Source organism: Microcoleus sp. N9_A2 (assembly GCF_036701775.1).
Lineage (GTDB): Bacteria > Cyanobacteriota > Cyanobacteriia > Cyanobacteriales > Microcoleaceae > Microcoleus.
In genome coordinates, this window is the sequence record NZ_JAUBRH010000045.1 from 1 (window position 1) to 56,330 (window position 56,330).

Consider the following 56,330-nt stretch of genomic DNA (forward strand, 5'->3'; position numbering starts at 1 on the left):
AGCTGAAGTTGGTCAGATTGAAGATTACAAAAATGCTCGTCAACTGGCAGAGAGATGCAGGTTTGACTCCCTGGGAGCGTAGTTCAGGAACTTCTGTGCGTGGCAAAACTCGGAGAGTCTTGTACAGGAAATGTCCGACTGCGAAAGGCATTGTATATGCCTGCCGTGGTGGCGATGCGTTGTAATCCTTTGCTCACAGCCGTGAGTGAGCGATTATTGGGTCGTGGCTGGCGTCAAAATGCAGGTGATTGGTGCTCTGATGAGGAAGTTGGTGCATTTGGCTTTTGGGATTTTAAAGTCCCAAAAGCCTTTCGATCCAACTTATTTGCTCGCTACCCCTTGACAGATCAAGACAGTATCTACAAGTCTTCGGGTTGATTTACCTAACAATATCTAACACAAACAAACAACCTAGCCCCGATCATGCTTGGCAATTACCCAAATGGCGTGGATCATACCCGGAAACCAGAAAAAACAGGTTAGAACCAGGTTGATCCAAAAATCAGTGCCAATCCCGACAGTCAAAAATACGCCCAGAGGGGGAATAAAAATGGCGGCGAGTATGCGAATTAAATTGTTCATCTCAGTTACTCCAAACGACTTTTCTCTTTCAATTTAACTTCACTGACTGACAGAACCTTTCCCGAAAAACTTAGGCGGTGCTGCCATAGTGTAAACTTCGGTTTCCTCGGCGATTACCCGCCGCAAGTGACCGGGAACTTGCATCAACCCCAACAGCGTAATCCCGTCTAACATCCGCAACCCGCCAGTTGTTTTCTCGGCGAGTATTTTGTCGGTAACTTCGGGTTCTGGCCGCGTGTTTATTTCCTGGGTTGAAGCTATGGCAAAACCCCAAGGAGCTCCGTAGGTAGAAATAAAGCTGGTGCAGGATTGAACGTTGGGGAATACCGATTTCAGGGTGTTGACAATGCGGGCGTGCATTTTCATTTCTGCCGGAGAAACGGGGCCTGCTTGTACTACAAAATATCCGTCAGGTGACAGTATCTTGCGGACTTTCTCAAAATACTCCTTGGTAAACAACTGGAAAGATGGGCCTTCTTCAATGGGGTCGGACAAGTCAGAAATGACAATATCCCAATCGCTGTCGGTATTGTCTAAATAGTCCAAAGCATCGCCGATTACTACTTCGCAGCGGGGGTCGTCAAAGGCATTTTGGTGCATTTCTGGCAGGTGTTCGCGGCAAGCTTCTACTACTTCGCCGTCAATGTCGATCATCACGACTTTTTCAACTGTTTTCCATCGCAGCACTTCTCTAATTGTAGCTCCTTCTCCGCCGCCGAGAACGAGGACTTTTTTGGGTGAACCGTGACAAATCATGGCTGGGTGTACCAGCGGTTCGTGGTACAGAAACTCGTCGCCGGTACAAGATTGCCATTTGCCGTCGAGAACTAAGCCTTTGCCGTAGGTACCGGTCTGAACTACGTACATTTCTTGATAGGCCGTTTTCTTGTAAGCGAGGACGCTGATGATGCCGTGAACGTAAATATCCCAGGGGGTAATGTACTCGCTCATCCAAAAATCTGCACGAACTTCGCTACCTGACATCAATTACTCTCCAAATATAGAATGCTGTCTCGATGTTGTCACAAATAGTATTTCTTAGCACAAAATGGTGCGGGTGCGTAAGTACGATCGACACATTAAAGTGAGATTTCTCAGCAATGCTATAGTGTGATTGCGTTCTGGGAGAGAGCAATTAGCTTGTTACTTGAGATTGCTTGTGGGCGCTCGCGCAGTCGATCGCACTTTTCCCGTCGCCCCCGGTCGATCGCACTCACATTTAATATTTTCGCTTTGCCTTGCCGACGGCTTTTGTACAAAGGTTGTCTGAATCGGGCAATTTTTCGCGCTGGGCCCGCCTTTATAAGTTTGCGATCGCCCTGCTTATTTATCAATAATCGGAGGAAAACGCCGCAAATGCGAGTGGGGGAAATAAAAGTTGCGATCGGTTTTAACCAGACTTGTTATTAATAACTTGACATTTTGAATGTATATTAGATAAGATTTTTAGACCGACCAAAATAAAGGAAGTGTTTAATTTTTCGGACACAATTGGCTAGGCGATGTGCGCCGAGATTCTAACTAGGTAAAGGGTGCAAGTAAATTTCTTCATAAAACTGTTCTGACACTATTTTTAGGTTCAAAATAATAGCCGATGGAACCAACCGACTGGGAAAACAGAATCAAAAAGCTGGAAAATGAAAATCGAATCCTGCGGGAAAAACTCGAAAATTCGGAAACCGAACGCAGCCACTTACAAGCCATTAATCAAAAAAAAGAATCTTTGCTAAAAAAGCTCACTGAGGAAGTTAGAGATTCCGAAAATATTTTAAGAGCAAAAATGTCTACACTAGAAAAAGCTCTGGAAAACCAGCAAACAACGCAGATCAAATTGATCGAAGCCGAAAAAATGTCAGCTTTGGGCATTTTAGTAGCTGGTATTGCCCACGAAATCAACAATCCCGTTAACTTCATCTACGGCAATATTACCTATGTCAATGACTACGCAGGCGACATTTTAAAATTGCTCGCAATGTACCAGGATCGGTATCCCGAAACAGATGCAGAGATTGAAGCTTTTTTGGAAAAAATTGACATCGACTTTCTGCGCGAAGATTTGTTGAAAACTCTTTCGTCAATGAAAGTTGGCTCCGAGCGCATTCGCGAAATTGTGTTGACTTTACGCAACTTTGCGCGGGTAGATGAAGGTGAAAAGAAACCAGTTAATATTCACGAAGGAATTGACAGCACTTTGTTAATCTTGCAGCATATAACTAAAGAAAAACCAGGTCATTCTGCTATAAAATTTATTAAAAACTATGGATCTTTACCCAAGGTAGAGTGTTATGCTGGGCAATTAAATCAGGTGTTTATGAACATCATTAATAATGCTGTTGATGCCCTGCGGGGCCGAGAGCAAAAGTCTTCCCTGGACGAGATAGAAGCCAACCCTATCCAGATGACAATTACTACTTCTATTATTTCAGGAAATTGGGCAAGAATCAGCATCAAAGATAATGGTAGGGGAATGAATGAAGCTGTAAAAGCGAAAATTTTTGATCCGTTTTTCACCACCAAACCAGTTGGTCACGGGACGGGTTTGGGATTGTCAATTAGCTATCAGATTGTTGTGGACAAACACGGCGGGAGGTTGGAGTGCATCTCCGCAATTGGAGAAGGGACTGAATTCGTGATCGAGATTCCGATCGCCAATTCCCGCAGCTAAGATCGATCGATCGAGCTAAACTGAGAGATAATGAAAACTCCATTTGACCGCGGCTCCTCCTAGTATGATGTGCAACCCTATGTCTACTGTCACTTTTGGTTTGTCAACCCCTATAGCGGCAGAGGCCGGGGCCTCCTACGGTAGCAGCCAACCGCCGCAAAGCCCCACCGTGCGCGCAGAGTGGATCGAGGTGTTGGTGGACTCTCCTTTCAGGAGCGCGGGGGATTCGCCGGGGGAGGAAAATAAGTTATTTACCTATCGTTTACCTGCGGAATTGAATGTGCAGCCGGGGGATATTTTGAGTGTACCCTTTGGCAGTCAACAGGTAGGGGCGATCGCGATTCGGTTCATTTCTCAACTGCCAACCGACTTAGATCCGGCGCGGGTGAAAGATGTCGAAGATATTGTCAGCACTGGATTTTTCCCGCCTACTTACTGGGAATTGATCGAACGTGTATCCACCTATTATTGCACATCATTAATTCAAGTAATTAGAGCATCGCTGCCGCCCGGTTTGTTAAGCCGTTCCGTGCGCCGAATTAGGTTAATTAAAGAAGCCATTTCTCCGAATGCCGAAACATTTCTCAATCCCGCCGCTAGTCAAATCTTGCAATTGCTGCAAGCTCAAAAAAACGGTGATTACACTTGGCAATATCTTCAGCGCCAAGTCAAGGGAAGTTATCGGGGATTGAAAGATTTATTGCAACGCGGTTGGGTAGAAAGTTATTTAGAACCGCCCCATCCTCCCAAACCACAACTCAAACCGGCGGTGACATTAATTCCCAGTGCATTTGTCACAGATTTAACCAAGCGGCAACAAGAAGTATTGGAAGTTTTGCGGCGCGGCGGCGGTGAAATGTGGATGAATGATTTACTGAGGATTTGCAGCGCAAGTTCTTCGGTTGTCAAAAATTTGGAGCAAAAAGGTAGCGTTGTAATTGACCAAAGGGAAGTGCTCAGGGCAGATCGCGGAATTGCTCAATTACCCGATGCGCCGAAAAATTTAACTCATTTTCAAGCTGAAGCTTTAGCGTTTATTAACAGTTTTTCGGGATTCCGTCAAGTGCTGCTGCACGGCGTTACAGGTTCTGGTAAGACTGAAGTGTATTTGCAGGCGATCGCCCCAATCCTCGCCAGCGGTAAATCCGCCCTCGTGCTGGTTCCCGAAATCGGGTTGACACCGCAACTGACAGACAGATTCCGCGCCCGGTTTGGCGAGCAAATTTGCGTGTACCACAGCGGGCTATCCGACGGCGAACGTTACGATACATGGCGGCAGATGCTGACTGGAACGCCGCAAATTGTCATCGGCACGCGATCGGCCATTTTTGCACCTTTACCTCGCCTCGGCTTAATTATCCTCGACGAAGAACACGACAGCAGCTTCAAACAAGACCAACCAGCCCCCTGCTACCACGCCCGCACTGTTGCCAAATGGCGGGCAGAATTAGAAAATTGTCCCTTAATTTTAGGTTCTGCAACGCCAGCCTTAGAGACATTAGTGGGGACGCGCCGAGATTATTACTCGTTACCAAACATCCATTATTTATCATTACCAAATCGCATTTATTCCCGCCCGATGCCGCCCGTGGAAGTAGTCGATATGCGGCAAGAATTGCGGCAAGGCAACCGCTCAATTTTTAGCAATTCCCTGCAAAACGCCCTGGAACAATTGCAAGCAAGACAACAGCAAGGTATTCTATTTATTCACAGAAGAGGACACAGTACCTTTGTCTCTTGTCGGAGTTGCGGCTATGTGATGGAATGCCCGAATTGCGATGTTTCGCTTTCCTATCACCACGTCGGCGAAGGAACCGCAGAAATATTGCGCTGTCACTACTGCAACCACACGGAACGACACCCTCAAAACTGTCCAGATTGCAGTTCTCCTTACTTCAAAAACTTCGGCAGCGGCACTCAGCGAGTGGAACAGGAATTAACGAGATTATTTCCCGAATTGCGGGCAATTCGGTTTGATAGCGACACTACTAGAAATAAGGGCGACCACCGCAGATTGTTAACTCAATTTGCTAATGGGGAAGCTGACATTTTGTTGGGGACGCAAATGCTGACGAAAGGGTTAGATTTAGCTGGAGTCACGTTGGTAGGAGTTGTCTCGGCTGACGGGTTGCTAAATTTATCGGATTATCGGGCCAGCGAACGAGCTTTTCAAACATTAACTCAAGTTGCGGGACGTGCGGGCAGAGGCGACGATCCGGGGCGGGTAATTATTCAAACTTACACTCCCGAACACCGGGTAATTCAAGCTGTGAGGCGGCATGAATATGCGGGTTTTGTGGAGACGGAATTAGCAGAAAGGGCGCTGTTGAATTATCCACCTTCGGGGCGGTTGGTTTTGTTGCGGTTGAGTAGTGTTGATGCGGCGGAAGTTGCGGTGACTGCGGTACAGTTGGCGTCTGTTTGTCAACAGTATATCGATCGACTTTCGGTGACTGGCTGCGAGATGTTGGGGCCTGCACCGGCGGCGATTATGCGGGTGGCGAATCGCTATCGGTGGCAGATTTTGCTGAAGTTGCCTGTGGATGAGTCGGTGGATTTGTCGGATTTGATCGGGTTGCGCGATCGCACTTCGCGTTCTGTTAGTTTAACTATTGATGTCGATCCGTTGAATTTTGGTTGAGGGTTATTGGTTGGGTGGGGGCGGGTTTTTGTAGATTGTTTGTGAGCCTCAAATATTGTTGGTAAAACCAGCCCCCACAGACATAATAAATTATCGGAATTTATTCACGAAAATTATCCCAAATCGAGAGATTTGTAGGGGCTGGTTTCACCAATAATATTTGCCTAAAATCCATAATCTCGTAAACCAGCCCCCACGAACACGGTAAATCCCAATCTACCTATTTCAAGATACAAAGGGCGGGTTTACAATATTTTGATTGAAAAACCAAAAATATTGTAAACCCGCCCCTAATGGCCTAATAAATTATCGGAAATCAAACAATCTCGATCGACCCACACCTACAAACTAAGGTAAATCCGTCTCACCCATCAAATAAAGGTCGCACTCGCGGGCCACGCCGCGCCCTTCATTAATCGCCCAAACAATCAAACTTTGTCCCCGGCGACAGTCACCAGCCGCGAAAACTCCCGGAATGCTGGTGGTATATTTTTCGTGCTCCGCCTTCACATTGCTGCGGGCGTCGCGTTCCAATCCCAAGTCATCCAGCAAGGGCTGTTCCGGGCCCAGGAAGCCCATCGCTAGCAACACAAGCTGCGCCGGCAACACTTTTTCGGTGCCCGCGATTTGCTTCGGAATGAACTGTCCTTTCTCGTTTTTCGCCCACTCCACCTCAACGGTGTGCACGGCTTTGACGTTGCCGTTTTCGTCGCCCTCAAACCTTGTCGCCGTGGTGAGATAGCCACGGGGGTCGTCGCCGAATTTGGCAGCGGCTTCTTCTTGGCCGTAATCCAAGCGGTAGACTTTCGGCCATTCGGGCCAGGGATTGTTGGCCGCGCGTTCTGAAGGAGGTTTGGGCAAGATTTCTAGCTGTACCAAGCTTTTGCAGCCGTGGCGAATGGAGGTGCCCACGCAGTCGGTGCCTGTGTCGCCGCCGCCGATAATCACGATATCTTTGCCTTCGGCGGAGATGAAGTTGCCGTTGGTGCTCTTGTCTAAAACTGCTTTGGTGTTCGCTGTCAAAAAGTCCATCGCGAAGTGGATGCCTTTTAATTCCCGGCCTTCGATTCCCAAGTCGCGGGGTTTTGTCGCGCCGGTACAGAGCACAACTGAGTCGTATTCTTTTAGCAGTTGTTCGGCTGGTAAGTCTTTCCCAACTTCGGTGTTGCAAACGAATGTTACGCCTTCGTCTTCGAGGACTTTGAGGCGGCGCATCACGACTTGTTCTTTGTCTAGCTTCATGTTGGGGATGCCATACATTAGCAGGCCTCCCGGTCGATCGGCTCTTTCGTATACAGTTACCAAATGACCTGCTTTGTTCAGTTGCGCCGCAGCCGACAAACCGGCGGGCCCGGAACCGATGACGGCGATTTTTTTGCCGGTGCGTTTGGCGGGTGGTTCGGCAGTAATCCAGCCTTCATCCCAGCCTTTGTCGATAATTGCGACTTCGATGTTTTTGATTGTCACCGGCGGGTTGTTGATGCCGAGCACGCAAGCGCCTTCGCAGGGGGCGGGACAGACTCTGCCGGTGAATTCGGGGAAGTTGTTGGTTTTGTGGAGTCTGTCAAGGGCTTCTTTCCAGAGTCCGCGATATACTAGGTCGTTCCATTCGGGGATGAGGTTGTTGATCGGGCAGCCGCTGGCCATGCCGCTAATCAGGGAACCCGTGTGGCAAAATGGAATGCCGCAGTCCATGCAGCGCGCGCCTTGGCTGCGGAGTTTGTCTTCCTCCATCGGTAGGTGAAATTCGTCCCAGTTGTGGACTCTCTCGACTGGTGAGAGTTCGGAGGGCAATTCGCGCAAGAATTCGATAAAGCCTGTTGGTTTTCCCATAGTGGTGTTTTGGTTAGAACTTATTCTTGGTAGTTTCTCAAAGGTGAAGCTGGCGGGCTTCTGAATTAACTATTGTGATCTAAATTGTGTGCGATCGCAGCTCAGATTGAGCAATTCCTACCTGAAATTTTCAATATCGCCGGGAGTCGGGGAATTGTCGGCAGCCGTCAAATTATCGATCTACAGCAAAGAAACCGGGTTTTTGAGGGGGATTAAAGATTTTAAAGGTTTTGATGCAGTATTTTCGTCGATCGAGCCCGGTTTCTGCGTATTTTCAGCATTGCTGATTATCGGGCGATCCTCCCACCTCTCGAAACCCTCGCGGGTTAACTCTTCCGACTCTTAGCCTCAACTTTCAAGCGCCGTCCCCATCAGGAGGGCTGGAAATACAATACAAAAAGTTACAGACCTTGCAAAATATTATTTTCAGGATATACTACTGTAAATCTGTCGAGTAAGTGGGGTTTGGCTTGTCAACTCCTAAAATAAGTAAATAAACTCATGAGCATTAAAGTTCAGAACGTATCGAAGCACTTCGGCTCCTTTCACGCCATTGACAACGTGAATTTGGAAATTAAAAGTGGCTCTTTAGTCGCGCTGTTGGGGCCTTCCGGTTCCGGGAAATCGACTCTGCTGAGGATGATTGCGGGACTCGAACCGCCGGATAGCGGTTCTATTCACCTGATCGGCGAGGATGCTACCCAGCAGTCGGTGCAGGAACGGCATATCGGTTTTGTGTTTCAGCACTACGCTTTGTTCAAACACATGACTATTAAGAAAAATATTGCTTTTGCGATGGAAATTCGCAAAGTTGCTAAAAACTCAATTAGCAGGCGGGTTGATGAACTTTTGGATTTAGTGCAGTTGACAGGTTTGGGCGATCGCTATCCTTCGCAACTTTCCGGCGGCCAGCGGCAGCGCGTGGCTTTGGCCAGAGCTCTAGCAGTTCAACCAAAAGTGCTGCTGTTAGACGAACCTTTTGGAGCATTAGATGCTAAAGTCCGCAAAGAATTGCGATCGTGGCTGCACAACCTTCATAAAGAAGTTAACATCACCACAGTTTTTGTCACCCACGATCAAGAAGAAGCTATGGAAGTAGCCGATGAAATTGTGGTGATGAACAAAGGTAGAGTCGAACAAGTTGGCACTCCTGCTGAAATTTACGACAAACCCGCAACAGCTTTTGTGATGAGTTTTATTGGGCCTGTAAATGTGCTGCCAAATACTGCGGGTTTGTTCGCCAGCAACGGTACAACGGCTCACAATCATGGAGCCGCCCATTCTGATTTAGTGTTTTTGCGCCCCCACGACGTGGAAATTCAAACTAATCCGCAGTCTGGTTTTGCATTAGCAAAAGTCAGCCGCATCATTCATTTAGGGCGGGAAATTCAAACCGAATTAGTGTTAGAATCGGATCAGGTAGTAACAGCTTACGTAAGTCGCGAGCGCTTCGATTCTCTACAGTTAACGCGAGATCAGCACGTTTACGTCAAGCCCAAACACGCGATGACTTTTCCAGCTTATTCAATTTAAAATCAGCGGCTGGATCTTGCTCAACATACTATCGGGGAGCTTCTACAAAACACTGCTGCGACATATCATTACCAGGCTGGTGCTTGGTAATGCTGTCTCGTGGCTCCAAATCAGAGGCAGAGCCGACTTGTTTTTGCTCTTACTGCATCAACCTGTAAATCTAAATCTTGTTTGAGAACTTCCTTATACAAAAATAAAATAGCATTTAAAGCCTGATTTTTAGTTGAAGCAACGACATTTTCCTGTACAACTAAATGAGCTAAATATTCTTCCATTTCTTTTCCCCGCATTTCTCTAATATCTCGTTTTTTAGGGAATAAAATATAGCGTTCAATCCAATTAATGTAGCTTTTTTCCGTTTTGTTAAGAGTAATGCTTGAGACGAATGACATCACTTACTTGTTCAAGGAGTTTTTTAGGACGTTGTTCCATAAGATGAGATCCAGAATGTTTCTTGATAGTATGACTATCTGGTATGTTATCCCGAAAGTTTCTGGTTGTTATCGGAAAATATACGGAAAGTTTCTAGCTATCATCCTCTATGGGGTGATTATCCCGAAAGTTTCGGCTTTTTGTTCCATCGGGGTTGACAAGACGGCAAGTTTCGGTATAATAAGTAGTTATGCTTCTTTATATTATCTGTAAGAACAGTAGTTAAAATTTTTCTGTGGGTGCTTGAAAGCAAGACAGTATTACGGGGAAAACTTAATAAGTGCATAGCTTACTAACGGTAGCCAGCCAATGTTTGAAAATTTTGATTTTAGATTGCTTGATTCACCTGAATTCAAAGAGGATTCTGTACGTGAGGAATTAATAACGCCCCTGCTGCATTCATTAGGATATCATGCTCAGGGGGACTTTAAAATTTTACGCAGCAAGAAACTGTCTCGCCCCTTTGTAAATATTGGTTCAAAGCGACATAAGGTAGACATAATTCCTGACTACTTATTGCTAGTCAAAAATAAATTTGCATGGGTTTTAGACGCAAAACGTCCAAATCAAAATATAGTAAGTGGCGCTAATGTTGAGCAAGTGTATAGTTATGCAATTCACCCAGAAACAAGAGTTCAGTTGTATGCTCTGTGTAATGGTCGTGAATTAGCTGTATTTCATATTAGCCAAATTCAACCAGTTATGCAGTTAAAACTGAAAGATATTGTAAAAAAGCGAGATGAGCTTGAAAAGTTGCTCTCTCCTTACACTGTCTTTAACTACCAGCCTCGACCCCAAAATCTATATCCTGACTATGGTTTATATCTATTCAAGCTAGGTTACACCACTCAAGAAGTAGAATATTTCTTCTATGAATTTCCCGTTGCTCATATAGCTAAAGTGAATGATCAAACTTTTTCAATATTGAGTAATTTGGCACTAGATGAAGTCGAATTTGCTATATCTTTTGACTTCGATCTGGAGAGACTAATTTCACTTGTGAAATTAGCACCCGAACATCAGCAAACTCTCATTTTAGACGGGCTATGTAGACAGCCTTACAAAGTGGATATTTTGCCTCCATTCACTGTGAATGTAGGGGCACGACTAGGTTCACTAACTCAAACTAAGTTTGAGGAAATAATGCCTTTAATTGTTACCAATTTTTTCTAGTGTTATGTTTCTGTTTTTGCATCAGCCCAACACTTCACGGCAGCGGATGGACGAAAGTCGCTTGTGGAGTCACCGAGGTTATCTTCCGCCGCTACGTTTTGCCGTTAGACCGTCGCGCGCAGTTTTGCTTGTGGCAAAAGGTCGGTTTTCGTGTCATTATTGATATGGAGTTCTGGAGAAGCAAATGCAACGAGATTCTGTTCCTGCCGCAATCAAACGCGCTGTCTTAGTGGAATCTGGGCATCGTTGTGCCATCCCAACGTGCAGAACAACTACTACAGAAATCGCGCACATCGTTCCTTGGGCAGAGTCTCAGGACAATTCATTTGAGAATTTAATAGCGCTTTGCCCCAATTGCCACACGCGGTTCGATCAGAAGAAGGAAATTGATCGACTATCAATCAAGATGTACAAGCATAACTTGGGCATTTTGAACAATCGCTATGGTGAGTTCGAGAGACGCTTATTTGAGATACTTGCCAAGTCAGGAGAAAGGGTTTTTGTCTTGGGAACAGCCGGCGACCTGCTCATCGCAAATGCAGTGAAAGACGGTTTCTTCGAGGACAAACACGTTGAAGGAATGATGTTTGGAGTGAGCGATAACAATGGGTTTTCTAAGAATTTCCCAATGACGTTTACCTTTTGGGTTACAGATGACGGGGTTGAGTTCATCAAACGATATGCGGAAGGGGCCGATATTGCGTAAGAGAACGAAATAACACTGCGATTACTGATCTTGTAGGGTTCGTTAACGAAGTGTAACGCACCATCAAATATACACAAATGTAACGCACCATCAAATATACACAAATGTAACGCACCATCAAATATACACAAATGTAACGCACCATCAAATATACACAAATGTAACGCACCATCTTTGTGTTAATTTAATGTGCGTTACGCTGTCGCTAACACACCCTACAGTGCGATCGCTGCTGTCCTCAATGAAAATAGGAGCAGATCGCATTGTTCAAATAGTCCAATCTTTGCGGAATTTTTCTCGCTTAGATGAAAGCGAAATGAAACCTGTGAACATCCATGAAGGCATTGACAGCACTCTGCTAATTCTGCAAAGTCGCCTGAAAGCTACAGGCGATCGCCCGCCGATCGAGATTGTTAAAAACTACAGCAATTTACCTTTAGTAGAGTGCTATGCCGGACAATTAAATCAGGTGTTTATGAATATTCTGGCTAATGCGATCGACGCCCTTGAGAGTTACCACCTCGATCGCGGGCCTGCAGCAGCGAAAGCCAATCCGATCGCGATCGCCATCACCACAGAATATTCAAGTCCCGATCGCATAATTGTGCGAATCTCTGACAACGGCCCCGGCATGGCAGAAAATGTCAAAAAACGGCTGTTTGACCCGTTCTTTACGACGAAACCGGTCGGAAAAGGGACAGGATTGGGACTGTCAATCAGCTATAAAATTGTCGTAGAAAAGCACAAGGGTACGCTGCGCTGCGATTCGACACCGGGATTGGACACGGAATTCTCGATCGAGATTCCGCTGCGGCAAGAAGTCAGACAAGCAGTACCATTTGTTTCGCGGAAAATATCGGAGGCAGCTTAGAAAAGGCTGGGGGAAATTTTTTTTCCCATTAACTACTGTAATTAGGTCGGATTACAGTATTATATGTAATAATGCCACAATCAAGACTGCTTTAGGCAGCTTAAACCGTCGGCACTGCCAATAATGTATAACCCAAACACGCCGAGACTAAATATGTTCACTGACTTGCAAATTATTTACGAACGTGACCCTGCGGCGCGCAACTGGCTGGAAGTATTATTTTGCTATCCCGGACTGCAAGCACTTTTTTTGCACCGGATAGCACACTGGCTTTATTCCGCTGGCCTTCCCTTTGTACCGCGCTTGATTTCCCAACTGAGCCGCTTTTTAACAGGTATTGAGATCCACCCAGGAGCGCAAATTGGTAGGGGCGTGTTTATCGACCACGGCATGGGGGTGGTAATTGGCGAAACTGCGATCGTTGGAGATTATGCTGTAATTTATCAAGGAGCGACCCTTGGTGGGACGGGTAAGGAAATAGGAAAACGGCATCCGACCCTGGGAGAAAATGTAGTCGTGGGAGCCGGCGCTAAGGTTTTAGGCAATATTCAAGTTGGCAATAATGTTCGGATTGGTGCGGGTTCGGTAGTGCTGCGGGATGTCCCTAGCGATTGCACAGTTGTGGGAATTCCCGGCCGCATCATTCCTCGCAAAAAGCAGGTAGAAGATGCTCAAAATTCTCAATACCTACCGGATTTGGAAGCTCAAGCGATTCGAGCTTTGTTCGATCGAATTAAGGATTTAGAAGACCAGGTTAATTTTTTAAATTCTCAACTCTCTCCGCTGAGACCAACTGAATCAGAGCAAAAAGAGGCAGAAAAACATGAATTATTCATGTATTCTAATTTATTCATTACAGATTTTTTAGACGGTGCAGGAATCTAGGAAAGCTTGAATTTCTATAGATTTATGCGACCAACACTATCCTGCAGCATTGTACGAACTAACTTGAATTCCTTCAGTAACTGGCTATGACTATTGCTTCTCTTTCCACTAAAACGTTTGATGAAACGAGCAGACATATATTTTCTCGCCGATCGCACTTGCCGAACAGAAGCAATGCTTTGTGGCAAATTGAGACTGGAATAGTGCGAACTGTAACGTGGCTGGAAGATGGCACAATTATCACCTTGGGATTGTGGGGGCCTGGTGATACGATCGGCAAACCAATATCAAAATGCGATCCTTTTCAAATTGAATGCCTCACTAAAGTCGAGGCAGTTCTATTATCTGTCGAGCGCTGGCTAAATAGAGATATTTTGCTCAATCACATTCAGCAAGCTGAAGATTTTATGATAATGCGAGGTTACAAAAGGGTTGACTTTATGCTCTATAAACTATTAACTTGGCTGGCTAAGAGATTTGGTTCTGAGGTAGATCGAGGACATCAGATCGATATGATTTTAACGCATCAGGACATTGCAGAAATCATCGGTACAAGTCGCGTAACTGTCACTCGCACCCTCGGTATTTTTCAACAGCAAGGTTTGATTGAGCGTCTGCCGCTCCACCGGATTATTCTGCAACCTTCAGATGTGTGGCACTACGAAATATAAAAGGATATTAGCTGACAATGGGATATTCGAGCAAATTCAGAGTTTTCTATACCACAGATCATTTGTATCAAATGTGCGTTAATTAAATTTTCTCATCGACTCGTCAATAAGTTCAAAAGCAAGGGCGACGATACGCACTTGCTTTTTTGTTTCTCCTGATTTTTTTCTTCTGGCTGCCAAAAGATGCAATATCTCGCCCCTGTTGATTGTCGCCAAGTAACTCAGTTTGAATAAACTTAACGATGACACAGCATATATCCGCCTACCGACTTAGCAGTTACTTCAAGGTGGCGGTATTGCCTGTAAAATACTCCCTCCCTCCAACATTTGAGACTTTCGGGATCTAGCCACTTCTGGGTGTTCCCAAGACTGTGCAAAGGGCGGAACCAAAAACGGACAAGCTTTCCACCCACCCTGTACCGCCACGCCGAGCATCTGGCAGGTTCCGCCCCTGTGTCCGTGCTGCTCGTAATACCGACAGTGCCGACAGCTTAAATTCCCTACATTTACGTTGCTCACGAGATTTCTCCAACCGTTTTTGTAATAAAAATATAATAACACCTGTACATCTACCGGAATTATGTACTATAATATATTTTACAATTTAAACTCGATCGCCAATGGGGAATCTGGAACTATCTTCTAGAGTAGAATATGCTCTGTTAGCGCTCTTGGAACTGGCGAGTCAGCACCCGAAGGATTCGCCCCTAACAGTGAACGAACTTACTGCTTCTCAAGAAATACCGGAACGCTATCTAGACCAAATTCTTGCCGTGCTGCGGCGTGCGAGTATCGTGCAGAGTCTGCGGGGGGCTAAAGGCGGTTATTTGCTGGCGAAAGAGCCTTGGCAGATTACTTTGCTAGAGGTGTTTTCGACTCTCGAAGGTGACGGCAGCGGCCAGACCCAAAAAGTTTCGGAATCTGCAACAATAGAAAAAACTGCGGTGCTAGAAATCTGGCAGGAAGCGAGACAGGCATCTTGGGCGGTGTTGGGAAAATACACATTACAAGATTTGTGCGAACAGCGGGATGTTCGCAAACAAGCAAATCCCATGTACTACATTTAACTGGAGAGAAAATAAGCCATGAAAATTGCTAGAGATGTTACAGAAATAATTGGTAGAACTCCTTTAGTTCAGCTAAATAAAATTCCCCAAGCCGAAGGAGTAGTTGCTCAAATTGTGGTAAAATTGGAAGGAATGAATCCGGCTGCTTCGGTGAAAGATCGGATTGCGGCCAGCATGATTCATGCGGCAGAAGATGCGGGGTTAATTCAACCGGGGAAAACTATTTTAGTAGAACCGACTTCAGGAAATACGGGAATTGCTTTGGCAATGATTGCGGCGGCGAAAGGCTACAGTCTGATTTTAACGATGCCGGATACGATGAGTTTAGAGCGCCGATCGATGTTAAAAGCTTACGGAGCTCAGTTGGAATTAACTCCGGGACATGAAGGGATGTTAAGCGCGATCGCCCGTGCGGAAGAAATTGCAGAAGAAACCCCCAATGCTTTCCTGCTGCAACAGTTTCGCAATCCCGCTAATCCGAAAATTCACCGGGAAACCACGGCCGAGGAAATTTGGGAAGATACAGACGGTAAAGTAGATTTTTTTGTGGCTGGAGTTGGCACCGGCGGTACGATGACTGGAGTTGCTGAGGTAATTAAACAGCGGAAACCGAGTTTTAGGGCGATCGCAGTTGAACCCGCCAGCAGCCCCGTGCTTTCTGGAGGCAAATCTGGTGCTCACAAAATTCAAGGGATTGGTGCAGGATTCATCCCGGAAGTGTTGAAACCAGAGTTAATTGATGAAGTAATTGCAGTTAGCGACGAAGATGCGATCGCCTACAGCCGCCGGCTAGCCAGAGAAGAAGGATTGTTGTCAGGAATCTCAGCAGGTGCGGCTTTGTTTGCCGCAATTCAAGTCGGGAAGCGGCCCGAAAATGCTGGAAAATTGATAATTTTTGTGCAGCCTTCCTATGGCGAACGCTATCTCAGTACAGTCTTGTTCAAAGACTTAGAACTTCCGACCGTCAGCCAACTCGAAGCATTAGTTTAAAAACTCAAAGATAGCAGTTTTTATCTAATCTTGTTGAGTATTGGATCGAATTGGTTTGATTTCGGTCAATCAATCGGACATGGTATAACTCCTGGGAGTATCTTATTTTTGCACAAAGCATTTTTTGTGATAAGCTGTCGCCCATCTAATTTGTGTATAGCAATCCTTTAGAATTCGCAAAATATGTAGAGTAGTGCCAGTATCCCGTACCTACTCCTACATATTTACACAATTCATTTAGGATTGCTATAGCACGGCTCTGGGTGAGGGGAACCCTACAAAACTGTTGCAATTTTTTTTATAATTAATCTTATATCTTAACAATAGTCTGGACAGTTTTTAGTTCCTAGGCTGAAACCCTCGATTTTTCGTTGGTAGCGAACTTGCCTTGGAGCCTTGAAACCCTTATTCTACGGTTGGCTATCAAAAACTGTCCGAAGAATTGATCTTAAGAGAGAAGAAATTATCGAAAATATTAGTGATTTTGATCTAGATTGAAATAGCTACAGTAGCCCAGAAGTACCGCTGTCTATAATTAAATACGGTTTACTTAAGACGATCTCCCTGGCACACCCCTTAAAAAGGGGGGAACAATAATCCCCTCAAAGTCCCCCTTCTTAAGGGGGATTTAGGGGGATCTCCGGGGCATAAATATGTTAAGTGAACCGTATTGGTCTATAATTAAATAATTCTCGTTTTCAGGGTGGGAACGAGAGAATCAATATTTTTTACAATCTTCATTGGCTGTCGCAGCACAAAGATTGACCGCCCACAAACTGATACAATGCCCAGACTCCTGTCGCGAACAATCTAAATATTTTAGACAAAAGTTCAACTTTCCTGCTTCCAGACTAATGTCTGGAGTCAATCTAAAATCTCAAAGCCATTAACTTCAGCGATATTCTATTTGCCTGCCACCAGCAACTGTTCAAAATCCGCTGCCGACACAGGAGGACTGAACAAATATCCTTGCATGGCATCGCACTCGTAGCGCCAGAGAAAATCTTTTTCTGCTTCCGTCTCTACTCCTTCGGCAATTACTTCAAGACACAGACTGTGCGCCATTTCGATAATAGCTTTGACAATCGCTGCATTTGTGCAACCGTCGGTAATGTTGCTGATAAAACAGCGATCGATCTTTAAAACATCGAAGGGGTATTGCGTCAGATAGCTTAAAGAAGAATAGCCAGTGCCGAAATCGTCAATAGAGATAGAAACTCCCAAATTTTTCAATTGCTGCAAAGTCGCGATCGCCCTTTCGGCATCCTCCACCATCAAACTTTCGGTCAGCTCTAATTCCAAACTGCTCGGTTCCAAACCAATTTCTGCTAAAATTTGGGCAACTCGGCTGCTGAGTTCCGGTTGGTGAAATTGGCGCGGCGACAGATTCACCGCTACCCGCAGCCCGGAAAAACCAGCATTTTGCCAAACTTGCATTTGCCTGCAAGCTGTCTGCAAAACCCATTCGCCTAACTGTACAATAAATCCTGTTTCTTCGGCCTCTGGAATAAATCCTGCGGGCGAAATCAGCCCTTTTTCGGGATGCAGCCAGCGCACTAAAGCTTCTGCACTCATAATTTTACCGCTCTGGACATTGATTTGCGGCTGATAGTAAACTTGGAATTCTTGTCGTTCTAGGGCGTCGCACAAACTTGTTTTGATCTGATCTAATTTATCGGCGGCTTCTTGCAGCAATTCGTTGTTTTGCGATCGCAAATTATGCTGCTGTTGGACAAAAGCTGCTTGTTTTTTCAAGCGGCTGGATATCGCGCCCACAAGCTCAGCTTTAGTAAAAGGTTTAGTTAGGTAATCATCTGCTCCCAATTCCATGCCTTGCCGCACTTCAGAGCGATCGGCTTTACCGGTCAGAAAAACAAAAGGTACTGTAGCAGTAACAGGATGCGATCGCAAGGCCACCAGCACCCCGTACCCGTCAAGTTCCGGCATCATCACATCGCAAAGAATCACGTCGGGAAGACTTGACACCGCGGCATTTAAACCCAGCGCCCCATTTTCTGCACCCGTCACGTCGAAACCTTCGGCTTTGAGGAGTTTGAGAATATTCTCCCTAATTACTTGATCGTCTTCAATCACTAGAATCTTTTTCATATGTCATTCCCTGAAAGCGATATAATTGAGCTGCCTTGCTGAGCGCGATCGGCGTGGTAATAACTGAAAATGCACAGCTAGATCGACCGGCACATCCGAATATTTTCCGACATAAATAGCAGACACCCCTGAAAAAGGCTAATTTTTTAAGGACAACTAGATTGATGTTTCTCTGCTTACTTAGCGCCGTCCGTATTATTACGAGGTTAAGTCAGAAATCTCTCAACTAATTCTAGGCGATCGCCAGTTAGCAGCGGCCTGAATAACTGCTAAAATGGTTGTACCGCTAGAGCGATCGGCTGCAAACAATCTCAGCCTATTTATAGCAGTTGCCCAAACCAACGCAACTGCAAGCAACTAGCAAACCCTTGCAGAGTAAGTATTGCCTCATTATTTAGTGTAAAATCTAAAACTTGTACGCTCGCGACTTGTACTGAGCAAAGCCGAAGTATCTAAAATCTAAAATCTAAAATGACATTACCTAGTGGATTCCCTGAGCCGGCACAGATTGGCGTCATAGAAGTTAAGCAATATCCTCAGTACCGCGCTGTCACCTACACCCACGCAGGCGATTTGCGACAAGCTACAGGAATCGCCTTCAATCCCTTATTTGAACACATCAGCAACAATCAAATTGCGATGACAACGCCAGTAGAAGCGCGCTACACGGAAACTTCCGAGCAAATCGATAAAGTTCCGGTTGCAGAAGTTTCCTTCCTGTATCCCGCACCAAACATCGCCCCCAGCAGCGTTAACTCTGCTGTGGAAGTCACTGATACTTCACCGATGACAGTTGTCAGTATTGGCGCGCGCGGGGCCTACACTTGGGAAAGTTACGAAAATAACCTCCAGAAACTTAAAGATTGGCTTCAAGAACATCCCGAATACGAAATAGTCGGGCCGCCGCGCCGCTTTTTTTACAACTCTCCGATGACGGCAGAAGCAACTAAAATCAGCGAGGTACAAATTCCCATCAAACGCCGCTGACGTGAACGACCAATTCGCGAAAGTGGCCACGCTGGCGGTGTTCCCAGAGATAAATTCCCTGCCAAGTTCCTAACAATAATCTACCGCGCGCGATCGGGATTTGTTCGGAAGTATGAGTCAGCGCAGTGCGAATGTGCGCCGGCATATCGTCGGGGCCTTCCGCATCGTGAATGTAACTCGCGCCCTCCGGTACAAGTTTAGCCAAAAAGTTAGCTAAATCCTTAAGTACATCCGGGTCAGCATTTTCTTGAATCACCAAGCTAGCAGAAGTGTGGCGCAAAAACAAGCTACAAAGTCCGGTTTCAATACCCGAATTCGCCACCGAATCTTCTATCTTAGGAGTGATGTTGCACAGAGACTTCCCTGTAGTTTGAATCTTGAGTATTTGCTGATGATGAATCATATCATCTCCGGTAAAATAACCATTATAAGGTTCGTAGTGAGGACTTCAGTCCTCTCTTTTTTGAGGACTGAAGTCCTCACTACAAACATCTAATATTTTAAACATTCAATCAGACTGTTTGCAAAACTATTGAATCACCGTCATCCTAATCGCCCTCTTTAAAATAGTCTACAACAGCTTGGGCGATCGCCTCAGTACCATTTTTATCCAACTTATCCGACAAACGCGGCGGATGTAGCGGCTGTCGCAAAAACCCCCAATCCCCCTCAAAAAACTCCGCCGCCGTCACAACTTGATGTTCCGCATAATTTTTCAGCCACTCCAACAACACCGCAGCTTCCGCAAAACCATCTCTCATAATAGAAACAACAGGTATTTCCAAGCGCAAAGCTTCCGAAAAAGTGCTGTATCCCGGTTTAGAAACCAAGCGCCCGCAGACAGGCATCATATCAACCGGGCGCGGTAAAATCGGGAAAGATTGTGCAAACTCCTGATTTTTGACTTTAATCAAATTCGGCAAATCGGGAGCTCCCCCATCAAAAGTAATAAATTGCCAATCGCTAAATTGCTGGAGATTGTGATAAGGAATTGCTTCTAAACCCAGCCCGCCAAAAGTCAGCAACACAGTTTTTTCCAGCGGTGATTTAATTCCGAATACTTCCCGAATTTCATCGTTACTGTAGCGAGGATTACCGCCCGTCAAGCCGACATCTTGAATATTTGGAAAAGCTGGCATCGGTTCATGTAAAGGCAGGCGAAAAAGCCGATCGCACTTTCCGAAACATTCACCAATCCAATCTGCCATTTCTACAAACTCCCCGCCCCAATCTCGATAGATAAAATCCCAGCCAAAATTGCTCATCATCCAGCAAGGAACCCCAGCAGATGCCGCCATTCGCGCAGCCAAAGGAGGAATATCTGCAAACACTAAACCCACCCGATTTTGCTTAATAAAATTAACTTCGCCCGCAATTATCGAATTTTGGTTTTTCCGAATTTCCCGCAACTTTTCCAGCGTCGCCTCTTTATCCATATGCAAACTATCAGCTTGCACGACACCCACATCTAAAGCGCGGGGACGAAGGATAAAATCGCCAGTAATATAACATTCTAGCAGCCAGCGAGGTGCTGTTGTGGTGATAATTAGTAAAATATCTGGATTTAATTCTTGAATTTTTGCAGCTACGGAGGAAACTCGGACAGCGTGGCCGAATCCGTGATTCGTGATGGCAATATATAATGTTGGTCGAGACATTGTTAATAGGGAATTGGGAATTGGGAATTGGGAATTGGGCATCGGGCATCGGGCATCGGGCATCGGGCATCGGGAATTAGAGGTAGAGACTGGAAGGCGACAAGGCCAAGCTTCAAGCGACGCACAACGAACAATGACACAATTAATAACTAATGACTAATGACTAAGCGGTTGTGTATTTAACTTGTATATTCCTAACCTTGCTCTGAGCAACTGCCGAGAATAGTTTTATTATTTTAGATGCAATTTAAAGGCGGACTAGCTTATGTTACCGATTGATATGCTCTCCGACCGATTGACTATAATAAAATTATTGGCTCTCCTGAACTTGTGGTGATAATTTTATCTAATCAGAAGAACAAGCTAATACGCGATTTCTAAAATTATTAAAATTACAAAAGCCATATCCTTGCCGCATTATCAACTTGATTCGATTGTTGATTCCTTCCATGACTCCACGTGTTGTTCGATTAAGAAAGTAGTTGCAAATACCCTCAAAATGATTTTCAATTGTTGATGCAGATTCTCTGAAAAATACTTGTGCATAATTTAGCCATTCTTTGATTTTTTTCTGCCCTTTTTTGACTGTCAAATTAGTTTCATATATTTCTCTAAATTCTTCTTTCATCTCATACGCAATTCTCAAGCATTCTGATTTGCCTAGTGTTGATTCCAATTTGTCAATCTGCTCGGAATTAAAATTTACTCGGTTACTTAATAATAAGTATTTACTTTGTCTATCTGTTATTCCGGCTGCTCTACGCAATTTATTCAAGTCTTTATTAACTATTTTCATTACATGGAAACGATCGATAACAACCTTGGCATTTGGAAATACTTTTTTGATAACTTTAGGGAATCCTCCCCACATATCAACACTCACCTCCTCAACTTGTTCTCGAACCTCAATTGCCTGTGTCATAAGAACTTCAATGATTTCTTCGGATCGATGAGAATCAATCATCTCAATTAAATTACCTTCGGAAATGTCACCAACGACGGTCACAAAATTTTCTTGACCTTTCCGCATACTTATCTCGTCCAGAGAGATTCGTTTAGCCTCTCCCCAATTTATTTTTTTTTGAGCTTTGTTTACTTGATCAAATATTCCTTTTATTTCGTGATAGCTCAGTTCTTCTTCTCGTCCAATTTGCTCCATGTTCGATTGCTTGACACGCTCATAAATATTTTGTTCATATCGTTGAGGATGTCGTCTTTTAATGTCCAAAAAATCTATTTTTTCTGTGGGATACCGTTGGCAAGTAGGACAATAAAACTGCCGTCGTGGGATTTTTAAATACACAGAACGACCAAAAACTGGTAAATCTCTTACTAAAATTGGTCGATTCTGATGCCTTTGTTCGGTATAATTTTGACAATGATGACAAACCATACCTTCTCCTAAAATCCTCAGTCCTAATAAAATTTTTCCCTCAATTTGAGTACAACTTTCAACCTTCACTCCAGGCAAGTCTAATATATAGTCCAAATAAAAGTCCATGACAGTAAATGTATTGTTTGTTGCATTATACACCATAAAGTTATGAGAGCCAAATTATTGTTTAATGATGAACGCCAATCCTCTCTTTATGAATAAATTAAAACTAAAATTTTTCCTCCTAACTTAATTATAATTGTACAGGGATCGAATATGCAAGAACCCATCAATCGCGCGCACCCTCAGACCAAACAGGCAATTGATTAATCTTGTCCAGGGTTATATCTACATACTTTTTACCGTCCGCCGCCCGATTTTCCCCAAAATATCCATCATCGCCATCGTGTTTGTGAGGGCCACTCAAAGCTTCTGCATAGCGGCCTTGCAAACGAGCTTGGTTGAAAGGAGAAGTTGCGTACCAGTACCAGCGAGTCGGAAAAACTATGCCGCCAATATCCTCAATTGAATCGCGAGTGCCGCGCAAATGGAAAATGCGATCGGCCTCTGCAAAACCATTTTCTCCCGAAAACACGCCCCCAACTGAAATAACAGTAATTTCTGCTTTCAGCCATTCTTTAAGATAGGGAGTAGCACCCAAAGCAACTTGTGCGCCGCCGCTAGTGCCAATTAAAATAACTTGCAAAGGTTTTTGAGGATTAGCTGAAATCAGAGATTTAGCATTCATTCGCTCGATAATTGCATGAGCAATTCCCTGATTGTATGCAAAACCGTAGCGATAATCCAGAGAAATTGCAAACCTCCAAAGATTGCGGATTTTGATGAATATATCCGCCCCAATCGGCCCACTTTTTGCCTGTGCTGCAAACCGCCAAAAAGGAGCTAGCCAGCGCTGTCCGCCTAAACTTTTGTTAGAAGCTGAATAAGGAAAAATATCCCCCACGGCTACGCACTGCGGGTGACTTTCAACTAAATGTTTGAGAAAAAATGCTTCTCCCGGTGTTAGTTCGTCCCCCGAAAAATCGCCAACTCCCGGTAAAAAGATGATATAACAATTGCTCGGTGAAGACTGGCGCGCTTCCGGGCTGCTGTCGTTCGGGGGCAATATCTCTGGCGAATTTTGCTTTAAACCCAAAGTTTCGGCACTTTGACCCAGCCACCATATAACAGTTCCCACTGGCGAAAGAATGCCCCAAACTAACAGGATTAGACCTGCGATGAGCAACAAATTTAAACTTCCTCCGCGCAGCCACGCAAGTATCTGCAAAATCAATCTTAGCATTTCATAAAATCTGGTAGAATGCCGGTTATACCAATTTAATGTGAAGTTGCACATATTCCGATCCCCCTAAATCCCCCTTAATAAGGGGGACTTTGATAGGAATCTTGTCCCCCCCTTATTAAGGGGGGTTAGGGGGGATCTGATTCGGGAGCAGCCTCATAAAAAATTGATATTAATTACCTAATTATGTAGAAATATTTTGGTGATTGTGCTGTATTAGAGCTTATTTTGTCCGAGTTGTCAACTATCTTGAGGAGCAGGAGTTAAAGGTGAGGGGAGAAGATTCAATTGCAGGTTTGCGAAGAACGCTTTGGAACGCACTTTCTTTGAACAGCAACTTTTACGAAAAAACTCCCTACACTGCCAGAACGAAGCGGATAGCTTTAACGATTGTAATTTTAGCAGCGGTGTCCCGCGTTTTTGGCAGTGCCGTCATTTTGTTAATCAATCGAACTGAGCTATCCGTGTTATTGTTAGCACTTTGGATAGATGCTTTGGCACTGGTGGGGGGTTATTATTTTTGGACTTTCACTATCTTTAAAATCGGGCAGTGGCTGAAGCCGGGTCACGTAACTTATGGGGAGTTGTTGGTTCCGATCGGCTTTGCCTACGCCCCGCAAGTGCTGAATTTCTTAACCTTAATTCCCTTGCTGGGAGAAGGGATAGAGCGGATATTAACTGTGTGGAGCTTGCTATCTGTAATTGTGGCGGTTCGCCAAGGTTTGGATATTAAAACTCGCTGGGCGGTGTTAATCTGTTTTGTGGGTTGGCCGCTGATTCAAATTGCGATCGGGTTTGTGAAAGTTATTAAACAGTTGCTTCCACAATGGCTTTAAAAGTAGCAACTTGTAATAATTAAAAAGGCAAAGAATACAAAAAAACTGCATTCTCAAGCCCTCCTAATTTCTGCGGCAAGTATGCGACTAATAGCCATTCAAAAAAGCCGCCAATTTTGCGATTGCGCTCCGGTGCGACAACAAGTCCCTTAACCTGTTAAAATAAAATTGCTTTGGGGCGCAAATACCCCAGCCAAGCTTGGGATTTCAAACAAAAGCATTCCCCGATCGTCATCGAGGCAGTTTCGCTTGCCAATTTGAGAGAATGCTTGACAGGGTGGCCGCGGCAAAGTAGATTTAGGCACAGCAGATAGCATGATTCTTGACGGCAACCACACCCCTACTATTCGGCTCTCCCCACTGTCCCTCCCCCCTTAGCAAGATACATTGTTAGAGAAGGAAATACACAAAAATTTACATCTATAATTTGTGTAGTGTTCCAAATCGCTCCTCACCAGCAGCGATACAGCCCTCGCCCAGACAGTAGGATAGAAAAAATATGTTTGAACGCTTTACAGAACAAGCCATTAAAGCAATCATGCTAGCCCAAGAGGAAGCGCGGCGCCTCGGCCACAATTTTGTAGGCACCGAGCAAATTCTCTTAGGACTCGTCGGCGAAGGCACTGGCATCGCTGCAAAAGTATTACTGGATATGGGCCTCAACTTGAAAGAGGCGCGCAATGAAATCGAAAATATCATCGGTAGAGGTTCCGGGTTCCTCCCGCCGGAAATTCCGTTTACCCCCCGCGTCAAGCGCATTTTTGAGACGGCGCTGAACGAAGCGCGACAGTTAGGACACAATTACATCGGCACCGAGCACATCCTGCTGGGACTGATCCAAGACGATGAAGGGGTGGCCGCGAAGGTGCTGCAAAACTTGGGGATCGATCGCCAGAGAGTTCGCACGCAGGTAATTCGTGCCGTGGGAGAAGTCGCGGCGGTATCAGGAGGGCGAGGAGATAGCGGTGGCGATCGCAAAATCCCAACTTTAGAAGAATTCGGCACTAACTTAACCAAGCTAGCAGCCGCAGGCAAACTAGATCCAGTCGTGGGCCGCGAAAATGAAATCGAGCGCGTGATCCAAGTGCTGGGGCGCCGCACGAAGAACAATCCAGTGTTAGTAGGCGAACCGGGAGTCGGCAAAACAGCCCTCGCCGAAGGCCTCGCCCAGCGAATTGTTAACAGAAACGTCCCGGAAATTTTAGAAGACAAACAAGTAATCAGCCTCGATATGGGTTCGCTGATTGCCGGTACAAAATTCCGCGGCGAATTTGAGGAACGGCTGACGAAAATTATGGCAGAAATTCGCGCAGCAGGCAACATCATTCTGGTAATCGATGAAATTCATACCTTAGTCGGTGCAGGCGCGATCCAAGGCAGCATGGATGCTTCCAATATGCTCAAACCAGCCCTGGCCCGAGGCGAATTGCAGTGTGTCGGCGCAACTACCTTGGATGAATATCGTAAGCACATCGAGCGCGACGCTGCCTTAGAACGCCGCTTCCAACCGATCAAAGTCGGCGAACCCAGCGTGGCTGAAACAATAGAAATATTGTACGGGTTGCGATCGGCTTACGAACAGCATCACCGACTGACAATTTCCGATGCAGCTATAGAAGCAGCGGCTACACTGTCAGACAGGTACATTAACGATCGATTTTTGCCAGACAAGGCGATCGACTTAATTGACGAAGCAGGTTCCCGCGTCCACGTCCTCAACTCGCAAACGCCGCCCGAAGTTAAAGAACTCAAAAAACAACTTCCGGCCGTCAGCAAAGAAAAAGATGCTGCTGTGCGCGAACAAGACTTTGATAAAGCTGGTAAATTGCGCGATCGCGAATTAGAAATCGAAGCCGAAATCGCCGAAGCTACGATCAACAAAAGCCACATCAGAATCTCTCCCATCGTCACTGAAGAAGACATCGCCCACATCGTGGCAAATTGGACGGGAGTACCAGTTAGCAAGCTGACAGAATCGGAATCGGAATTGCTGCTGCACATGGAAGACACATTGCACCAGCGTTTGATCGGTCAAGAAGAAGCTGTCAGCGCAGTTTCTCGCGCCATCCGCCGCGCGCGGGTCGGCTTGAAAAATCCCAATCGCCCGATCGCCAGTTTCATCTTTTCCGGGCCCACAGGCGTCGGCAAAACAGAACTGACAAAAGCCTTAGCAACATATTTCTTCGGTTCCGAAGAAGCAATGATTCGGTTAGATATGTCCGAGTTTATGGAACGCCACACAGTTTCTAAACTCATCGGTTCGCCTCCAGGTTACGTCGGCTACGACGAAGGCGGTCAACTAACAGAAGCAGTGCGTCGTCGTCCTTACACAGTGATCTTGTTCGACGAAATCGAAAAAGCTCACCCGGATGTCTTCAACATGATGCTGCAAATCTTGGAAGACGGCCGTTTGACCGATGCCAAAGGTCGGACAGTAGACTTTAAGAATACGCTGCTGATCATGACATCAAACATCGGTTCGCGAGTAATTGAAAAAGGCGGCGGTGGGCTTGGTTTCGAGTTTGCTGAAGGTGCCGCAGACGCGCAGTACAGCCGCGTTCGCAACTTGGTAAACGAAGAATTGAAACAGTTCTTCCGTCCCGAATTTATCAACCGCTTGGATGAAATTATCGTCTTCCGCCAGTTGAACAAGGAAGAAGTCAAGCAGATTGCAGATATCATGTTGCAGCAAGTCTTCGGCCGCTTAACCGAACAGGGTATTACTTTGTCGGTGACAGACAAGTTCAAGGACTTGTTAGTTACAGAAGGCTACAATCCCAGCTACGGTGCTCGACCATTGCGCCGCGCCATCATGCGGTTGTTGGAAGATGTACTGGCTGAGGAAATGCTGTCTGGAAAGCTGAAAGAAGGCCAAAGTGCGATCGTTGATGTGGATGAAAACGGTCAGGTTAAGGTAGTGCCCGATGGTCCATCTGAGCCGAAATTGCCAGAATTCGCATTAAGCCATTAATGCACTCTACAAACGCATAAATACTGTTGATTAAAAACCCGGTTTCTCAGAGAAACCGGGTTTTTAATTAACGGTAGTAATAAATATCTAATCACTACATATTTATTACTACCTTCAAAAATACCAGTAACATGAATCACATCTGCGGAATGTGGGGTAAAGGATACATAAGTCCTGAAATCATAGCCCTGTTTTACCATCAGTTTGCCTTAAAATCTTCAGTGTGGGGGGTGAAAAAGACTTGTGATAGCCGCAACAGGAATGTTTAGCGTTGCTTGAGGCGACGACGAGCTATTGTCCCTGCGACAAGTGCCAAAAGCGTACCACCTAATGTTAACGGCTCAGGCACAGAGGGAGAGGCAACAGCATATTGTTTTGGATAGTCGAGCTCAAATTCAAAAGAGATAAGACCCAACTCCCACACCACCTCACCCTGCCAAAGAGCCCGCCAAGCTGATTCCCCCAAGCCATAAGACTCTGAAGAAGGGTAATGTAACAAACGGTTAGCAAAAATTGGGCCACTAACTATATATTCATCACAAACAACACAGGGTTTGGGGTAAGTTCCCCCATAGTCGTTATCGCTTCCCAGCAGGAAACCTACAGTCTTGGCAAATGAATAAGCCAAGCTTCCATCATCCCCCCACCAAACTTGGTTCTTCAATTCTGACTCCAAATCACGAAAAGAGCCAGTTTTGTAAGACACATCATAGCTCGTTCCTTCAACTTCAACCGTCACACAGGGTTGAGAGAGGCAAGCAGCAGCGGCTGGCTTAGTCTCAAGGGTGATAGATGCAACAGCTACCAGACTAGAAACAGTCAAAATCGATTTGACTAAACCTAATGGAGCTTTCATGATTTTTCTCGGTAAATTTATTGTTGAACTCTGTTTTTCTAAATTAACCTATTTGATGGGAGGTTGACCTGGGTAAACGCATCTAATTTTTAAATTCCCATATATAGCGTTTGAGGAGAGACAAAAGCGCTACAGGTGGAAAAACCGTTCTCAATAAACACCAATAAAGCCGAGTCCGCAGTGCTAAAACCCCTCGTTATTGACAAGATGCGTTTACCCTGGGAGGTTGACTACGACTACAGATAGGACTTACGCACACAAAAAGTAGTGGCTCTTCTAGACTAACGATGATAAATTAATAGCAAAATGCCAATTTAATAGAACTCTTCTTCTAACCCACATTCCGCAGATAAATTACCATTCCTAATAATTATTTTAATTTTTCTAGCTGTAAGCCTTACAGAGTAAAGATTATACGGATTTTCAACTCCAATTTTTTCTCCAAACTTATTAAAAATTTTTATTAATAAGAAGTCCCACATCTGAGTCAAGATGTCGAAAATCCGTTAAATTACTTGATTTATAAGTCAATGTGCGGAAGGTGGGTTTCAAAAGAATCCCCCACTATAAGTAAATATAATGAGGGAATTCTTTTTTGAACTAAATAAAGTTCAACTCCGAAAGGAGTGGTTTTCTTTGTCAATGTTTGCCCAGGTTTTCATTAGCAACACTTTCCCCTTAACTCCAGAGGTATGTTTAATCACTAACCTCCGTGTTCAACGCTAGAAAACGGCTTACCAAGCCTATACGTTGAAGTGCCTATATATTCCGAAGCACTCGTAGCAACCAAGAGTGTAACGAGCTACTAAGACTAATGACACGCTCCTTAATTTCTTAAGAAGCCCACACTGTAACGGTCTTCCGTTCAGTGCGTGGAGTTGTCACGCTCTCAAATCGCGCCGCTAAAAAAAATGTTTTTACCTATTGACTTAACTTGATTTTCGGGTTATATTTTAAATGATGGTATTGGTAACTCAAATTTTAAAATTTTCACCCATCCCATTATTTTATAATACCCTGTCAAGCCGACGTGTCAAGCTTTTTACTCGAAAAAAAAGGGCAAATTTTAAAAATTTGATTAAAAAATAATCGGAGGGTATTGGTAAACGCGCCCTCCCCGCGCGACAGGATTTGATTGCAGAAAACTCAATCCCATGACTGAAATTGTACAACCCAATGCTGCACAAAAGCTGAAATGCGATCGCGCCGCGTTTCAAAAGTAGCAGCAATCCAGATAAATACAATCCCAAAAGCCAGACCAATCGCCCATTTAATCAGCGGATAATCGAAGATCAGAACCACCAACTGATAGAAAACATTGATTAAAAATACAGCCGTTCCCACAAACAAAAACGCCCGAACTCGCAGCGCCAAACCCGCTGCAATAGCCACCAAACTAAAATATCCCGCAACTAAACCGTGGCTTTGCTGAGTCAAAAGAGGTATCCCGCAAATCAGCGCAGTTGCTAGCATTCGCAGAGTGTGGCGCAGCGGTTTTTCTGCTGGTAATTTGAGAGTGCTATCGAACTGAGTAATGTAAAGCAAAGAAAGTCCTAAAGGAGTAACATAAAACTCTGGCTGAGTCAATCCTATTTGCCAGAACCACCGCAGCATTATCCAGTCAATTATTGCCACACTCACATAGGTAAAACGGGCTTCCTGCCTTTCCCAACCTAGGAAAACATAGAAGGCTGCAGCTATCAGCAAGCTAATCGGATAAAACTTAGCCGGACTTTCCAAAATAGCAACTATTGGAATCAGCGAAGCAATTACCTGCCAAGGTTTTTTTGACCAACCCCAGTTGTCCCAAGGCAAAATGTAAATGAAATAGGCAAATAGAGAAGTGAGGGCAACTTTCCAAGGCTCCAGCGGCCCGGAAATATACTTAACTAAAGGTGTATTGATCCAGTAAAGCCGGAGGCCAAAGGCTTCTAGCCAACCCAAGTAAATCCAAATTTCTGCCCATTGGCGATCGAGATTATTTCGCCCTTGCAAGAAAGCGTATTGAACTAATAAAGCACCAGTGACTAATCCTAAACTTAGGCCGGACTTAATATCATCGGCAGAAGCCCAAATCAGCAGCAAACTGCTCAAAACCCAGTGCAGGTGAGCAAATATTTTTAACTCTGCATTAGTTAAATGTAAATAATTGCTGAGCCAAGGAGATAAAATGCGATAGATATATGTTAAAGTTGTGCCGAGAGTGGCCAGGACAATTAAGCCGTCGCTAAAAGCTCCTCCTGGTGTTTGAAAAAGTTGATAGAGTAGCGATTCGTAAGCAGCAACCGACACGCCAATTAATCCTAAATAAACTAAAGGTTTGAATTCGGGTTCCCGCCTACCAATGCCGATCGCAATTAAAGACGCACCCAACACAGTTAAACCAGTCCAATTGGCAAAAGTTTGCGATCGGAAAGTTAAACCCAATACGCCGTAAGCCAAAGGTATAAAATGAATGCTAGGTAAAATTGTTGGATCGCGGTGGCGGCGCCGCCACACATCGCCCAATAATTGCGTAGACAACCCGATCGCAATATTCGCCACTGCCAAATTAATCGTAGTGCGATCGACAAAACTCAAACCAACTGCTATCAACAACTCCAAACTCCAAGCCAAAGCATAAATTGCCAGAGGGGAAAGTTGGCGTAAACTTCGGAAAATAATCGCAGCCATTATCACCAAAATAGCAGCCAAAACTTCAGTAGAAGGCGGAAAACTCAAGGTACTGCCTGCGTACAGTTCATAGGAATAAAAAGTAATAGTTGTTAACAGTAAACCTGCCAGTAAGATTGCCCACCCATCTAAAGCTCGATCGTAAATTTGAGCTAATTGAGAAGGCTGAGGTAAACGGCTGGAAAAACGAACAACCATGCTGCGAAGCAACCACAGACACAAAAGAGCGATCGCGCCGGCAATTCCCCAATCCCAACCCGACACAAAACCTAATTGATCGATCGCCGCCGCTACGAAACTCAAGCCAAATCCCACTCCAATCACAGCCGCTGGTAGCTCTACTAAATAGTAAGTATTGACCAACATTAATCCGGTTGCCAAGCCCAAAGCAATTAACCGATATCCCGGAAAAGTAAAAATTAGAAATTGTGCGAATATTAAGGCGATCGCGCTAAAGGTACTGGCGACTTTTTTGTGAGGAACCTCAGTATATTTAGCAACAACAGTCAAAGCCAAAGGAGTCGCCAGCCAGAGCAAACTCCACTGAGGGCGATAAGTGGCAGTACCCGCCATTAAATAATTTTGGAGCACGATAAAGCTGAATCCTGCTATTGCCAAGCCCAGATACCAGGAACTTTGGAACCATGCAGGATGCCAGCGGAAAAATGCAGAACTTTCTCGGGAATTTGCCGCTTTCATCCAGACAAAAAATCCCCATTCAGCAGCCATAAAAATTAATAAAATTGCTGACCAAATATTGGGTGGCTGGTTGGGGAAAAATAAGTCAATTGCCGAAGCGATCGCGCCTAAACCCATAATGTGAGTTATGGGAACCAAAATTGCGGGATTTCCCTGTTGTTCAACAGCAGAAGCCTGCCTCGCAACTCGCCGGGAATTCTCGGCACTTAAGTATTTCCAAGTGATCCAACCTAAAATTAAAGTAGAGACTAATAAATTGAGCGATCGCCAAAACGGATTGACTAAACTAATAACAGTTAAAACAATCCCCAAACCGAGAGCAAGGTTTTCGCCAAAACGGGCAAGTTGAAACTTTCGCTGGCGGTAGAGCCATTGGGCCGCAGTTACCATTAAAATTAAATAAGGCAACAGCAAAACACCCCAAAAAGCCCAAGGAGTTTCCTGAGAGTTTGTAAGCTGAGTTAAAAATGCCACAACTTGTGTTTTAATCCCTAAAGGAAGCACTCGCCAAAACAGCCAAATACTCTGAAGTCCCACAGCCTCAAGCATTAGCAAATCAAACTCTTGCCAAAACCGCACTAAACGGTTATAAAAAAACCAAACAGCCAATCCGCTAACTGCGATCGCCTGTAGCGGAATGTCGCGAAAACAAACCAGCCATCCCAAACCCACCAAACCCATTCCCGCTAATTGCCATTTAAAAAAATTGCTGGGATTTTGCGGGTCAGATATATTGTTTTCAAGAGTCCCAGATGCCAGGGGGTGCTGCCAATCTAGCCATGCTAAAAGCACGCCACAAATTCCCAAAGCTAAACCCATTTCAGCGATATTTATATCCTTGACAAATATCGCTCTACCCAGTAAAATTCCTAACGAATAAGCTACTAAAGCCGCTTTTTTGTAAGTCAGAAAATCTCTGCTCAAACTGAAAGCAGCGGGGAATGTTTCAGTAGTTCCCCCGCGTTGGATAGATTGCAATCGTTGTTGGTGAACTTGATAAACTGTAGCAGCAGCAGTTCCCACTGTACCCAAATAAACCGCAGCCAGGGAAAAGCCTCCAAATGCCCAACCCCAGTGCAAATAACTCAATCCCAAGTGATTTAGGGCGATCGAGTGAGTGATGTTTTTTCCTGAAAAGCTTTGATATTGATCTTTGATAATCCGGGCAGTTATCCAAGTCAAAATAAGTGCCGCTGCGATTGCTACCGCCCAATCCCAAGGATACCGCCACAATCCAAAAGTATCCATTGCCCAAAAATTGATCGGCACTAGCAACAGCGTCACTTCTTGCAAAGTTTGGGCAGTCAAGTGCAAATTATGCTGTCTGTTTGCCCAACTGCTAATCGCCCAAAAGGTTAAAGTATAAGCTAATAAAACTCCATATTGTCCGGCGGCAGGAAATCTTTCCCACTGACTGGCAGCTAAGACTCCAGAGGAGACAACTACCATGAACACTCCTAAAAACAACAGCCACACCACGCTAATTTCTGCCATTAACGAGTGCAAAATTTGAGCGATAAAATTAGCGGTGTGAGTAGTTTTTGTGGGCGTAGCAACGCTTTCTCTGCTGCTAGGTAATGCTTGAGGCGTTGATAAGGCAGGTACTTTTGGCTGGTTCCTAGGAGCTCGCGGGCCGTCTATTTCAGAAAGGTCTACAGCGGGAACTCTGAGTGGGCAGACTAAATACTGTCGGCACAATTCCTCAACCTCAGCGGGCGAAAGTAAACCTAGTCGCAGCCACGCATCTAAACCTGTCAACAACTCAGGATGCGAGGCTAAGACGCTCAATTCAATTTTGCTCGATCGATCTTTGGGAGACGACATTGGCTTAAACTTGTACTAAGTACCTTCAAGCTATAGCCTAGATTAATGTCGATCGAACATGGCAACATTCCGCCATCGAAATTGGCACAATAAGTATTTATAACTAAATATCAGTTGCAGCCAGTGTCAACCGATAAAAAAAAATCCCGCTGATGGGCCGAAACCAGCGTACATCAGCGGTGAAAAACTCCAAATTAGGACACAGCAGCGGTTTCCTTACCGATCGACATATTGCAGCAAAGTGTCCACACTAGCATTGTGGTCTATGAAAGAAAACAAATGTTTGAAGAGGAGTTTTCCCTCTGCATCCAAAACAAACTGAGCAGGCAAAGGAGCACCTAAAGCCTGACCGACTTGATAAGCCCGAAAAACTTGACAGCCTGGATCGGACAGCAGAGGCATTTTCAAGCCTAAATCTCTAACCACAATTTGGCTTTGGCGATCGTCGATACTGGCAACCATCAATAATTCTATATTGCGATCGGCAAATTTTTCCCAGTTTTCATTCAAAGCTTTAATGTGAGGAAAACAGAAAGGGCAATATTGCTTTTCAGTAAAAATCCGCGTAAAAGCCAGAACTACCGGCTTATCGCCCCGATAATTTGACAGCCGCACCAATTTGCCATTATTAATATCCGGCAATTCAAAATCTGGCGTCCTCTGTCCCATGTTCAGAACATTAGTCGCCGGAACAGGCAATAAATTTTGGAAAAATCGCTGATTTAACAAGCCGCTAAAATTAGTAGAAGTCAGCATATTTCCTAATTGGGTAATTGCTAATTGCTAAGCTGCTGTGCATCTAATTTGACAGTCAATTTTTCTACAATTCTTGTGGAACGGGCATCCGGCCTGTCTCTTTATTCAATTTAGATGCGTAGCAGCTTAATTGGTAATTAAAAATCCGGTTCAATGAATGCCCCTGTGGGTACGGACACGGCAGCGCCGTGTCCCTACAAATATAATGTGCTTAAACTGCAGCAAAGAATACCTTAGACTTGACCGGATCGGGAGTCATAGTCTTGTCACCGGGCTGCCAGCCGGCGGGACAAACTTCATCGGGATGAGACTGGACGTGTTGGATAGCTTGCAGAGTGCGGAGAGTTTCGTCCACGTTGCGGCCGAAGGCAAGATTGTTGATAGTAGAGTGTTGGATGATGCCTTCTTTGTCGATGATGAACAGACCTCTGAGGGCAATGCCTGCTTCTGGGTCGAGGACGTTGTAGTCGGAACTAATTGTTTTTTTGAGGTCAGCAACCAAGGGATAGTTGAGGTCGCCGACACCGCCTGCTTTGCGGTCTGTTTGTATCCAAGCGAGGTGAGAGAATTCGCTGTCAACGGATACGCCGAGGATTTCGGTATCGATTTTCTTGAAGTCCTCATGGCGATCGCTAAATGCTGTAATCTCAGTCGGGCACACAAAGGTGAAGTCCAAGGGATAGAAGAACAGGACTACATACTTTTTGCCTTTATAGTCTGACAGTTTAACTGTCTTGAATTCCTGATCCACTACGGCTGTTGCTGCGAAATCGGGTGCAGCTTGACCAACCCGGAGGCATTCACTGGTCATAGATTTTGTTTCCTTTTTTACGAACTGTTACAAATATATCATACTCATAACGACTACAAGTATCTTCTCGATCAATCAAAAAAAGACGCTCTCAAATTTGAGAGCGCAGTTTTTTTGATTAAATAATGGCTCAGGCGGGATTTGAACCTGCGACCTTGGGCTTATGAGTCCCCTGCGCTAACCACTGCGCCACTGAGCCAAACCTACTTCACGATTTACTATCATAGCACGGTAGGGCTAGCTATGTCTTGTTTTCAAGAAACACTATTTCTAATGACTTCCAGTAAAAGTTATGAGTTTTGGTAATCATTCAAAACCCATAACTTCTGACCAGTCGTTACCGAGAAGCGCTGGACGCATCGTCGGGCAGAAAAGCCATTGGGTTGATAGCACCCTGTCCGGCGGGATGAATTTCAAAGTGCAAGTGCGGCCCGGTACTGAAGCCAGTGCTGCCCATTTCTGAAATCTGTTCGCCTTGAGTGACTCTCTGACCTTTTTGCACCAAAATTCGGCTGTTGTGGGCATAGACAGTCTCAGTGCCGTCGGGATGGGTAATTTCCACCAGATACCCGTAGCCGCCGTCGTTCCACTGAGCATAGGTAACCACCCCATCTGATGCTGCCACAATTGGCGTGCCGATCGGCCCTGCAATATCAATTCCCTTGTGCATCCGTCCCCACCGCCAGCCGTAGCCAGAAGTAAGAACACCCTTAGACGGCCAAATAAACCCGTTAGCCGACTGTTGTTTGCCGTTAGGCAGATAAGTATCAGGGCTCGAAAGCGGAGGCAGTTCTGGAGAAACCATGCGTCCCAAAGACGGGTTGCTTAGGGGATCGTAACCCTCGGCTCCCAAAGGAGCAGTTGCTACCACAGGCCGCTGCCCAGCAGAGGTCGGCGTCAGGTTGATTGGTTGCAGTTCCGCTGCGCGAGCGGGGTCTAAACGCTCTTGCTGCTGCTTCTGAACCTGCTCAGACCAGGCTCTCGATGGCGGTCTGCTGATTTCATTCTGCACCGCCTCAGTATAGTCGGGGGTGTAGAGATATGGATTGACACTTGGCATATCCTCAGACGGGTTGACCGAGGGCCCGTCAGTTGGAGTCAGGGACACCGCATTGGCGCCGATCGAATTGCGCGAGGCACGATATTCCTCTCGCAGCCTGACAACTTCTGCCCTCAAGCGTTCGGAATAAGGGTTGAGAGCTTCTGCGGTGGGGAGAGCCTCCGAATTCGACTCTGGTAAAGCGCTAGTTGGATCGGCATTTGAAGCCTGGGCGCTAGTATTTGCCACGAAGCTGATCGGCTGCGGGTATGCTCCCGTAGCGATGGCGGTAGCATTTGCACTGGCTGGTCCAGGCAGGGCACTGGTGTCAACTGCACCTGTAAATGTTGGTTCGCCTTGAAGATCCAGCTTCCGTGGATCGCTAATGGTTTGGGAAACTTGAGTCAGCGGAATGCTGTTAATTTGGGGAACCATCGGCGCTGAAATATTGTTCAGACCTTCCAGGTTCTCCAGGGGAGAGACAACAGGCACTGTGGGTGCGGGTGCTGCAACGCCAGCACCGGCTATTTCCGAGGTAGACGAGCTGGGGTTCAAAGATGCGGGAACCGAACTCGCCGCCCAGACAGATGTAGAGTTGGAGGCCGAATAAGAGGCTGCTGCCTGCACCCCTGGATTTTTAAACCCAACTTGGGGAATTTTCAACCGTTGATTAACATTCAGGAAGTTGGGGTTGCCGAGCTTGTTGACGGATATCAGCTCTTTGGGTGATACGCCGTGACCTTTGGCGATTGCATCTAGCGTATCTCCCGGACGCACGCTGTAGAGTACCCCAGCCGGTGCGGCGGTACTTTCTGCAGGGGGGACTAGCACAGTCGAGGGCAAACTGGGTGTTGCCAAAGACAGTTCAATTGACTCGAATGCTCGATCGGGCGATGCTGCTTGACCTCCCCCGGAATTGGGAATTACAGGTGTGGCATTGAGGTCAGGAATAGTTGTCCCAGTTGCATCTCCGGGGGAGGTCAGCGTCGGTGCTGACTCAGGCAAAAATGCCGCAGGTGTAGATAAATTTGCTCCCCCCTCCGACCCGAACATAGTTCGACCCGATTCTGTGGTGCGGTTTTCCTGTTTTTTCAAACTGTCGATCGCCCCGTCTGCATTCGGGATTTCGATCAAACTCTGTTCCGGTACCGTCGTGACCAGCGGGGTCGCTGCGGTTGATGGCAGCGCTGTCATGGCTGCACTATCCAATGGCTCGGAGCCAGTCAGATTTAACTCTTGTTCGGGATTGACCGTCGCTGCGCGATCTAGCGAAGCCGATGTGCTATAGCCGGCGTTCTGTTGTGGTGTGGCTTCCGTCGCAGTCGGAATTCTGAGCTGTTGGCCCACTTGGAGTATGGTATCGGGTTTGATGTCGTTGGCAGTTGCTAGTGCCAACGGTTCAACTTCATAATCCCGAGAAAGCTCCCAAAGGCTTTGCCCCTCCTGCACCTTAACCGTCGCGGGTTCATAAGGTGATCCGGGCTGTTCGGCCCTGGAACCGTCAACTTGTGCCGACGTAGCGGGCCCGTTGGCCGATACTGGCTGTACTTCAGCGGTGGATTCTGATGTCGGTGCGAGTTCAGACGCGCGAGCGCTGTCTCCATTTCTCGGTAGCAGGATGCCAGAAGCACCTACCGATATTGCCAGCCCGATCGTGGCGAGAGAGCGAACTCTGCCTGTGCTGAGCGTTGTCTGTTTGGATGGTTCCGCAGAACCATCTCTGTCGATTTCACTAGCCTGAACAGGCTTAATTTGGGGATATGTTCGTTTCAAAAAAACGACCTCCTACTGAGAAGCGCTAACTGTCCTTGGAAACACTCAAGGGGATCGCATGACGCTGAGTTATCAACAAGCAAAAATATTCTGATTGTTGACAGCTATCATGCTTAGGCCAGATTACCTTGCTTTTTTAATTTAGACAAGCTCAAACCGTCAGAAATTTTAAAATTCTCGGTCAAAACTGCTGCAATTAACCCCACAAGCCTTACACCGCAATAGCTGGAACGAATACATAAAATCTTCGTTCCGGTAAGGCTCTGAACTCTTACCTATTATCCGACTGTAGGCTAATTTCCGGACAGCCTACAACCGTATATTTACTAGATATAGTGTTCTAACCCAAGCTGGTGCTCGCTGACGCCCTAAATCGCTAAAATCCTCAGTTTTTGTTGCTGAATCATCTTGCGAGTAATTTGGTGTTGCTGATAACAATCTGTTTTTGAATGAATAAAATATATTAATCTCGGCTATCTAGATTTTTACTGCTTTGATACAAATTTCTTATATTAACAATGAGATTTGGCGACCTCCGGCAGCTATTAAATATCTATATATTTATGTGTTGATAATGATTTATCCCAGCTCGCCCAACTGTCGTTTAGCCTCAAATAAACCTACAGCGGCGCTGACGGAGAGGTTCAAACTCCTGACTCCAGGCTGGCTCATCGGAATAAAAACTGTGGCGTCGCAGGCATCTAAGACGAATTGGGGAATGCCTACAGTTTCCGAGCCAAACATCAGCCAGTCGCTGGGCTGAAATTGGAATTGGGCGTAATTGCATCGCCCGCCAGTGCTGAATCCGATCGATCGTCCGCCGCGCTGCTGCCGATAGGCCAGAAAAGCCGCTAAGTCTTCATGGCAGTGGAGGTTGACGTAGGGCCAGTAATCTAAGCCGGCCCGTTTCAGGTAGCGATCGCTAATTTCAAACCCCAGCGGGCCCACTAAATGCAGTTCCGTGCCTGTGGCAGCGCAAGTGCGGGCGATATTGCCAGTATTCGGGGGGATTTGCGGGTGAATCAAGACAAGTTGGGGCATGAAGCTAATACAATTTGAGATTTGAGATTTGAGATTTGAGATTGGGGATAATTGATTACACAAGGGTTTGGAGCTTGCTTACCGTTACATTTTTTTGGGGAACCAGTATAACTGAAAGCGCGAGTTTACAGCCATTGGGAAATGTAGAAATCTACCCAAAGGTAGAGATAATTCATAGCTTTTAGTTATATGGTATCCGTCCTCCCATTGATTAAATATTCTGATTTGTTTTTGATTGCCCCCTTTCAAGCAACTAACTGGGCGCACAAGTTGTCTTCTAGCTCCCATTCTTGGTGAGCCATGCCATCAATCCCTTGCAGAATAATACTGCGGGTGTCCAAACCGCGATCGTGAAGTTTCAACCACTGCTGGGCGGTGTTGCCTTCCCGGAGAATCTTTTTGAGTGGCGAGAGAAAGCAACTAAAGCCTCGTTTTTTGGCGAGAGGCCAGACTTCCTGGTAAATTTCCTCAATCCAATCTCGTGCCAAAATCTTTCTGCCATCTTGCCAGTGGATGAGTTCGGCATCCAAACTTTGCCGCGATGCAGCAATTTCGTTGGCGTCTGTGAGGGCAACTAAGTCTTCGTTGCGGGTGGCCGCCGGCAAGGTGCTGAGTTCTAAAGGGTCTAAGCTGGGGTCTTCCATCATCTGCCAAATGCGAGCTTCTAGCAAGGCAGTGATGGCCAACAAAGCCAGAGGATTGACTTCGAGGTCGCAAATTCTCAGTTCGAGGCGGTTGAGACAGTAGGGGCGACGATCGCCATTTGGGCGCACTGCAGACCACAAATGGCGGACGTTTTGCATGGTACCGAGTTCTAGCTGTTCTTCAGTCCACTGAATGTAATGCTTGTGACTTTCAAACAGGGGGACGATGGCGGGAGTTTTGGGAAACAAACCCCACCGAGTGGAATGATAGCCCGTCACTTCGCCGTCGAGGAAGGGGGAAGAGGCGCTCATGGCAAGGTATAGCGGTGCTTCGACGCGGGCGAGGCGGATGGCGCGCATCAGCATTTCTGGTTGGGAGATGCCGATGTTGATGTGAATGCTGGCGGTGACGACTTTGGTGCCGTAGGTTTGCTCGATGTAGGTGTGGTAGGGGTTGTTGGGATCGGATCGGTAAAATCGATCGCTCCCTCCGAGAGACAAGGTACTTCCCGGCAGCAAGGTATAGTCGCCCAATTGTTTTAAATACTCGCGCAGCCGGACTCGTGGCTTGACTAAGGCACACAACAGGCGATCGTAGCTGCACAGCGGGGCGGTCGTGTACTCCACATTGCGGCTATCAGGCTCCCGGACAAATCCCTCTAGATCGGCAACTATGCGATCGGAGAGACCGACAACCTCACCTTCGGGAGTGCCGGTATACATTTCTACTTCAAAGCCTTTTGATAGCAGCACGTTTATTCCTCAGCTAAGTTGAGTGCTAGTTTCTAGTATCCCAAAAATTGACCTGTTCATACTATCTTCCACAAGGCAGAGTTGAAATTTTTCGCGACTGGCACTGAAACCGGGTTTTTCGGCGTCCGCTAATTTGGGGGTTTGTTTCCTAGTTGGCGGCCTGCCACGACAAATACTTCCCTCGCAAAGAGTTTCCGAGGCGGTTTTAGAGTCAGAAAAGCTGTTTGTTCGATCGCGGGCGTGTTTCATTGGGCATTCGGGGCGATCGAACTTATGGTGAATAGAACCCACTCCTGCCTCAGTTCGACATCTGTTGTCTGCCTTGAGGGGGGTTGCCACTGTTCACAAAAATCTACTATCGAGCTTTCTAAAGCTACTCATTAATTGTGCTAAACTCCTTACATGAGTAAGTTAACTGGATCTGATGTACGCCATCAAACTTGAATTAAAACTCAATAATCGGGAACGTACCTTGATGGCGCGACATTCTGGCTATGCGAAATTTTGCTACAATTACGCATTGGCTCTTTATCAAGGAGTTAAATATCTCCAAGGTAGTAGTGGCAAAAAAGTAGCAGCGATTGAACGAGTTTTCACCAACCACGTTAAGAAATTACCAGAATATCAGTGGACTAATACTCTGTCTTCCAGAGTTGATAAAACCACATTTCGGAATTTCGGTCAAGCACTATCGCGACACTTTCAAGGATTAGGAAACTTTCCCAAGTTCAAACGCAAAAAAGATGGCGACTCTTTTACAGTAGATGCTGCTGACTGGAATCATGCAATTTTACTCAAACCGCACAAGTCAATAAAAATTCCCACATTGGGGACTTTTAGACTCAAGGAATCCATCTCATTTCCTTGTATGGCACAGACATTTACCATCTCGCGCACCGCCGATAAATGGTATGTTTCCTTTGCTATCAAATCCCAAAAGATTCCACCTTTGTCTCACCCCATTGTGGCAAGGGTAGGTATTGACTTGGGTGTGTCAACTTTTGCTACTCTTTCCGATGGCAATTGTTACGAATCTCCCCGTCCGCTCAAAACAGCGAAAACCAAGCTGAGCAAAGAACAGTGGAGAAATCGCCACAAGCAATTGGGTAATAGCAGATTGGGTGTGAAAGCATCCAATAATGCCCACAAGCATTATCGTATAATTCCCAAAATCCATGCTAAGATTGCCAATCAACGTCGAGACTTTTTGCAGAAAACTACCACAGAAACTAGCCGAGAATATGCCCAGATTTGCATCGAAGATTTGAATGTGAGCGGGATGATAGCCAACCATAAATTAGCGGCTGCTATTTCAGATTGTGGCTTTTATGAATTTCGGCGTGAGTTGGAATATAAGTCGGTTATGTACGGCACGACAATTGAATTAGTTGACCGATGGTATCCGTCATCAAAGACTTGTTCAAGTTGCGGTCATATTCAGTCAATGCCACTGAAAGAGCGAGTTTTTGAGTGTCAGAATTGCGGTATAGCAATTAATCGCGCCATTCAAGTCGCGATTAATTTAGCTCGTCAATCTGGTATTAAGCTGTCGCGCATTTAAATTGTATATTTAGAGCGGGCGGGACGCCCAACCCACAAGAGTTTGATTGTTTTTTAACACCCAATTTAAGTGCAGAACAGCTTAGTAAGACCAGTTCGGTCTGAAGTTACGCCTGTGGACAAGTAGGAGCCGACTCCCTTGGTGGAAGCAGGAAGTGAACATTAAATCTGCCATGAGTAGGTTTAAGTAGGTTTCATAGAACGGATAGCCGCAGAGATATCTTGGGTGCGATTCTAAAAGAGGACTCTGCAATATTTTTGAGCTATTATTAACTCGTGAGAACTCCTGTGAAAGAGCAAGAAAGAACCCCTCCCAATTTTTGGAATATGCTAAGCAATTTAGCCTTAGTCCGGTTTTTGCTTTTATTTGCTTCTGGTTGGGCTGGACTGCAACTTTTAGCTTACTTTGAAACAGCAGTCGCGGTTTTCACCATTGCTGCACTCGTGGCTTTTTTGCTCAACTATCCGGTGCGAACTCTCCAAAGATTTTTACCGCGAAGTTTAGCTGTCGCCTTGATTGTCTTGCTCACCATTTTAGTTTTTGGCGGTCTCACCGTCACTGTAGGCGTCACTCTTTTATCTCAAGGACAGCAATTAATTGACAGCATGACTGAATTTGTGAATGCTCTGGCGCCTCTGTCCGAGCGCATCGAAGCATTCCTGCGGGCGAGAAACCTGCAAGTTAACCTGCGAGTTATTGAGGAACAACTGCGAAATCAAGCTTTGGCGGGAGTTGTGTCGAGTATTGCTTTTTTACAAGTATTTTTAACCAATTTATTGAATTTAATATTAATTATGGTGGTGGCTTCTTTCATGTTACTTGATGGAGAGAGGCTGTGGCTGTTAGTTCTCAAATTTATACCTCGACACCTGCACAGGCGTTTAAGTGTAACAATAGAGAAAAACTTTTTAGGATTTTTTCAGGCACAAATCCTGTTAATGTTATTTTTGACAACAGCAAGTTTTTTAATTTTTCTGCTGTTAGATGTGAAATTTCCCTTGATTTTAGCCTTTATTATCGGATTGTTTGATTTAGTTCCGGGCATCGGAGCGACGCTGGGAATTAGCTTAGTGTGTTTTATTGTATTGTCTCAAAATGTGTGGCTATCTTTAAAAGTATTGGCAGCCTGCATTGTTTTGCAGCAAATTCAAGACAACTTTATTCATCCGAGACTGATGCAAAATTCCCTTAACCTCAATCCGGTAGTGGTATTTTTTGCACTGTTAGTCGGAGCAAGATCAGCAGGACTTTTAGGTATATTTCTGGCGATTCCGCTAGCGGGAGTGATAGTTAGCTGGTTTGACATTGAAGAAATGCAAGCGGAAGGTTAATTGATACAGCCATCCTATTTTATATCAAATCCGGCTGAAAAATTCGGTTTTAACTTACCGACTACAAGTCCCATGTTTCAAAAACTCTCCTGTACCCAACGCCAAACTAAAAGTAAAGAGAAAAAAGCAACGTAGGGTACAAATTACTACCTAAAGTCAATGAATAAATTGCAAGTCAGTAGGAAATCTTTCTTCTTCTGGTTCTGGATCATAAATGTAATCGCAGTCAAAACGCAGAGCTTGAGAGTGGCGGCTGATAGAAAATCCGCAATTACTCACCATTTCTGTAGTAAAAGTTGCCATGACTAACTCAATGAGCCTTCTGTAGGAAATGTTAGGTAGTTGAACGTAATAGGTGCGTCTGGCAAAAAAAATTCTCTCGTCTTTCGGTAGAATTATGCCATTAATTCTGTGTGCGTGTTGAATCGGCTTGATATAGGTTTCAATAAACTGGGACTGATTTTTTTGCAGTCTCGCTAATCTTTCGTGTTGCAACCAGCTCATTTGAAACGCAATTTTAATAAATTCAAAGCCCAAAATGTAGTTAAAAACATTATTGCGTTCTTCTGTACTCAAGACGAAGCGGAGTGCAGATTCTAAATATTGGTCTGTTTCTCGGCGCGATTGTTGAGCTGAGTGGATATAAAATTGTTTGATGTAGCTTCTTAAATCTGATTCGTTTAATTCTTTTTTGACTCTAAATCTGATTAAATACTCTTTGACTCGCTGTAGAGTATCTACATCTTCAAACATTTTTGATACTAAACCGTCGGCTGTATAATTATCTAAAAATTCGGCTTGCAAGTCGGGAGTAGATGCACACAATATGTAGCAGAGGGACAAGACATAACGCCGTTGGTTCCAAGGCAAGCTTTGAGCCCAATCTTTAACTTCTACAGGGAGTTTTTGGAGCACGGTATCTGTGTGGGGGAGTTGAGCAAGGTCGGCATATTTATGTTTTTGTTGAATCATTGCCTGAAACCTTATATTAGTAAGTATACAGAGCAGTAGATCGCAGATGATAGGAGAGGGGAGCTGCGAGGGAGGGCTGCAAGTTATTCTGTCTTATTTTATTGCCATCTATCTAAATATACATTCTGTAGGGAACAGAGGGCGTGATCTGTCTCACACTTTTGCGAATTTTCAATCACAAATGCTAGCCCTTCGCATCACATTTGGGGGCGGCGAGTGTCACGGATAAAACTTATTCACGTCACCGGAGCAACAGCGGGTTTCGTTGAGGATTAAGTCGGGTGATTCATAAGTTTTTGTTAGTAAGGATTACTGAGACAAATCATGAATTTTACTACAAGTATTTTCCCGGAAAATCAGTGCCAAGACTTAACTTTTCGCGTTCGCCTCGTGCAACCAGTGCGACAGTGGCTCGATAGCATTGCAGTGGGAGAGCCACCAGTAACTCAGTGGTGTGCCAACTTATACCCTCCGGGTATCATTGTGAGAGAGATATCTAGTTATTGGGACACCATCTTTTCTACATACCGCCTATATGCAAGCTTAATCATGTGTATGAGGAATTAGTGGGGTTGCGTTTTCGATTGCTCTCGTTTTTGGCTGACGTATGCGGGGAAGATGTAACGCCGTACTGTTGATTGAGGGGTCTCATACCTCGATCGCCCATTGATATCAATTATTTATGGGGTCTGCGCTCTGGTAGTTGCGAGAGCCATAATTTAAGCCATAATTGTTGATAATATCAATGGATGCCTCTCGATAGGAGTGGGTATCCATCGTGGCGCTTAAGCCAAAAATACATCTAACGGTAGCAGCAAAAACAATAACTATAAAAATAATTTAATAATCTACGTGGGATCAGGGAAGTGAATATGTTTAACGCAACTGAGCTGCTGATTAAGGCTTTTGTCAATCACCTGATTGAAGGCTACTGCCACACTTACGGCGGGTTTAAATCTGACTATGGCGAGATTATTGCTTGGGTGGCGAGTATGGCTTTAGAAAATATTGCTAATAGCGATGCTCTTTACCATAATGTCGAACACACTATTTTAGTAACCTTGGTGGGACAAGCAATTCTGGGTGGGAAGCACATCCGCGAAGGGGGTGTTTCCTGCGAAGATTGGCTGCACTTCCACATTGCTTTGCTATGTCACGATATCGGGTATGTTAAAGGTGTTTGCAGGCAAGATAGAACAGATTTGGGACTGTATGCGACGGGAATAGGCGACCTGAAATTAACGCTGCCTCCGGGGGCGACGGATGCTAGTTTGATGCCTTATCATGTCGATCGTGGAAAAATGTTTATTGACGAGCGTTTTGGCGGTCACAAACTGATTGATGCTGAGCTGGTTAAGCGTAATATTGAGCTAACTCGTTTCCCAGTTCCTGCAGATGAAGATTATCAAGATACTGTCAATTATCCAGGTTTAGTTCGCGCTGCTGATTTAATTGGTCAGTTGAGTGATCCACGATATTTGCAAAAGATTGCGGCGCTGTTTTATGAGTTTGAGGAGACTGGGCAAAATCTGGTTTTGGGCTATCAGAATCCGGGGGAGTTGCGGGATGGTTATCCGAAGTTTTATTGGAATGTGGTTTATCGATATGTGAAGGATGCGATCGGCTATTTGGAACTGACGCAGCAGGGGAAACAAGTTGTTGCTAATTTGAGCGCGAATGTGTTCCGGGTGGAGCATTCTCAGGTGCCAGAGTCGGCGGTGACTGTAGTTAGCTAGGGTTGGGGTGGATGTCAGGGCGATCGTTCTTTTTTGAGATAAGTAGGTCGCTCTAATTAAACGTAAAATGCTCTTCTTTTAAAGCGCCGCAGCGCTTAAATAAGTCGTGGTTCTGGGTATTCTGTTTTTTTACCGGGGCTTCCTTGAATCAGAAATTCCCCCTGGAAATATACTTACACAGGCTCAAAAGCCTCTCATCACAAAGGTTTCAATTGTTGAGTAAAAAAATGTGTACCCATGTAGATGATTGATATCTGTTTGTGATCGGCAATTATATTGAATCGGGCGATCGCCCACTAGAGCGTCTGATTATCAAGTTTGATTAAATCTTAGCAACTAAAGTTAGCAAGTTATTCTACACTAACTTTGTCAGCAGTTTACCAGAGTAGTGAAATGTCCCCTTGGGTAAAAGATCCACATTCAGGAGGAGTGAAAATCCCTCCCGCAGTTCAAGAACGGGTGAAGCAGCGTATTCTAGATTATGCTGCTGCTAACTACGCTGGTAAGTACACTCGCCTAGGCATCCGCTTTCGCAGTCAGTTTTGTTACATTGATGCCTATACAGAACCTGAGATACCCCTAGATTTTCCGAGCAAAGAGCTTGGCATATCTCGTGAAGAATATTTAGCACGAAGGCGAAATACCCCCCTTCAACTGTGTCGGCTGCGTTACTTTAGTGATGAAGAAGCTTGGACTCTGGGGTTTTACGCCTATAGCAGTGAAAAATACGAGCCTTGTATGTTCAGAAATGGCAGTTTCTACGGTACGCCTGAAGAAGCCTTTAAGATCTCTTCTATGTACTTGCAATAACCCAAAATGAGCGAATATCAATATTACGAGTTTCAAAGCGTCGATCGACGTTTGACTCAATCCGAACAAGAAGCACTCAGCCAACTCTCTAGTCGCGCGCAAATCAGCTCTAGTAGAGCTATTTTTGTCTATAGCTATGGAGACTTACCGGGCCAAGAAAAACAATTATTAATCAAATATTTCGATGCTATGTTTTACATAGCTAATTGGGGATCGTTACAGCTAATGTTTCGTTTCCCCAAAGGTTTGATTGATATCGAACTGATGCGGCAATATTGCGTTGAAGATATAGTTGAGGTTTCGGAAATTAATAATTTTGTCATTTTAGAGATTTCTATTAACGAGGAAGAAGGTTTTGATGGGTGGATAGAGGGAGAAGGAAATTTATCGTCTTTGATAGGTTTGCGCCAGGAAATTTTGCAGGGAGATTATCGTTTACTTTATTTGGCTTGGCTGAAAGGGATTACCTATCTTGATGAATTCGACGACGACGAAGATGAAGATGAGCGAGATGATGATGATGAAAATGATGATGATGAAAATGATGATAAAGAAGGACTAGAGCCACCTGTTCCTCCTAATTTCGGTAAGTTATCTTCATCGTTACAGGCTTTTATCGATATTTTTGAAGTGGATGAGCATCTACTGAAAGCTGCAATCAGTGCGAGTGTTACTAAACCTTCAATTCCCGAAAGTAGCATCACAGAAGCTATCAAAAAACTTGATCGTTCTGAAGTTGATAGTTTTTTACTGCGGTTACTCAAAGGAGAATCTAATCTCTCTATTGAATTGCGTAACAAATTATCAGCAATGATAGAAATTAAGCAAGATCAGAATCCCGGTAAACGAACAATTCGTCAGCTTTTAGCAAGCGCAGAAAAGGAAGAAAAACAAGAAGACGAAACAAGAGAAAAGGAAGCTAAAGCTGCACGAATCAGAGAATTAGAAGCTTTGGCCAAGCGAAAAACGGCTGCTTGGGAAGATATAGACGCTCTTATTCAAAAAGGAACTTCTAGCTCTTATGATGAAGTAGTGATTTTACTTTTAAAACTCCAAGATTTAGCGGAGTATCAAAACCAAACAGTTGAATTTTTCACACTGGTTCAACAACTGCATAATAAATATAGCAGTCGCTCTGCATTGAAAAGACGTTTGCTTAAAACGAATTTATTATAATCGAATATGCTGGCGATAGCGGTTTGTATAGCCCGGAGATCCCCCTAAATCCCCCTTAAAAAGGGGGACTTTGATGCAGCTTTTGTCCCTCCCTTTTTAAGGGGGGATGTGGCTTAACTGAACCTATTGAATTTTACCTAACGCAGCGCAGGCTTTTTTCAACCAGGCGATTGTTGCTGCATCAAGTACGGGTGAGAGTTTCTCGACTACCGAAGCGTGATAGTTGTTCAACCATTGTAATTGAGTCTTTGACAGTCGATCGACATTAATCAATTTCCTTTCAAAGGGAATATACGTCAACGGTTCAAATCCGTACCAAACCGTAGCGTTTTTTGACGGCATTTCCCTGACAACATAGAGATTTTCGAGGCGAATTCCGCCCCATCCCGGTTCGTAATATCCCGGTTCGATACTCGTTACCATTCCCGGTTCGAGGGGATATTGTACCGATTTGCTGATACCGTTGGGGCCTTCGTGACCGGCTAAAAATGCGCCGACTCCGTGCCCGGTTCCGTGTCCGTAGTCTAGCTGTTGTTGCCATAATACCGCACGGGCGATCGCATCTAATTGCGAGCCAGTTGTACCTTTGGGAAATTGTTGCAGTGCACAGTTGATGTGGGCGATTAACACTGTTGTGTAGTGTTCTATTTGTAGCGCCGTCGGTTCCCCGACAATCAGGGTTCTCGTGTCGTCGGTTGTTCCTGCTAGATACTGTGCGCCTGAGTCCAGCAGCAGCAATTCTCCTGGTTTTAACGTGATTTCCGGGCTGGGAGTGCCGTAATGTACGATCGAGCTATTTGCTCCCGCACCTGCGATCGTTCTAAACGTTAAAGTCTGAAAATCCGTTTCTTGCTGATAAAAACTTTCGATGGTTTCTTTGACATCAAACTCTGTCACTACCTTACCATTTTCTAGCTGTTCACTCAACCACTTTAAAGTAAGAACTTTCGCTCGGCTTGCTTTGAAATTGGCTGATTTCATCTGCTCGATTTCTACAGGATTTTTCCGAGCTTTCATCCCTTCTACCGGATGTGTCTTAAAAATTATTTCGATGTTGTAGAACTGCGCTTCTTGCTGGTTTAAGATTAACTGGTACGTGCCTGCTGTGCTGTGTTTCGGGTCTAAAAATACCCGAACTTTATTCGGCAAATTTACGCAAGTTTCTAATGTATGCGGATAATCTGCGTAGGGAAGCAAAGTTATATCCGCCCGCAATTCTTGCTTAATTTCTAGTGGAATTCGTTCGGGATTTGTAAACAAAAACGCTGAATCTGTCGTGACAATGGCATAGGATATGAAAATGGGAATGTGGGGAATATCCGAGCCTCGGAGATTGAACAGCCACGCTATTTGATTCAGGTTGGTAATCGGAAGCACATCGATATTGGCGAGTTGCATCGCTTCTTTGACTCTGGCTAATTTTTCGGCGGTGGTTTCTCCTGTCAGGGATACAGGTAAGCTAAATATGGGCTCTGCATCAATCGCGGGTAAAGTCTCTGCTGTTTTCCAAGGAGTTTGCGATCGCACTTTGTCTGTCAAATTCTCCGGGATTGGTATGAGCTCAATCCCCGCATTCGCGAATTTTTTTACCCAATTTTGATATTGCTCTGTCGCTACAGTAAACGGGTCAAAACCAAATCTAATTTTAGTTGATTTTTCTGCCGATTCTACAGCCAGTTTTTCTAAAATTTCAATTAAGGTTAAATTTCCTTCTAACCCGATTTTCGAGATTTCGATGAGTGCAGGATCTACTTGCAATTCAGCTTGTTCGTAATAGCGGGAATCCACAAACAACCAAGCGGAATCTTTACCAACCAACAAATCGCCGGCGGAACCCGTAAAACCGCAAATCCAAGCTCGCCGTTGCTTCGCTGCTGGAACTGATAAATTTAAGTGTTCGTCAACCGCTGGGATGTAATAGCAATCTAATTCAGCATCTGCCATCAAATCGCGCAAGTCTGCCAGTTTGGCAGCGCAGGTATCTTGGATATTTGTATTTGCTTTTAAATTAGTGGCAACCATGTTGAATCTTCCTATTTTACTTGTTTAAAATTGTCTTCAAACCTTTAACTAATCTCCTAATACCTGCGGTGGCGGTTGCTTTTTCCAAAGCACCGTAAGCAACCCGTAAATAGCAGCCACTATCCATGCCGAAGGTTGTACCGGGAAGCACTGCTACATGATATTCGCGAATTAATTGTTCTACTAATTCGATTGTATCGATTTCAGTATCAACTTTCAAGAAAAAGTAGAATGCTCCGCAGGCTGGGGAAATTGTACACAGATTTTGGATTGTATTGAGTTCGTCTAATACGAGTTGTCGCACAGATGCGATCGCCCTTACATAATTATCGCAGTAACCTCTACCAACTTGCAAGGCTCCCAAAGCTGCATACTGAGAAATTACCGGCGGACAAATTAAGATTGTATCTTGAATTTTCCTCACCGAAACCAGCAAATGTTCTGGGATTACCATATACCCGATGCGCCAACTCGCAAAACCGTAGGCTTTGGAGAGGCTAAACAGAGAAATTGTATGTTCGCTGCTGTGGGGAAAAGCGGCGGGCGAAGAGTGTTTGACGCCGTTATAAGTAAAATATTCGTAAGCTTCATCGCTGATGTGATATATGTTGTGCTGGCGGCAAATTTCGTTTACTTCGCGCAGTGATTCAGAATCATAAACTACGCCTGTTGGGTTGTTGGGTGAAATGGTGACAATTGCTCGCGTTTTGTCGGTAATTGCTTTTTTTATGCCATCAATATTGAGTTGATAGCTAGCGTCGGTTTCTACTATCACTGGTCGGCAATTTGCCATGATTGCCGCCATTTCGTGGTTGAAGTAATAAGGTGATTGGATAATAACTTCGTCTCCCGCCGAAGTGATGGCGAGAATGGCGTTGGTAAATCCCATGTTGCTGCCTGCGGTAACGACAATGCAGTTTTTGCTATTAATTTCTATGTCGTTATCAGTTTTAAGTTTGGCTGCGATAGCATCTTGTAATTGTGGAATTCCTTCCACGGCTTTGTATTTGTGATTATCGGGAGTTGCGAAGAATTCGGGGATTTTGTTAAAGGATTCTTGGGGCGGATTGTAGTAAACTACGCCTTGTCCTAATGATATCGTTCCCGGATTTTGCCGGATTAGTTCGCCTACTACGGGAATTATTGGCGATTGTACCGATTGCATTCGAGTTTTGTAAATCTTCATTTAATTTAACTCTGTTTTTAGGATAAAATTTCTTTGTAGACGGCGGTTGAAACCGCGTCTACACGAGGGAAGTCGGCCTCCGCCGACTGAAGAAAACAATTTAATTTTAACCATTTTTTCTTCAACCCGCGCACCATCCGGGTTTTGCTTGTGTAGACGCGGTTTCAACCGCCGAGTCTTCTAAACTCTTTCAACTTCTATTCTAGAGCCTTGCGGGGATTTAAAAACTTTAATTTGTGCGGGCAATCTTTCGCCTAATCCTTGAACGTGGGTAATCACTCCAATCAGCCTGTCTCGCTGCCGCAAAGATTCTAAAATTTGAGTAACGCTTTCGAGGGTTTCTGCGTCTAAAGTGCCGAATCCTTCATCGAGAAATAAGCTGCCCAATTGAGCTCCTTGAGATAGTTTTTCTGATAAAGCTAAAGCCATTGATAGCGAAGTGGCAAAGGTTTCGCCGCCGGAAAGGGTGCGGACTCGTCTCGCTTCGCCGCCGTTCCAATTATCTGTTACCCAATATTCGCCTTCTTGGTTTTTTAGTTTGTAGCGATTTTCGGTTAATTCTTGCAAAATCAAGGTGGCGCTGCCGACTAATTCTGCTTCTAAATGTTCTAAAATGTAGGATTGAAATTCGTTGGATTTGAGATTCTGCGCTAAGGTGTGATAGGTTTGCTCTTGTTCTGTGAAATTTGTAATTTGCTGTGACAGTCTTTCGGCTTGTTCGAGATTTTGAGCTGCTACTTGAATCCAAGCTAACAGTTCGGCGCGGTTGTTGTTGGCTTGTTTGAGGTTTTCTTGGGCGGTATGTTTTGCCGATCGCACTTGTGCTAAAGTATTCTCATCGGTAGTTCGGCCTGCGATCGCCTCGCTCAAATCTTTCGCCCGCGTCTCTAACTGAATTTTTGATTCGCGGTGAGAGCGAATAGCGTTTTCCCATTGCGATTGTTCTTTAACTGTCGCAACCGCTGCTAAAAATGTCTCTTCTGTGAAATCAGCCGCTGTTAATTTTGTAGTCCAATCCAGGTTGAGCTGCTGTTTCTGGGCTTGGGCTTGTCCAAAAACTTCTCCAGCTTGTTGCTCTCTCTCGGCAGCTTGAATAACAGTATTTTGAGCACTTTGATAAGATTTTTCAGCAACTTTCAGTAGATTTGCCAATTCTTGCTTGTCTTGTTCTAAGGCTTTTGCTAAATTAGCATAAGGTTGATATTCGGTAATTTGATAAAGCGCATTTACACAACTTTGCAACTGCTGGTGGCGGCGGTCTGATTCGGCGATCGCATCTTGATATTCTTGCTGTTTAGCAGCTTGAGTGGCCACCGCAAAATTAAATCTTTGCTGAAAATTATCATATTCCAATGATGCCAGTTGGAACTGCTGTTCGGTTTGGCGGTATTGGCGATCGCTCTCTTTAAGGATTGCCAACTCCTGCTGCAACCCCAAGCTTTCCCACTGAGGATTTTCCAGCACTTGAGTGATTTCCTGCTGCAATTGAGCAACTCTATTCGCAGTTAATTCGAGCATTTGAGCAATTTCCGACTCTTTTTGCAGGCAGGCTGCAACTGCACTTTTTGCCTCAGCCGCCAACCTTTGAGCATCTTGAAAAACCTGATTTGCCGTCGCCAATTTCTGCCGCAAACCAGCGACATCGACAATATTAGAATTCGGCAAAGGAGGGAGGATCTCGCTCTCAGGATGCACCCCCCCGCACACCGGGCAAGTATCCCCAGAATTCAGCGACATTCTGATAGCGGAAACACTCTCTAAACGTGCCGCTTCCGCATTAGCGGTTTGGGCCACATCTAACTCACGGGCGCACTCTTTTAGCCTGAGTTCAACTGCTTCTAAATTAGTAGTAGCCTCCACATAATTTTGTTGAGCGCTTTCCTTCTCTGCCAGAGATTTATCCAACTGTTCTTGCTGAGTCTTTTGCTGCTTGGTAATTAGCTGAATTTCCATCAATAAGGGTGAAATTTGCTGCAATTGCTCTAAACGCTTTCCTCCCAGCGAATACTGTTCGAGCTGTGCCGCTGCTTGAGTAACTCGAAAACCCGCACCTTGAATTTTAGTGTTAGCAGCTTGCAGGTCTTTATCTGCTGCCATAAAAAAGCGGAGTTTTTCCTGTTGAATTTTTTGGGCAAGCGCAACTTCTTTTTCTAATTGAGCACGCTGTTCTTCATATACTTTAGCAGCAGCTAGAGCATTTTCGCGAGCCTTAATTTGTGGCGCTAGCACCTCTTCTTTGGCTTTTACCGCGTCAAGTTGCTGCTGCTCTACTGCTAGCTCAGAGCGAGCTTTAATTAACTGCTTTCGCGCTGCCACCGAGGCACTTTCGGCAGTTTCATACTGACTGCGAGCCGATCGCACTAAAGCCCAATCTCCCTGTAAATGATTGGCAGCTTGCGCTCTTTCTAAACGCTGTGCTAAAATTGTCACCTCGGCGGAATTAGCATTTAATTCAGTCAGTTGTTGTTGTAACTCTTGCCAGCGAGCGATTTGCGAAAATAGCTGTTCCTCTTCATCTAACGCCTTCTGAGCTTTCATCACAGCGCGATCGAACTCAGGTAACTGCTGCTCTAAAATCAAAAGTTGCGATCGCTTTAGATCCACCTCATCCGCCGTCGGCGCGCTCAACTCAGCTAACTGCCTTTCCACCATTTCCCGTTCCTGTTTCAGCAACTTTGCGAGTTCGTTTGCTTCCTTCCGCATCTGCTCAAAAATCTCAAATCCCGCTAGCTGCCGCAAAATTTCCCGGCGTTTAGAAGTATCCCCTTTAATAAACTCATCAAACTTTCCTTGAGGCAGAATAATTGCTCGCGTAAAAGTATCAAAATCCATTCCTAAAATTTGTTCAATCGTATTTTGCACTGCAACAATACTCGTCCCCAAAGTTTCCCATTCGCCGTTTTGCCAGCAGTCCAAAATCACCTTATTTTCAGGAGTTTTTGGACGAAAACGCCATGTCCGCGTCACCCGATACTGGGCAGAACCCACAGCAAAACGCAACTGCACCTTTAAATTTTTACTACCTTGACTTGCCAAATCGCCTACTTGCTTGCCGCTGCGAGTTGTCATGCCAAAAAGAGCGTAAGTCATGGCATCTAACAGTGAAGATTTGCCCGCACCTGTAGCACCAGTAATTGCAAACAAATCGAGTTGAGAAAAATCTAAACGCTGTTCGCGGCGGAAACTGGTAAATCCTTCGAGTAAAAGTTCTAGGGGACGCATACTGATTTTAGATTTGAGATTTGGGAATTTTTACAATTATGTTGTTTCGAGTGCTATGGCACTTATCAAGTCCGTTCGGGGAATCACTAGCAATGGCAAAGAATTACCAATTACCAATTACCAATTACCAATTACCAATTTAACTATTAACTGTTTCCTTAAACTTCTTGTACAAATTCTGAAATCCCTCCAATACAGCGGGTTGCGGAGTCGTTCCCAAGCGGTTTTGATAATAGTTGCAGAACTCTGCGGCAGGATCGAAATTATTGGGATCGATATTAGTGTTCTCTGTTGCTTCTAGCGGTGCATCCCGATAGCGCGGCTCAATTAACAGCGCTTGAGAACAGATTTGGCGGACGCGATCGGCTAATCCGATTTGCGGGCTGTCCAGTTCGACAATTACCTTCAAGAAACCAGGATGATATTGATGAGCTTCTAAAATTTGATCGAGATTGTCATTATGACATTGAAGCACTTTTAACGGTTTGTGGCAAGCTACAGGTCTAAATTCTACCTTAGCCTGACTTCCAGGCTCAACTTCGATCAAGCAAAATCCTTTTTCCTGTTCCGCTTCTCCGAAATCTAACTGAATCAAAGAACCGGAATAATAAGCTGGGGAATTCTTAGCAATGCGCTGGTGAATGTGGATGTGTCCGAGGGCGACATACTGAGCTTCCGGCGGCAGAGTTTGCGATGACAGCAGGTATTTTTCTCGCGTGTAGTAAGCGACTTCGGATTTAGCCAAGCGAGCGCCGTCAATGCTCATGTGTCCCATCAGCATATTCACCGTATTGTCGCGAAAATCTGTGGTTAAATTTTGCAGTAAATCTGCTACGATTTCGCGGTAATCTTGGCGGCGGTTAGCGTCGCCGGAGTGCCAGAGAGAATTAGCATCTAACAGTCTTTGTTCGGAAGCAAAAGGCATTGCTCCCACGCACAGTTTACCACTTTTTGTATTAAGAGTAATCGTGCCGCCGTCTGCCGATCGCCTGGGTTTACCTAAAGCGCGAACGCCGGCGAGGGATAGCAGTTGGGCGATGCTGTCGATGCGGGATGCTGAATCGTGATTGCCGGCGATCGCAATTGCGGGAATTCCGGCAGCTTGGAGTTCGCAGAAAAAGTGATAGGCAATGCGTTCAGCGTAGGCGGTCGGGTTGGGAACGTCAAAAATGTCTCCGGCAACCAACACAGCATCGACATCGAGGGCTTTGGCTTGTTTCAAAATCTGTTCCAGGGCGATCGCAATTTCAAAAGTGCGATCGATTCCTCGGAAACGCCGCCCTAAATGCCAGTCAGCAGTATGAAGTATTCGCATAGTACAAGGAGTTTTTTGTTTATTTTAACTGAGATGTTGTACCATTTTCAAGAACGGGCAAGATGCCCGTTCCACAAAGAATGAATTTCTTGTGGAACGGGCATCTTGCCCGTTCATAAAAGCCTGATTTGAAATGGTAAAATATCTCAGTTTTAACGCTTTGTGCGATCTCGCTATAAATATCTGCCACTGTTTATGCCTCTTCCTGTTCTCTAATTGCTATTTCAATCTCATCAGGATATGCCTCAGCATAAGCCCAAGCATTCGCCAAATCAGTGGCACGCAGAGTCGGATAGTCTTCTAACAGTTCAGCTTCAGAAATACCTAAACGGCGAGCATTCACCAGCACCCAAACAGGAATTCGCGTTTGTCTGATGCAAGCATCGCCACCGCACACGCCGGGAGTATTTTGAATTCCAGACCCAAATTTTCTTAAACTTTGGGCTAGTAATTCTATAGCTTGAGCCTTCTCTTCAGGAGTTAAAGCCAAGAGTTGCGGTTGCAATTCTTTTAGTGTCATGTTCGCAGTTATTGAGTTCATAAATATTAACTTGTTTTGCCATACAGGTATTCTAGCATTGGCTCAATTAAAACATTCATTCCACAGGCTTCACATCGTGAAACCGAGTATAATCAACCACCCGCCCTCCCGTCGCCGATTTCAAAAGAATATCTACAAACCGCATATTCCACATAATTTCAGATGCCACAAAAGAATGTCGCGCATGAATAGTTTGCGAAACAGTTTCATCAATCCCTGTTAACTTGACACTCCCCGGCCTTGAAGGCGCGGGGATTCTTGGATCAATCAGTCGATTTGCTCGTTGATGCTGCCATCAAAG

General features: G+C 45.1%; 47 protein-coding genes and 1 tRNA gene. 21 read left to right on the plus strand and 27 right to left on the minus strand.

Going from position 1 to position 56,330, the window contains the following annotated elements; all coding sequences use genetic code 11:
• Positions 1-185, plus strand: a 185-nt coding sequence (locus QUA44_RS21770) for a hypothetical protein (RefSeq protein ID WP_333276703.1), incomplete at its 5' end; no start/stop codon positions are given.
• Positions 186-411: 226 nt separating this feature from the next.
• Here the strand turns inward: QUA44_RS21770 and QUA44_RS21775 are convergent.
• Both QUA44_RS21775 and QUA44_RS21780 read right to left on the minus strand, forming a co-directional pair.
• A complete protein-coding gene (locus tag QUA44_RS21775; RefSeq protein WP_333253979.1) occupies positions 412-582 on the minus strand; it encodes a YqaE/Pmp3 family membrane protein in 171 nt (56 codons plus the stop codon).
• 39 nt (positions 583-621) lie between these two features.
• Positions 622-1,566, minus strand: coding sequence for a fused MFS/spermidine synthase (locus tag QUA44_RS21780; RefSeq protein ID WP_333253982.1), 945 nt, complete (start codon positions 1,564-1,566; stop codon positions 622-624).
• A 610-nt stretch (positions 1,567-2,176) separates the two neighbouring features.
• Between QUA44_RS21780 and QUA44_RS21785 the strand changes: the two genes are divergently transcribed.
• Together QUA44_RS21785 and priA are read left to right on the plus strand one after the other, a co-directional pair.
• Positions 2,177-3,247: an ATP-binding protein gene (locus QUA44_RS21785; RefSeq protein WP_333253985.1), complete on the plus strand. Its 1,071-nt coding sequence runs from the start codon at positions 2,177-2,179 to the stop codon at positions 3,245-3,247.
• A 79-nt stretch (positions 3,248-3,326) separates the two neighbouring features.
• A complete protein-coding gene (gene priA / locus QUA44_RS21790) occupies positions 3,327-5,888 on the plus strand; it encodes a primosomal protein N' (RefSeq protein WP_333253987.1) in 2,562 nt (853 codons plus the stop codon).
• A 348-nt stretch (positions 5,889-6,236) separates the two neighbouring features.
• On the opposite strand, the gene gltD is transcribed toward priA, so the two are convergent.
• Positions 6,237-7,721 (minus strand): glutamate synthase small subunit, encoded by a 1,485-nt coding sequence (gene gltD, locus QUA44_RS21795; RefSeq protein ID WP_333253989.1) that lies wholly within the window; start codon positions 7,719-7,721, stop codon positions 6,237-6,239.
• Positions 7,722-8,222: 501 nt separating this feature from the next.
• Here gltD and QUA44_RS21800 point away from each other — a divergent pair.
• The gene (locus tag QUA44_RS21800) at positions 8,223-9,254 is read left to right on the plus strand and encodes a sulfate/molybdate ABC transporter ATP-binding protein (protein WP_333253991.1); all 1,032 of its coding nucleotides are present in this window, start codon (positions 8,223-8,225) and stop codon (positions 9,252-9,254) included.
• A 110-nt stretch (positions 9,255-9,364) separates the two neighbouring features.
• Here QUA44_RS21800 and QUA44_RS21805 read toward each other — a convergent pair whose 3' ends face one another.
• Positions 9,365-9,646 (minus strand): site-specific integrase, encoded by a 282-nt coding sequence (locus QUA44_RS21805; RefSeq protein ID WP_333253992.1) that lies wholly within the window; start codon positions 9,644-9,646, stop codon positions 9,365-9,367.
• A gap of 349 nt (positions 9,647-9,995) precedes the next feature.
• Here QUA44_RS21805 and QUA44_RS21810 point away from each other — a divergent pair, with 349 nt between their 5' ends.
• The 5 genes from QUA44_RS21810 to QUA44_RS21830 all read left to right on the plus strand — a co-directional run bounded on the left by QUA44_RS21810 (position 9,996) and on the right by QUA44_RS21830 (position 13,992).
• Positions 9,996-10,859 carry a hypothetical protein gene (locus QUA44_RS21810; protein ID WP_333253994.1) on the plus strand — a complete coding sequence of 288 codons (864 nt, stop codon included), beginning with the start codon at positions 9,996-9,998 and terminating at the stop codon, positions 10,857-10,859.
• Positions 10,860-11,043: 184 nt separating this feature from the next.
• Positions 11,044-11,565, plus strand: coding sequence for an HNH endonuclease signature motif containing protein (locus QUA44_RS21815; protein WP_333253996.1), 522 nt, complete (start codon positions 11,044-11,046; stop codon positions 11,563-11,565).
• Positions 11,566-11,806: 241 nt separating this feature from the next.
• Positions 11,807-12,436, plus strand: coding sequence for an ATP-binding protein (locus QUA44_RS21820; protein WP_333253998.1), 630 nt, complete (start codon positions 11,807-11,809; stop codon positions 12,434-12,436).
• A gap of 123 nt (positions 12,437-12,559) precedes the next feature.
• The gene (gene cysE / locus QUA44_RS21825) at positions 12,560-13,321 is read left to right on the plus strand and encodes a serine O-acetyltransferase (protein WP_333309918.1); all 762 of its coding nucleotides are present in this window, start codon (positions 12,560-12,562) and stop codon (positions 13,319-13,321) included.
• Positions 13,322-13,407: 86 nt separating this feature from the next.
• A complete protein-coding gene (locus tag QUA44_RS21830; RefSeq protein ID WP_194066043.1) occupies positions 13,408-13,992 on the plus strand; it encodes a Crp/Fnr family transcriptional regulator in 585 nt (194 codons plus the stop codon).
• Positions 13,993-14,274: 282 nt separating this feature from the next.
• Here QUA44_RS21830 and QUA44_RS21835 read toward each other — a convergent pair whose 3' ends face one another.
• Positions 14,275-14,511 carry a hypothetical protein gene (locus QUA44_RS21835; protein WP_333254004.1) on the minus strand — a complete coding sequence of 79 codons (237 nt, stop codon included), beginning with the start codon at positions 14,509-14,511 and terminating at the stop codon, positions 14,275-14,277.
• Positions 14,512-14,612: 101 nt separating this feature from the next.
• Between QUA44_RS21835 and QUA44_RS21840 the strand changes: the two genes are divergently transcribed.
• Positions 14,613-15,059 carry an RrF2 family transcriptional regulator gene (locus QUA44_RS21840; RefSeq protein WP_332973162.1) on the plus strand — a complete coding sequence of 149 codons (447 nt, stop codon included), beginning with the start codon at positions 14,613-14,615 and terminating at the stop codon, positions 15,057-15,059.
• A gap of 18 nt (positions 15,060-15,077) precedes the next feature.
• A complete protein-coding gene (cysK, locus tag QUA44_RS21845) occupies positions 15,078-16,049 on the plus strand; it encodes a cysteine synthase A (RefSeq protein ID WP_333254006.1) in 972 nt (323 codons plus the stop codon).
• A 903-nt stretch (positions 16,050-16,952) separates the two neighbouring features.
• Here cysK and QUA44_RS21850 read toward each other — a convergent pair.
• On the minus strand, positions 16,953-18,158 hold the full coding sequence (locus QUA44_RS21850; protein ID WP_333254008.1) for an EAL domain-containing response regulator: 1,206 nt from the start codon (positions 18,156-18,158) through the stop codon (positions 16,953-16,955).
• 222 nt (positions 18,159-18,380) lie between these two features.
• The gene (locus QUA44_RS21855) at positions 18,381-18,515 is read right to left on the minus strand and encodes a hypothetical protein (protein WP_333254010.1); all 135 of its coding nucleotides are present in this window, start codon (positions 18,513-18,515) and stop codon (positions 18,381-18,383) included.
• Positions 18,516-18,629: 114 nt separating this feature from the next.
• Between QUA44_RS21855 and QUA44_RS21860 the strand changes: the two genes are divergently transcribed.
• Positions 18,630-19,145: a heme-binding protein gene (locus QUA44_RS21860; RefSeq protein ID WP_265236875.1), complete on the plus strand. Its 516-nt coding sequence runs from the start codon at positions 18,630-18,632 to the stop codon at positions 19,143-19,145.
• Here QUA44_RS21860 and QUA44_RS21865 read toward each other — a convergent pair.
• The 4 genes from QUA44_RS21865 to QUA44_RS21880 form a co-directional block, all read right to left on the minus strand.
• Positions 19,132-19,548 carry a secondary thiamine-phosphate synthase enzyme YjbQ gene (locus QUA44_RS21865; protein WP_333254012.1) on the minus strand — a complete coding sequence of 139 codons (417 nt, stop codon included), beginning with the start codon at positions 19,546-19,548 and terminating at the stop codon, positions 19,132-19,134. The genes QUA44_RS21860 and QUA44_RS21865 overlap by 14 nt on opposite strands.
• 145 nt (positions 19,549-19,693) lie before the next feature.
• Positions 19,694-20,803 (minus strand): glycosyl transferase, encoded by a 1,110-nt coding sequence (locus QUA44_RS21870; RefSeq protein ID WP_333254015.1) that lies wholly within the window; start codon positions 20,801-20,803, stop codon positions 19,694-19,696.
• 346 nt (positions 20,804-21,149) lie between these two features.
• Positions 21,150-22,340 carry an ISL3 family transposase gene (locus QUA44_RS21875; protein ID WP_333309921.1) on the minus strand — a complete coding sequence of 397 codons (1,191 nt, stop codon included), beginning with the start codon at positions 22,338-22,340 and terminating at the stop codon, positions 21,150-21,152.
• 127 nt (positions 22,341-22,467) lie between these two features.
• Positions 22,468-23,481, minus strand: coding sequence for a hypothetical protein (locus QUA44_RS21880; protein WP_333254019.1), 1,014 nt, complete (start codon positions 23,479-23,481; stop codon positions 22,468-22,470).
• A 206-nt stretch (positions 23,482-23,687) separates the two neighbouring features.
• Here QUA44_RS21880 and QUA44_RS21885 point away from each other — a divergent pair, with 206 nt between their 5' ends.
• Complete coding sequence (locus tag QUA44_RS21885; protein ID WP_333309924.1) at positions 23,688-24,317, plus strand: hypothetical protein; 630 nt, start codon at positions 23,688-23,690, stop codon at positions 24,315-24,317.
• Positions 24,318-24,466: 149 nt separating this feature from the next.
• Here QUA44_RS21885 and QUA44_RS30780 read toward each other — a convergent pair whose 3' ends face one another.
• Positions 24,467-24,634 carry a DNA cytosine methyltransferase gene (locus tag QUA44_RS30780; RefSeq protein ID WP_445243689.1) on the minus strand — a complete coding sequence of 56 codons (168 nt, stop codon included), beginning with the start codon at positions 24,632-24,634 and terminating at the stop codon, positions 24,467-24,469.
• Between the two features lie 182 nt (positions 24,635-24,816).
• On the opposite strand from QUA44_RS30780, the gene QUA44_RS21890 reads away from it, so the two are divergent.
• Positions 24,817-27,288, plus strand: a complete 2,472-nt coding sequence (locus QUA44_RS21890) for an ATP-dependent Clp protease ATP-binding subunit (protein WP_333254023.1) — start codon at positions 24,817-24,819, stop codon at positions 27,286-27,288.
• Between the two features lie 265 nt (positions 27,289-27,553).
• Here the strand turns inward: QUA44_RS21890 and QUA44_RS21895 are convergent, their stop codons facing one another.
• The 8 genes from QUA44_RS21895 to gshA all read right to left on the minus strand — a co-directional run bounded on the left by QUA44_RS21895 (position 27,554) and on the right by gshA (position 40,157).
• The gene (locus tag QUA44_RS21895; protein ID WP_333254025.1) at positions 27,554-28,144 is read right to left on the minus strand and encodes a PEP-CTERM sorting domain-containing protein; all 591 of its coding nucleotides are present in this window, start codon (positions 28,142-28,144) and stop codon (positions 27,554-27,556) included.
• A 1,146-nt stretch (positions 28,145-29,290) separates the two neighbouring features.
• Positions 29,291-33,340 carry a hypothetical protein gene (locus QUA44_RS21900; protein ID WP_333254027.1) on the minus strand — a complete coding sequence of 1,350 codons (4,050 nt, stop codon included), beginning with the start codon at positions 33,338-33,340 and terminating at the stop codon, positions 29,291-29,293.
• Between the two features lie 216 nt (positions 33,341-33,556).
• Complete coding sequence (locus QUA44_RS21905; RefSeq protein WP_333254030.1) at positions 33,557-34,096, minus strand: redoxin domain-containing protein; 540 nt, start codon at positions 34,094-34,096, stop codon at positions 33,557-33,559.
• A gap of 211 nt (positions 34,097-34,307) precedes the next feature.
• Positions 34,308-34,907 carry a peroxiredoxin gene (locus tag QUA44_RS21910; RefSeq protein WP_333254032.1) on the minus strand — a complete coding sequence of 200 codons (600 nt, stop codon included), beginning with the start codon at positions 34,905-34,907 and terminating at the stop codon, positions 34,308-34,310.
• Positions 34,908-35,033: 126 nt separating this feature from the next.
• Positions 35,034-35,106, minus strand: a tRNA-Met gene (locus QUA44_RS21915).
• 138 nt (positions 35,107-35,244) lie between these two features.
• Positions 35,245-37,719 (minus strand): peptidoglycan DD-metalloendopeptidase family protein, encoded by a 2,475-nt coding sequence (locus QUA44_RS21920; protein ID WP_333254034.1) that lies wholly within the window; start codon positions 37,717-37,719, stop codon positions 35,245-35,247.
• A gap of 579 nt (positions 37,720-38,298) precedes the next feature.
• Positions 38,299-38,760, minus strand: coding sequence for a tRNA (cytidine(34)-2'-O)-methyltransferase (locus QUA44_RS21925; protein WP_333068971.1), 462 nt, complete (start codon positions 38,758-38,760; stop codon positions 38,299-38,301).
• Positions 38,761-39,005: 245 nt separating this feature from the next.
• The gene (gene gshA, locus QUA44_RS21930) at positions 39,006-40,157 is read right to left on the minus strand and encodes a glutamate--cysteine ligase (RefSeq protein ID WP_333254036.1); all 1,152 of its coding nucleotides are present in this window, start codon (positions 40,155-40,157) and stop codon (positions 39,006-39,008) included.
• Between the two features lie 424 nt (positions 40,158-40,581).
• Between gshA and QUA44_RS21935 the strand changes: the two genes are divergently transcribed.
• Positions 40,582-41,718 carry an RNA-guided endonuclease TnpB family protein gene (locus tag QUA44_RS21935; RefSeq protein ID WP_333254040.1) on the plus strand — a complete coding sequence of 379 codons (1,137 nt, stop codon included), beginning with the start codon at positions 40,582-40,584 and terminating at the stop codon, positions 41,716-41,718.
• Positions 41,719-42,005: 287 nt separating this feature from the next.
• The gene (locus QUA44_RS21940; RefSeq protein WP_333254042.1) at positions 42,006-43,049 is read left to right on the plus strand and encodes an AI-2E family transporter; all 1,044 of its coding nucleotides are present in this window, start codon (positions 42,006-42,008) and stop codon (positions 43,047-43,049) included.
• 156 nt (positions 43,050-43,205) lie between these two features.
• Here the strand turns inward: QUA44_RS21940 and QUA44_RS21945 are convergent, their stop codons facing one another.
• Positions 43,206-44,021, minus strand: a complete 816-nt coding sequence (locus tag QUA44_RS21945; protein ID WP_333254044.1) for a cobyrinic acid a,c-diamide synthase — start codon at positions 44,019-44,021, stop codon at positions 43,206-43,208.
• A 324-nt stretch (positions 44,022-44,345) separates the two neighbouring features.
• Here QUA44_RS21945 and QUA44_RS21950 point away from each other — a divergent pair, with 324 nt between their 5' ends.
• From QUA44_RS21950 to QUA44_RS21970, 5 genes are all read left to right on the plus strand, one after another.
• Positions 44,346-44,588: a hypothetical protein gene (locus tag QUA44_RS21950; protein ID WP_333254069.1), complete on the plus strand. Its 243-nt coding sequence runs from the start codon at positions 44,346-44,348 to the stop codon at positions 44,586-44,588.
• Positions 44,573-44,659 (plus strand): Mo-dependent nitrogenase C-terminal domain-containing protein, encoded by an 87-nt coding sequence (locus tag QUA44_RS21955; RefSeq protein WP_333254065.1) that lies wholly within the window; start codon positions 44,573-44,575, stop codon positions 44,657-44,659. Before QUA44_RS21950 ends, QUA44_RS21955 begins: the two co-directional genes overlap by 16 nt.
• Before the next feature lie 234 nt (positions 44,660-44,893).
• The gene (locus QUA44_RS21960) at positions 44,894-45,757 is read left to right on the plus strand and encodes an Npun_R2479 family HD domain-containing metalloprotein (protein WP_333254047.1); all 864 of its coding nucleotides are present in this window, start codon (positions 44,894-44,896) and stop codon (positions 45,755-45,757) included.
• A 393-nt stretch (positions 45,758-46,150) separates the two neighbouring features.
• The gene (locus QUA44_RS21965) at positions 46,151-46,567 is read left to right on the plus strand and encodes a hypothetical protein (protein ID WP_333276713.1); all 417 of its coding nucleotides are present in this window, start codon (positions 46,151-46,153) and stop codon (positions 46,565-46,567) included.
• A 6-nt stretch (positions 46,568-46,573) separates the two neighbouring features.
• Positions 46,574-47,743, plus strand: coding sequence for a hypothetical protein (locus tag QUA44_RS21970; protein ID WP_333254051.1), 1,170 nt, complete (start codon positions 46,574-46,576; stop codon positions 47,741-47,743).
• 123 nt (positions 47,744-47,866) lie between these two features.
• Here the strand turns inward: QUA44_RS21970 and QUA44_RS21975 are convergent, their stop codons facing one another.
• From QUA44_RS21975 to QUA44_RS22000, 6 genes are all read right to left on the minus strand, one after another.
• Positions 47,867-49,765, minus strand: a complete 1,899-nt coding sequence (locus tag QUA44_RS21975) for an aminopeptidase P family protein (protein WP_333254053.1) — start codon at positions 49,763-49,765, stop codon at positions 47,867-47,869.
• A 16-nt stretch (positions 49,766-49,781) separates the two neighbouring features.
• Positions 49,782-50,951, minus strand: coding sequence for a pyridoxal phosphate-dependent aminotransferase (locus tag QUA44_RS21980; protein WP_333254055.1), 1,170 nt, complete (start codon positions 50,949-50,951; stop codon positions 49,782-49,784).
• A gap of 180 nt (positions 50,952-51,131) precedes the next feature.
• Positions 51,132-54,173, minus strand: a complete 3,042-nt coding sequence (locus tag QUA44_RS21985) for an SMC family ATPase (protein ID WP_333254057.1) — start codon at positions 54,171-54,173, stop codon at positions 51,132-51,134.
• A gap of 139 nt (positions 54,174-54,312) precedes the next feature.
• Complete coding sequence (locus QUA44_RS21990) at positions 54,313-55,488, minus strand: exonuclease SbcCD subunit D (protein ID WP_333254059.1); 1,176 nt, start codon at positions 55,486-55,488, stop codon at positions 54,313-54,315.
• Positions 55,489-55,681: 193 nt separating this feature from the next.
• A complete protein-coding gene (locus QUA44_RS21995) occupies positions 55,682-56,008 on the minus strand; it encodes a DUF433 domain-containing protein (protein ID WP_333254061.1) in 327 nt (108 codons plus the stop codon).
• A 76-nt stretch (positions 56,009-56,084) separates the two neighbouring features.
• Positions 56,085-56,300: a hypothetical protein gene (locus QUA44_RS22000; RefSeq protein WP_333254067.1), complete on the minus strand. Its 216-nt coding sequence runs from the start codon at positions 56,298-56,300 to the stop codon at positions 56,085-56,087.
• Positions 56,301-56,330: the final 30 nt, after the last annotated feature.

Coding starts and splice junctions, on each gene's coding strand:
- QUA44_RS21775 (WP_333253979.1), bottom strand. CDS start 582: ATGAACAATTTAATTCGCATACTCGCCGCCATTTTTATTCCCCCTCTG.
- QUA44_RS21780 (WP_333253982.1), bottom strand. CDS start 1,566: ATGTCAGGTAGCGAAGTTCGTGCAGATTTTTGGATGAGCGAGTACATT.
- QUA44_RS21785 (WP_333253985.1), top strand. CDS start 2,177: ATGGAACCAACCGACTGGGAAAACAGAATCAAAAAGCTGGAAAATGAA.
- priA (WP_333253987.1), top strand. CDS start 3,327: ATGTCTACTGTCACTTTTGGTTTGTCAACCCCTATAGCGGCAGAGGCC.
- gltD (WP_333253989.1), bottom strand. CDS start 7,721: ATGGGAAAACCAACAGGCTTTATCGAATTCTTGCGCGAATTGCCCTCC.
- QUA44_RS21800 (WP_333253991.1), top strand. CDS start 8,223: ATGAGCATTAAAGTTCAGAACGTATCGAAGCACTTCGGCTCCTTTCAC.
- QUA44_RS21805 (WP_333253992.1), bottom strand. CDS start 9,646: ATGTCATTCGTCTCAAGCATTACTCTTAACAAAACGGAAAAAAGCTAC.
- QUA44_RS21810 (WP_333253994.1), top strand. CDS start 9,996: ATGTTTGAAAATTTTGATTTTAGATTGCTTGATTCACCTGAATTCAAA.
- QUA44_RS21815 (WP_333253996.1), top strand. CDS start 11,044: ATGCAACGAGATTCTGTTCCTGCCGCAATCAAACGCGCTGTCTTAGTG.
- QUA44_RS21820 (WP_333253998.1), top strand. CDS start 11,807: ATGAAAATAGGAGCAGATCGCATTGTTCAAATAGTCCAATCTTTGCGG.
- cysE (WP_333309918.1), top strand. CDS start 12,560: ATGTATAACCCAAACACGCCGAGACTAAATATGTTCACTGACTTGCAA.
- QUA44_RS21830 (WP_194066043.1), top strand. CDS start 13,408: ATGACTATTGCTTCTCTTTCCACTAAAACGTTTGATGAAACGAGCAGA.
- QUA44_RS21840 (WP_332973162.1), top strand. CDS start 14,613: ATGGGGAATCTGGAACTATCTTCTAGAGTAGAATATGCTCTGTTAGCG.
- cysK (WP_333254006.1), top strand. CDS start 15,078: ATGAAAATTGCTAGAGATGTTACAGAAATAATTGGTAGAACTCCTTTA.
- QUA44_RS21850 (WP_333254008.1), bottom strand. CDS start 18,158: ATGAAAAAGATTCTAGTGATTGAAGACGATCAAGTAATTAGGGAGAAT.
- QUA44_RS21860 (WP_265236875.1), top strand. CDS start 18,630: ATGACATTACCTAGTGGATTCCCTGAGCCGGCACAGATTGGCGTCATA.
- QUA44_RS21865 (WP_333254012.1), bottom strand. CDS start 19,548: ATGATTCATCATCAGCAAATACTCAAGATTCAAACTACAGGGAAGTCT.
- QUA44_RS21870 (WP_333254015.1), bottom strand. CDS start 20,803: ATGTCTCGACCAACATTATATATTGCCATCACGAATCACGGATTCGGC.
- QUA44_RS21875 (WP_333309921.1), bottom strand. CDS start 22,340: ATGGTGTATAATGCAACAAACAATACATTTACTGTCATGGACTTTTAT.
- QUA44_RS21880 (WP_333254019.1), bottom strand. CDS start 23,481: ATGCTAAGATTGATTTTGCAGATACTTGCGTGGCTGCGCGGAGGAAGT.
- QUA44_RS30780 (WP_445243689.1), bottom strand. CDS start 24,634: ATGCTATCTGCTGTGCCTAAATCTACTTTGCCGCGGCCACCCTGTCAA.
- QUA44_RS21890 (WP_333254023.1), top strand. CDS start 24,817: ATGTTTGAACGCTTTACAGAACAAGCCATTAAAGCAATCATGCTAGCC.
- QUA44_RS21895 (WP_333254025.1), bottom strand. CDS start 28,144: ATGAAAGCTCCATTAGGTTTAGTCAAATCGATTTTGACTGTTTCTAGT.
- QUA44_RS21900 (WP_333254027.1), bottom strand. CDS start 33,340: ATGTCGTCTCCCAAAGATCGATCGAGCAAAATTGAATTGAGCGTCTTA.
- QUA44_RS21905 (WP_333254030.1), bottom strand. CDS start 34,096: ATGCTGACTTCTACTAATTTTAGCGGCTTGTTAAATCAGCGATTTTTC.
- QUA44_RS21910 (WP_333254032.1), bottom strand. CDS start 34,907: ATGACCAGTGAATGCCTCCGGGTTGGTCAAGCTGCACCCGATTTCGCA.
- QUA44_RS21925 (WP_333068971.1), bottom strand. CDS start 38,760: ATGCCCCAACTTGTCTTGATTCACCCGCAAATCCCCCCGAATACTGGC.
- QUA44_RS21935 (WP_333254040.1), top strand. CDS start 40,582: ATGTACGCCATCAAACTTGAATTAAAACTCAATAATCGGGAACGTACC.
- QUA44_RS21945 (WP_333254044.1), bottom strand. CDS start 44,021: ATGATTCAACAAAAACATAAATATGCCGACCTTGCTCAACTCCCCCAC.
- QUA44_RS21950 (WP_333254069.1), top strand. CDS start 44,346: ATGAATTTTACTACAAGTATTTTCCCGGAAAATCAGTGCCAAGACTTA.
- QUA44_RS21960 (WP_333254047.1), top strand. CDS start 44,894: ATGTTTAACGCAACTGAGCTGCTGATTAAGGCTTTTGTCAATCACCTG.
- QUA44_RS21965 (WP_333276713.1), top strand. CDS start 46,151: ATGTCCCCTTGGGTAAAAGATCCACATTCAGGAGGAGTGAAAATCCCT.
- QUA44_RS21970 (WP_333254051.1), top strand. CDS start 46,574: ATGAGCGAATATCAATATTACGAGTTTCAAAGCGTCGATCGACGTTTG.
- QUA44_RS21975 (WP_333254053.1), bottom strand. CDS start 49,765: ATGGTTGCCACTAATTTAAAAGCAAATACAAATATCCAAGATACCTGC.
- QUA44_RS21980 (WP_333254055.1), bottom strand. CDS start 50,951: ATGAAGATTTACAAAACTCGAATGCAATCGGTACAATCGCCAATAATT.
- QUA44_RS21985 (WP_333254057.1), bottom strand. CDS start 54,173: ATGCGTCCCCTAGAACTTTTACTCGAAGGATTTACCAGTTTCCGCCGC.
- QUA44_RS21990 (WP_333254059.1), bottom strand. CDS start 55,488: ATGCGAATACTTCATACTGCTGACTGGCATTTAGGGCGGCGTTTCCGA.
- QUA44_RS21995 (WP_333254061.1), bottom strand. CDS start 56,008: ATGACACTAAAAGAATTGCAACCGCAACTCTTGGCTTTAACTCCTGAA.